At 66.5% G+C, this 55,033-nt stretch carries 56 protein-coding genes, 2 pseudogenes and 2 riboswitches (2 of these 60 only partly in view); of the genes and pseudogenes, 31 read left to right on the forward strand and 27 right to left on the reverse strand.

Annotated elements, in window-relative coordinates; translation table 11 throughout:
* The 4 genes in view from WKW79_RS19170 to cydX are tightly spaced (at most 34 nt apart) and all read left to right on the forward strand, a layout consistent with a single transcriptional unit that may run on beyond the window.
* Window positions 1-55: the 3' portion of an amino acid ABC transporter ATP-binding/permease protein gene (locus WKW79_RS19170; protein ID WP_340336781.1), read on the forward strand. The gene continues 1,634 nt to the left of window position 1, outside the view; only the last 55 of its 1,689 coding nucleotides appear in the window; the start codon falls outside the window, past its left edge; its stop codon occupies window positions 53-55.
* A gap of 27 nt (window positions 56-82) precedes the next feature.
* Entirely contained in the window at window positions 83-1,681 is a 1,599-nt protein-coding gene (locus WKW79_RS19175) for a cytochrome ubiquinol oxidase subunit I (RefSeq protein WP_340336782.1), read from the forward strand.
* Window positions 1,682-1,685: 4 nt separating this feature from the next.
* A complete protein-coding gene (cydB, locus tag WKW79_RS19180) occupies window positions 1,686-2,840 on the forward strand; it encodes a cytochrome d ubiquinol oxidase subunit II (RefSeq protein WP_340336783.1) in 1,155 nt (384 codons plus the stop codon).
* Between the two features lie 34 nt (window positions 2,841-2,874).
* A complete protein-coding gene (cydX, locus tag WKW79_RS19185; protein ID WP_340336784.1) occupies window positions 2,875-3,024 on the forward strand; it encodes a cytochrome bd-I oxidase subunit CydX in 150 nt (49 codons plus the stop codon).
* Between the two features lie 4 nt (window positions 3,025-3,028).
* Here the strand turns inward: cydX and WKW79_RS19190 are convergent, their stop codons facing one another.
* Complete coding sequence (locus WKW79_RS19190; RefSeq protein ID WP_340336785.1) at window positions 3,029-3,808, reverse strand: VOC family protein; 780 nt, start codon at window positions 3,806-3,808, stop codon at window positions 3,029-3,031.
* A gap of 86 nt (window positions 3,809-3,894) precedes the next feature.
* On the opposite strand from WKW79_RS19190, the gene WKW79_RS19195 reads away from it, so the two are divergent.
* Complete coding sequence (locus WKW79_RS19195; RefSeq protein WP_340336786.1) at window positions 3,895-4,713, forward strand: enoyl-CoA hydratase; 819 nt, start codon at window positions 3,895-3,897, stop codon at window positions 4,711-4,713.
* Between the two features lie 8 nt (window positions 4,714-4,721).
* On the opposite strand, the gene WKW79_RS19200 is transcribed toward WKW79_RS19195, so the two are convergent.
* The 3 genes from WKW79_RS19200 to WKW79_RS19210 form a co-directional block, all read right to left on the reverse strand.
* The gene (locus tag WKW79_RS19200; protein ID WP_340336787.1) at window positions 4,722-5,144 is read right to left on the reverse strand and encodes a cupin domain-containing protein; all 423 of its coding nucleotides are present in this window, start codon (window positions 5,142-5,144) and stop codon (window positions 4,722-4,724) included.
* A 71-nt stretch (window positions 5,145-5,215) separates the two neighbouring features.
* Window positions 5,216-5,527 carry a hypothetical protein gene (locus WKW79_RS19205; protein ID WP_340336788.1) on the reverse strand — a complete coding sequence of 104 codons (312 nt, stop codon included), beginning with the start codon at window positions 5,525-5,527 and terminating at the stop codon, window positions 5,216-5,218.
* A 116-nt stretch (window positions 5,528-5,643) separates the two neighbouring features.
* Window positions 5,644-5,880 (reverse strand): hypothetical protein, encoded by a 237-nt coding sequence (locus WKW79_RS19210; protein WP_340336789.1) that lies wholly within the window; start codon window positions 5,878-5,880, stop codon window positions 5,644-5,646.
* Window positions 5,881-6,218: 338 nt separating this feature from the next.
* Between WKW79_RS19210 and aroC the strand changes: the two genes are divergently transcribed.
* The 3 genes from aroC (at window position 6,219) to WKW79_RS19225 (ending at window position 9,446) form a co-directional block, all read left to right on the forward strand.
* Window positions 6,219-7,334, forward strand: a complete 1,116-nt coding sequence (gene aroC, locus WKW79_RS19215; protein ID WP_340336790.1) for a chorismate synthase — start codon at window positions 6,219-6,221, stop codon at window positions 7,332-7,334.
* Between the two features lie 3 nt (window positions 7,335-7,337).
* Entirely contained in the window at window positions 7,338-8,528 is a 1,191-nt protein-coding gene (locus WKW79_RS19220; protein ID WP_340336791.1) for an MFS transporter, read from the forward strand.
* Between the two features lie 87 nt (window positions 8,529-8,615).
* Complete coding sequence (locus tag WKW79_RS19225; protein ID WP_340336792.1) at window positions 8,616-9,446, forward strand: phytochelatin synthase family protein; 831 nt, start codon at window positions 8,616-8,618, stop codon at window positions 9,444-9,446.
* A gap of 7 nt (window positions 9,447-9,453) precedes the next feature.
* On the opposite strand, the gene WKW79_RS19230 is transcribed toward WKW79_RS19225, so the two are convergent.
* Window positions 9,454-10,239, reverse strand: a complete 786-nt coding sequence (locus tag WKW79_RS19230; RefSeq protein ID WP_340336793.1) for an IclR family transcriptional regulator domain-containing protein — start codon at window positions 10,237-10,239, stop codon at window positions 9,454-9,456.
* Window positions 10,240-10,404: 165 nt separating this feature from the next.
* Between WKW79_RS19230 and WKW79_RS19235 the strand changes: the two genes are divergently transcribed.
* From WKW79_RS19235 to WKW79_RS19250, 4 genes are read left to right on the forward strand one after another with little or no spacing between them, the layout of a single operon-like run.
* Complete coding sequence (locus tag WKW79_RS19235) at window positions 10,405-11,325, forward strand: shikimate dehydrogenase family protein (RefSeq protein WP_340336794.1); 921 nt, start codon at window positions 10,405-10,407, stop codon at window positions 11,323-11,325.
* 19 nt (window positions 11,326-11,344) lie between these two features.
* Entirely contained in the window at window positions 11,345-12,553 is a 1,209-nt protein-coding gene (pcaB, locus tag WKW79_RS19240; RefSeq protein ID WP_340336795.1) for a 3-carboxy-cis,cis-muconate cycloisomerase, read from the forward strand.
* On the forward strand, window positions 12,553-12,984 hold the full coding sequence (locus WKW79_RS19245) for a carboxymuconolactone decarboxylase family protein (protein WP_340336796.1): 432 nt from the start codon (window positions 12,553-12,555) through the stop codon (window positions 12,982-12,984). Before pcaB ends, WKW79_RS19245 begins: the two co-directional genes overlap by 1 nt.
* Before the next feature lie 9 nt (window positions 12,985-12,993).
* Window positions 12,994-13,767, forward strand: a complete 774-nt coding sequence (locus tag WKW79_RS19250; RefSeq protein WP_340336797.1) for an alpha/beta fold hydrolase — start codon at window positions 12,994-12,996, stop codon at window positions 13,765-13,767.
* A 320-nt stretch (window positions 13,768-14,087) separates the two neighbouring features.
* Here WKW79_RS19250 and WKW79_RS19255 read toward each other — a convergent pair whose 3' ends face one another.
* Window positions 14,088-14,480, reverse strand: coding sequence for a cupin domain-containing protein (locus WKW79_RS19255; protein WP_340336798.1), 393 nt, complete (start codon window positions 14,478-14,480; stop codon window positions 14,088-14,090).
* Window positions 14,481-14,611: 131 nt separating this feature from the next.
* Between WKW79_RS19255 and WKW79_RS19260 the strand changes: the two genes are divergently transcribed.
* Together WKW79_RS19260 and WKW79_RS19265 are read left to right on the forward strand one after the other, a co-directional pair.
* On the forward strand, window positions 14,612-15,553 hold the full coding sequence (locus WKW79_RS19260; RefSeq protein ID WP_340336799.1) for a LysR family transcriptional regulator: 942 nt from the start codon (window positions 14,612-14,614) through the stop codon (window positions 15,551-15,553).
* Window positions 15,554-15,601: 48 nt separating this feature from the next.
* Complete coding sequence (locus WKW79_RS19265; RefSeq protein ID WP_340336800.1) at window positions 15,602-16,276, forward strand: DsbA family oxidoreductase; 675 nt, start codon at window positions 15,602-15,604, stop codon at window positions 16,274-16,276.
* Between the two features lie 11 nt (window positions 16,277-16,287).
* Here WKW79_RS19265 and WKW79_RS19270 read toward each other — a convergent pair whose 3' ends face one another.
* Window positions 16,288-16,917 carry a flavin reductase family protein gene (locus WKW79_RS19270; protein ID WP_340336801.1) on the reverse strand — a complete coding sequence of 210 codons (630 nt, stop codon included), beginning with the start codon at window positions 16,915-16,917 and terminating at the stop codon, window positions 16,288-16,290.
* 103 nt (window positions 16,918-17,020) lie between these two features.
* Between WKW79_RS19270 and WKW79_RS19275 the strand changes: the two genes are divergently transcribed.
* Window positions 17,021-17,902 (forward strand): DUF3014 domain-containing protein, encoded by an 882-nt coding sequence (locus WKW79_RS19275; RefSeq protein ID WP_340336802.1) that lies wholly within the window; start codon window positions 17,021-17,023, stop codon window positions 17,900-17,902.
* A 36-nt stretch (window positions 17,903-17,938) separates the two neighbouring features.
* Here WKW79_RS19275 and WKW79_RS19280 read toward each other — a convergent pair whose 3' ends face one another.
* The 9 genes from WKW79_RS19280 to WKW79_RS19320 form a co-directional block, all read right to left on the reverse strand.
* Window positions 17,939-18,544 carry an ORF6N domain-containing protein gene (locus WKW79_RS19280; protein ID WP_340336803.1) on the reverse strand — a complete coding sequence of 202 codons (606 nt, stop codon included), beginning with the start codon at window positions 18,542-18,544 and terminating at the stop codon, window positions 17,939-17,941.
* A gap of 50 nt (window positions 18,545-18,594) precedes the next feature.
* Window positions 18,595-21,492 (reverse strand): aminomethyl-transferring glycine dehydrogenase, encoded by a 2,898-nt coding sequence (gcvP, locus tag WKW79_RS19285; RefSeq protein WP_340336804.1) that lies wholly within the window; start codon window positions 21,490-21,492, stop codon window positions 18,595-18,597.
* A 189-nt stretch (window positions 21,493-21,681) separates the two neighbouring features.
* Window positions 21,682-22,056 (reverse strand): glycine cleavage system protein GcvH, encoded by a 375-nt coding sequence (gene gcvH / locus WKW79_RS19290; protein ID WP_340336805.1) that lies wholly within the window; start codon window positions 22,054-22,056, stop codon window positions 21,682-21,684.
* A gap of 38 nt (window positions 22,057-22,094) precedes the next feature.
* Window positions 22,095-23,270: a glycine cleavage system aminomethyltransferase GcvT gene (gcvT, locus tag WKW79_RS19295; protein ID WP_340336806.1), complete on the reverse strand. Its 1,176-nt coding sequence runs from the start codon at window positions 23,268-23,270 to the stop codon at window positions 22,095-22,097.
* A gap of 45 nt (window positions 23,271-23,315) precedes the next feature.
* Window positions 23,316-23,416, reverse strand: a riboswitch (glycine riboswitch).
* A 20-nt stretch (window positions 23,417-23,436) separates the two neighbouring features.
* Window positions 23,437-23,522, reverse strand: a riboswitch (glycine riboswitch).
* 24 nt (window positions 23,523-23,546) lie between these two features.
* On the reverse strand, window positions 23,547-24,839 hold the full coding sequence (locus WKW79_RS19300) for a TRAP transporter large permease (RefSeq protein ID WP_340336807.1): 1,293 nt from the start codon (window positions 24,837-24,839) through the stop codon (window positions 23,547-23,549).
* 10 nt (window positions 24,840-24,849) lie between these two features.
* Entirely contained in the window at window positions 24,850-25,362 is a 513-nt protein-coding gene (locus WKW79_RS19305; RefSeq protein ID WP_340336808.1) for a TRAP transporter small permease, read from the reverse strand.
* Window positions 25,363-25,443: 81 nt separating this feature from the next.
* Window positions 25,444-26,415, reverse strand: coding sequence for a TRAP transporter substrate-binding protein (locus WKW79_RS19310; RefSeq protein WP_340336809.1), 972 nt, complete (start codon window positions 26,413-26,415; stop codon window positions 25,444-25,446).
* 50 nt (window positions 26,416-26,465) lie between these two features.
* Window positions 26,466-27,476 (reverse strand): D-erythronate dehydrogenase, encoded by a 1,011-nt coding sequence (gene denD / locus WKW79_RS19315; protein WP_340336810.1) that lies wholly within the window; start codon window positions 27,474-27,476, stop codon window positions 26,466-26,468.
* 140 nt (window positions 27,477-27,616) lie between these two features.
* A complete protein-coding gene (locus WKW79_RS19320) occupies window positions 27,617-29,317 on the reverse strand; it encodes an electron transfer flavoprotein-ubiquinone oxidoreductase (protein ID WP_340336811.1) in 1,701 nt (566 codons plus the stop codon).
* A gap of 134 nt (window positions 29,318-29,451) precedes the next feature.
* On the opposite strand from WKW79_RS19320, the gene WKW79_RS19325 reads away from it, so the two are divergent.
* From WKW79_RS19325 to WKW79_RS19335, 3 genes are read left to right on the forward strand one after another with little or no spacing between them, the layout of a single operon-like run.
* Entirely contained in the window at window positions 29,452-30,234 is a 783-nt protein-coding gene (locus WKW79_RS19325; protein WP_340336812.1) for an SDR family oxidoreductase, read from the forward strand.
* Window positions 30,235-30,254: 20 nt separating this feature from the next.
* Window positions 30,255-31,133 carry a DMT family transporter gene (locus WKW79_RS19330; protein WP_340337043.1) on the forward strand — a complete coding sequence of 293 codons (879 nt, stop codon included), beginning with the start codon at window positions 30,255-30,257 and terminating at the stop codon, window positions 31,131-31,133.
* Window positions 31,130-31,552, forward strand: coding sequence for an acyl-CoA thioesterase (locus tag WKW79_RS19335; RefSeq protein WP_340336813.1), 423 nt, complete (start codon window positions 31,130-31,132; stop codon window positions 31,550-31,552). Before WKW79_RS19330 ends, WKW79_RS19335 begins: the two co-directional genes overlap by 4 nt.
* Before the next feature lie 2 nt (window positions 31,553-31,554).
* On the opposite strand, the gene WKW79_RS19340 is transcribed toward WKW79_RS19335, so the two are convergent.
* Window positions 31,555-32,892: an ATP-binding protein gene (locus WKW79_RS19340; protein ID WP_340336814.1), complete on the reverse strand. Its 1,338-nt coding sequence runs from the start codon at window positions 32,890-32,892 to the stop codon at window positions 31,555-31,557.
* Window positions 32,889-33,560, reverse strand: a complete 672-nt coding sequence (locus WKW79_RS19345; protein WP_340336815.1) for a response regulator — start codon at window positions 33,558-33,560, stop codon at window positions 32,889-32,891. Before WKW79_RS19345 ends, WKW79_RS19340 begins: the two co-directional genes overlap by 4 nt.
* A 218-nt stretch (window positions 33,561-33,778) precedes the next feature.
* Here WKW79_RS19345 and WKW79_RS37060 point away from each other — a divergent pair.
* Window positions 33,779-34,315 (forward strand): annotated as a pseudogene (locus WKW79_RS37060) (phosphatase PAP2 family protein); the annotation flags it as partial.
* Window positions 34,316-34,459: 144 nt separating this feature from the next.
* Window positions 34,460-36,103 carry a phosphoethanolamine transferase gene (locus WKW79_RS19350; protein ID WP_422823930.1) on the forward strand — a complete coding sequence of 548 codons (1,644 nt, stop codon included), beginning with the start codon at window positions 34,460-34,462 and terminating at the stop codon, window positions 36,101-36,103.
* Here WKW79_RS19350 and WKW79_RS19355 read toward each other — a convergent pair whose 3' ends face one another.
* The 4 genes from WKW79_RS19355 to eat are packed head-to-tail and all read right to left on the reverse strand — an operon-like array spanning window position 36,104 to window position 40,329.
* Entirely contained in the window at window positions 36,104-36,682 is a 579-nt protein-coding gene (locus WKW79_RS19355) for a peroxidase-related enzyme (protein WP_340336817.1), read from the reverse strand.
* 56 nt (window positions 36,683-36,738) lie between these two features.
* A complete protein-coding gene (gene eutC, locus WKW79_RS19360) occupies window positions 36,739-37,524 on the reverse strand; it encodes an ethanolamine ammonia-lyase subunit EutC (protein ID WP_340336818.1) in 786 nt (261 codons plus the stop codon).
* A gap of 37 nt (window positions 37,525-37,561) precedes the next feature.
* A complete protein-coding gene (locus WKW79_RS19365; protein ID WP_340336819.1) occupies window positions 37,562-38,959 on the reverse strand; it encodes an ethanolamine ammonia-lyase subunit EutB in 1,398 nt (465 codons plus the stop codon).
* Between the two features lie 5 nt (window positions 38,960-38,964).
* Window positions 38,965-40,329: an ethanolamine permease gene (gene eat, locus WKW79_RS19370; protein ID WP_340336820.1), complete on the reverse strand. Its 1,365-nt coding sequence runs from the start codon at window positions 40,327-40,329 to the stop codon at window positions 38,965-38,967.
* A 125-nt stretch (window positions 40,330-40,454) separates the two neighbouring features.
* Here eat and WKW79_RS19375 point away from each other — a divergent pair, with 125 nt between their 5' ends.
* The 3 genes from WKW79_RS19375 to WKW79_RS19385 all read left to right on the forward strand — a co-directional run bounded on the left by WKW79_RS19375 (window position 40,455) and on the right by WKW79_RS19385 (window position 43,273).
* Window positions 40,455-40,844 (forward strand): FKBP-type peptidyl-prolyl cis-trans isomerase, encoded by a 390-nt coding sequence (locus tag WKW79_RS19375; RefSeq protein ID WP_422823931.1) that lies wholly within the window; start codon window positions 40,455-40,457, stop codon window positions 40,842-40,844.
* A gap of 206 nt (window positions 40,845-41,050) precedes the next feature.
* Complete coding sequence (locus WKW79_RS19380; protein ID WP_340336821.1) at window positions 41,051-42,355, forward strand: UDP-N-acetylglucosamine 1-carboxyvinyltransferase; 1,305 nt, start codon at window positions 41,051-41,053, stop codon at window positions 42,353-42,355.
* A gap of 75 nt (window positions 42,356-42,430) precedes the next feature.
* Window positions 42,431-43,273, forward strand: coding sequence for a glucose 1-dehydrogenase (locus tag WKW79_RS19385; RefSeq protein WP_340336822.1), 843 nt, complete (start codon window positions 42,431-42,433; stop codon window positions 43,271-43,273).
* A 19-nt stretch (window positions 43,274-43,292) separates the two neighbouring features.
* On the opposite strand, the gene WKW79_RS19390 is transcribed toward WKW79_RS19385, so the two are convergent.
* Together WKW79_RS19390 and WKW79_RS19395 are read right to left on the reverse strand one after the other, a co-directional pair.
* Entirely contained in the window at window positions 43,293-44,618 is a 1,326-nt protein-coding gene (locus tag WKW79_RS19390; RefSeq protein WP_340336823.1) for an MFS transporter, read from the reverse strand.
* Window positions 44,619-44,666: 48 nt separating this feature from the next.
* Entirely contained in the window at window positions 44,667-46,307 is a 1,641-nt protein-coding gene (locus tag WKW79_RS19395; protein WP_340336824.1) for a GMC family oxidoreductase, read from the reverse strand.
* A gap of 105 nt (window positions 46,308-46,412) precedes the next feature.
* Between WKW79_RS19395 and WKW79_RS19400 the strand changes: the two genes are divergently transcribed.
* Entirely contained in the window at window positions 46,413-47,228 is an 816-nt protein-coding gene (locus tag WKW79_RS19400) for an IclR family transcriptional regulator (protein ID WP_340336825.1), read from the forward strand.
* Between the two features lie 15 nt (window positions 47,229-47,243).
* Complete coding sequence (locus tag WKW79_RS19405; protein WP_340336826.1) at window positions 47,244-48,017, forward strand: enoyl-CoA hydratase; 774 nt, start codon at window positions 47,244-47,246, stop codon at window positions 48,015-48,017.
* A 17-nt stretch (window positions 48,018-48,034) separates the two neighbouring features.
* On the opposite strand, the gene WKW79_RS19410 is transcribed toward WKW79_RS19405, so the two are convergent.
* The 3 genes from WKW79_RS19410 to WKW79_RS19420 are packed head-to-tail and all read right to left on the reverse strand — an operon-like array spanning window position 48,035 to window position 51,070.
* The gene (locus tag WKW79_RS19410; RefSeq protein ID WP_340336827.1) at window positions 48,035-48,946 is read right to left on the reverse strand and encodes a bestrophin family protein; all 912 of its coding nucleotides are present in this window, start codon (window positions 48,944-48,946) and stop codon (window positions 48,035-48,037) included.
* On the reverse strand, window positions 48,943-50,127 hold the full coding sequence (locus WKW79_RS19415; RefSeq protein WP_340336828.1) for an acetate/propionate family kinase: 1,185 nt from the start codon (window positions 50,125-50,127) through the stop codon (window positions 48,943-48,945). The genes WKW79_RS19410 and WKW79_RS19415 overlap by 4 nt, the downstream gene beginning before the upstream one ends.
* A gap of 4 nt (window positions 50,128-50,131) precedes the next feature.
* Window positions 50,132-51,070 carry a phosphate acetyltransferase gene (locus WKW79_RS19420; protein WP_340336829.1) on the reverse strand — a complete coding sequence of 313 codons (939 nt, stop codon included), beginning with the start codon at window positions 51,068-51,070 and terminating at the stop codon, window positions 50,132-50,134.
* Window positions 51,071-51,285: 215 nt separating this feature from the next.
* On the opposite strand from WKW79_RS19420, the gene WKW79_RS19425 reads away from it, so the two are divergent.
* The 6 genes and pseudogenes from WKW79_RS19425 to WKW79_RS19450 all read left to right on the forward strand — a co-directional run.
* Window positions 51,286-51,657, forward strand: coding sequence for a YidH family protein (locus tag WKW79_RS19425; protein ID WP_340336830.1), 372 nt, complete (start codon window positions 51,286-51,288; stop codon window positions 51,655-51,657).
* Window positions 51,654-51,956, forward strand: a complete 303-nt coding sequence (locus tag WKW79_RS19430) for a DUF202 domain-containing protein (protein WP_340336831.1) — start codon at window positions 51,654-51,656, stop codon at window positions 51,954-51,956. Before WKW79_RS19425 ends, WKW79_RS19430 begins: the two co-directional genes overlap by 4 nt.
* A gap of 57 nt (window positions 51,957-52,013) precedes the next feature.
* On the forward strand, window positions 52,014-52,394 hold the full coding sequence (locus WKW79_RS19435; protein ID WP_340336832.1) for a hypothetical protein: 381 nt from the start codon (window positions 52,014-52,016) through the stop codon (window positions 52,392-52,394).
* Between the two features lie 145 nt (window positions 52,395-52,539).
* Window positions 52,540-52,755: pseudogene (locus WKW79_RS19440) on the forward strand (DUF4337 family protein); the annotation flags it as partial.
* Window positions 52,756-52,995: 240 nt separating this feature from the next.
* Window positions 52,996-54,087 (forward strand): phosphate/phosphite/phosphonate ABC transporter substrate-binding protein, encoded by a 1,092-nt coding sequence (gene phnD / locus WKW79_RS19445; protein WP_340336833.1) that lies wholly within the window; start codon window positions 52,996-52,998, stop codon window positions 54,085-54,087.
* A gap of 536 nt (window positions 54,088-54,623) precedes the next feature.
* Window positions 54,624-55,033 carry the 5' portion of a penicillin acylase family protein gene (locus WKW79_RS19450; protein WP_340336834.1) on the forward strand. 2,068 nt of this gene lie beyond the right edge of the window, so the window shows 410 of its 2,478 coding nt (coding positions 1-410); the start codon lies at window positions 54,624-54,626; its stop codon lies off the right edge, out of view.

Raw genomic sequence — 55,033 nt, forward strand, 5'->3', positions numbered from 1 at the left:
GCGGCGAGGGATGGAGGCATTCGATGCAGCGCTTCAGACGCTGCGACCAGACTGACGAAGACTCGAACCAAGGAGTTGGACCATGGAACTGGACATCGTTGCACTCTCGCGATTGCAATTCGGCGTGACAGCGCTGTACCACTTTCTCTTCGTGCCGCTCACCATCGGCCTGTCGATCCTGCTGGCCATCATGGAGACCGTCTACGTGATGACGGGTCGTGTCATCTGGCGCGACATGACGAAGTTCTGGGGCGTTCTTTTCGGCATCAACTTCGCGATGGGGGTGGCGACTGGCGTGGTGATGGAGTTCCAGTTCGGCATGAACTGGTCGTATTACAGCCACTACGTCGGCGACGTGTTCGGTGCGCCGCTGGCGATCGAGGCCCTGATGGCGTTCTTCCTCGAGGCGACCTTCGTCGGGCTGTTCTTCTTCGGCTGGGACAAGCTGTCGAAGGTGGGCCACCTGGTCGCGACATGGTGCGTGGGCCTGGGCACCAATTTTTCGGCGCTGTGGATCCTGATTGCCAACGGGTGGATGCAGAACCCGGTCGGCGCGGTCTTCAATCCGCAGACCATGCGCATGGAGGTGAGCGACTTCGCCGCGGTGCTGACGAACACGGTGGCCCAGGCCAAGTTCGTGCACACGGTGTCGGCCGGCTATACCTGCGCATCGGTGTTCGTGCTGGGCGTGTCGGCCTGGTACCTGCTGCGAGGGCGCCATGTGGAACTGGCCAAGCGCTCGATGACGGTGGCGGCCTCCTTCGGGCTGGCCGCGTCGCTGTCGGTGGTGGTGCTCGGCGACGAGAGCGGCTACCAGTCGAGCGAGCACCAGAAGATGAAGCTCGCGGCCATCGAGGCGATGTGGGAGACGCACCCGGCACCCGCCGCGTTCACCGTCTTCGGCTTTCCGGACCAAGAGGCGCGGGAGACGCACTATGCGGTGCACATTCCGGCGGTGATGGGCCTGATCGGCACGCGCTCGCTGAACACCGTGATCCCTGGCATCGACGAGATGAGCAAGCGCGCCGAGGTGCGTATCCGCGAAGGGCTGAAGGCCTACGACGCCTTGCAGCAGATCCGCGAGGCCGGCAGCACCACCAAGGTGTCGCAAGGCGTGCGCGATGCCTTCGAGTTCAACGGGCCGGACATGGGCTACGCCCTGCTGCTGAAGCGCTACGTGGACGACCCGCGCAAGGCCACCGACGAGCAGATCAAGAAGGCCGCCTGGGACACCGTGCCGCCGGTGGCGCCGCTGTTCTGGCTGTTCCGCATCATGGTCGGCATCGGCATGTTCCTGATCCTGCTGACGGGCACCTTCTTCGTGCTGTCGGCGAGCCGCCAACTGGATCGGCATCGCTGGCTGCTGAAGGTGGCGGTGTGGTCGATCGCGCTGCCGTGGATCGCGATCGAGGCGGGTTGGATGGTGGCCGAGATCGGTCGCCAGCCTTGGATCATCGAGGGAGTGTTGCCGACGGCGGTGGCGGTGTCGAACCTGGGCGCGATGACGGTGCTGCTCACGCTGTGCGGCTACATCGTGATCTACACGATCCTGCTGATCATCGAGATGAAGCTGATGCTCAAGGCGATCCGCAAGGGGCCGGAACAGGAGCATCCGCCGCATGTGGTCGGCGAGGCGTTCCAGCGCGCCGTGCCTTCGTCTGTCCGTACTGCCATGGAGTGACGCCATGATCCTGCATGAACTCCTCGGCTACGACACGCTGCGCATCATCTGGTGGCTGCTGATGGGCATCGTGCTCATCGGCTTCGCGCTGACCGACGGCTTCGACCTCGGCGCCGGCATGCTGCTGCCCTTTGCCGGACGCACCGACCTGGAGCGCCGCGTGGTGATCAACAGTGTCGGCCCGGTGTGGGAGGGCAACCAGGTCTGGCTGATTCTGGGCGGCGGCGCGATCTTCGCGGCCTGGCCGCAGCTCTATGCGGTGTCTTTCTCCGGCTTCTACCTCGCGATGTTCGTGATCCTCACGGCCATCATCCTGCGGCCGGTGGCCTTCAAGTTCCGCAGCAAGCGTGAGGACCCGCGCTGGCGAACGCGCTGGGACTGGGTGCTGTTCTATTGCGGGCTGGTGCCCTCGCTGATCTGCGGCGTGGCGATCGGCAATGCGATCCAGGGCGTGCCCTTCCGGCTGGAGCCCGACATGCAGATCCACTACGAAGGCAGCTTCTTCGGCCTGCTCAATCCCTTCGCGCTGCTGTGCGGACTGGTGTCGGTGGCGATGCTGGTGATGCATGGCGCGGCCTGGCTGGTGTTCAAGACCGAAGGCGCGGTGCAGGCGCGGGCCGGCAAGTACGGGACCATCGCCGCGCTTGCGACCGTTGCGCTCTACGCGCTGGCCGGCGTGTTGCTGCTGTTGTACGTGACGGGCTATCGCGTGACCAGCACGGTCGACCCGCTGGGTCCGTCGAACCCGTTGATCAAGACGGCAACTGCGCATGCCGGTGCATGGTTCGGCAACTATTCGGCCCACCCGTGGACGCTGATCGCGCCGGTGCTCGGTTTTGCGGGCGCGCTGCTCGCGACGGTGGCACTGCTGGGACGGCGCGGCGGGCTGGCGTTGCTGGGCTCCGCGCTGGGCATCGCCGGCATCATCCTGAGCGTGGGTGCTTCGATGTTCCCCTTCATCCTGCCGTCCTCCCTCGACCCGCACGCCAGCCTCATCGTGTGGGATTCCTCGTCGAGCCACCTGACGCTGTTCATCATGCTGGTGACGACCTGCATCTTCCTGCCCATCGTGCTGGCCTACACCGGCTGGGTCTACAAGGTGTTGTGGGGCAAGGTGGATTCGGATGCCATTCGCGACGAATCGGGCCATGCGTATTGATGATCCGCCTCCAGGCGCCTGAAAGGATCGACTGATGTGGTACTTCTCCTGGATTCTCGGCCTGCCACTGGCGGCGGCCTTTGCGGTGCTCAATGCCATGTGGTACGAGCTGATGGATGACGAGGCGATCCGTCGCGAGCAACTGGGGATGCCGGAGCCGGCGGAGGGGCAGGAACGGCTTTAGCTTCTCAGGGGGTGGGCACCAGTTCGAAGCGGGTGCCGCAGATCGTCACGTTGCCGGCGTCGCATGGCAGCCCGCGCGCCTCGGCGGCCTGGCGGATGGCCGCGGCATCACGCACCTTCAGCGCGACGGCGGCGAGCCCTTCGCCGCGACTGTCGATGGCTTCATCGAAATGCAGCGTTGCATTGTCGACCTGCATTTGCCAGCCGGCATCGGACGACTCGACCGGGCGTTGCAGGATCTGGCCCCACTTGCTGGCCAGTGCGGCCGGGTCCGTGCCTTGGAGTACAGCGCCAGCGATGCCCTCGACGCGGTCGGTGACCACGGCATCGCGCCAATGCGGGCCAGCCGGCCAATAGGGCCCTTGCAAGTCGGCACCGTTGCGCGTGGTGTTGATCTCCAGCAGCGCACCGCCGGTGTCACGCGGATGCAGCTGCATCCCTTCGTAGTCGCCCAGCGCCAGCGGCGCGGCGATGCGCACGCCAATGCTTGCGACGTGCTCGCGCCAGCGTGGCAGCGCTTCGGTGTCCAGGATGACCATGTAGCCGCCGTCGCCGCCACGGCGGTCCAGGTAGCGGCCAGCGGCGGTGCCCTCGCGTAGCGGCGCAACCACTTCGAGGAAGCTGTTGCCGAAGGGCATCAGCGCGTTGTGCAGGCCGAAGTGGGCGACTGCCGGGTCGCGATGGCAGACCTTGATGCCGAACACGGCGCAGAGGTCTTCGACGACCGGCTCAAGCTCGCGCGCCACGAGGCAGATCTGGCGCAGGCGAAGGTAGGTGGGGCTCACGTGTCTCCTTGGTTTCAAAAGCCTTTCGGGTCTGCGAAATACGATAGGGCAAAAGTCGAAACCAACGAGACACACACAGGACTGCCATGAACTACCAGGACATCACCGTCGCCGTCGAAGCCTTCGTCTGCACCATCGCGCTGAACCGCCCCGAGCGGCTCAATGCATGGACGCAGCGCATGGAGAACGAATTCCGCAGCGCCATCGAGGCCGCATCGACAGACGATGCCGTGCGCGCCATCGTCGTGACCGGCGCCGGTCGCGGCTTCTGCGCGGGCGCCGACATGGACATCCTCGAAGCCGGCGCCGCGTCGGGCGGCGAGGGCGCCGCCGCTGCGAGTTCGCCGAAGCCCCGCATCGAAGGCATCGAGCGGAACTACGAGTGGCGCTTCAGCTACCTGCTGCGCGTGCCGAAGCCGATCATCGCGGCCATCAACGGACCCATCGCCGGCATCGGCCTGTGCATGGTGCTGTTCTGCGACTTCCGCTACATGGCCGAGGGCCAGAAGCTGACCACGGCCTTCGCCCGGCGCGGCCTCATCGCAGAGCACGGCACCTCGTGGATGCTGCCGCGGCTTGTCGGCGTGACCAACGCGCTGGACCTGCTGATGTCGGCCCGCACCGTGGTGACGAGCGAAGCCGCTGCGCTGGGACTGGTGAAGGCGCTGCCGGCCGAAGGCTTCCTGGCCAGCGTCCAGCAGTCAGCGCGCGACCTGGTTCACTTCGCGTCGCCGCGCTCCATCGGCGTGATCAAGCGGCAGGTGTACGACAGCCTGTTCCAGGATCTGGATCGCGCATGGGAGCGCGCCGACGAGGAGATGCAGGCCTCGTTCAGGAGCGAGGACTTCAAGGAGGGCGTGGCGCACTTCCTCGAGAAGCGCGCCCCGGCTTTCACGGGGCGCTGAGCGGCGTATCACTCCCAGGGCGTGGCCGGCGGCACCGCCGCGGCCGGCTCCACATCCACGCTCTTGAAATCCGCGGGCGAAACGATCTCCAGGTACTCCATGTCGGGCGAGTAGTCGAACAGGAAATGACGGATGCCGGGGCGTTGGTGGACCACGTCGCCGGCCTCGACCAGTGTCTCCTGGTCCTCGTACATGAAGCGGGCCCAGCCCTTGACCATGATGACGATCTGGAAGTTCGCCTCATGCCGGTGCCAGCCGGTGCCGCCTTCCGGGGGCATGTTGGCCTTCACCAGGTGCGCGATGACCTGGCCATTGGTCGCCTCGGCCACGCCGAGGTCGCGGTACAGGAAGAAGTCGCGCAATCCGCCGGAGGCGAATTGCGTGTCACCGGGCTTGACGTGCGAGAACTTGGTGGCGGTTCGGTCCAGCATGGGGCACTCCTTCGGAGATGGTTGATGCTGCGCCGCAGCACGCAAAAACCATTCCCGAGGAACGCACCCGATCAGGCGTTGACGACCACCGAAAGAGGGCGCGCCTGCCGCTCACGCGCCATGACAAAACGCTCGCGCAGCTGCCGCGCCAGTGCGGGTGCATTGCGCTGGACCAGGGCCACGCCGTAGCTGCCCAGCGGTTGGCCTTCGAGGCTGATCTGCACGCTGGAGAAGTAGTGGCCCAGTGCATCACAGGCATCCCAGAGGCACCGTTCGAGCGACTCGAGCGTGGTCTCGGTGTGCAAGAACGAATCGGCGCTGGCGCTCAGGCTGTATGCGTAGACCTGGGGGCGGATGCAGCGGATCTGAAGATGGGGTTGCATGAACGAATACCTTCGATAACGGTCGTCATTCGACCGGGATCAAAGGTATTCACGGGGCGATTTGGTGTCCATACGTCGTATGGCCACGCGACTAGATCAAGCGTACTGGCGCCGTGCTATGCGGGCAGCAAGGCCCACGGCGATTCGCGGAACGCGAGCTCGTGCTGCTTCATGGCCTGGGCCAGTCGCGCAACTTCCGCTGCTGCGCCAGGCATGCGGCGCGCCATCGCGTCGATCTGCTTGGCATAGGCGTCCGTCAATTCCTGCCATTGACTGAAGGCAAGGCCCATGTCGCTGGTAGAGCTCATCATTTCGTAGCTGTCCGTTTCCGCCTTCGCGGCGTTCGTGGCCATCCCATGTGCTGGTTCTGTCGGCCTTCGAGTCTCCCTGCCATCCGTACTTTAAACAACGGGCCCGCATATTTTCCGCTGGCGCGGTCAGGGAGGATCGCTGCCATCAGACGGAGTCCTTGCCCTTTGTAATCAACGTCCTACGACGAGAGCCACAGCACAACACTGCACCGAATGGCTATGACGCAGTTCACAATTGCCCTAAAAGTAGTACTCAATGTTACTCTTTGTTAACTATTTCGTTTGCGATTGTGTTGCGTAAAAGTCGCATCGGCAACGCATTTCGGTGCGTGCAGCGGCCGGAACGGGGCGCGTGGCGTTTGTTGGGATAATCCCGCGCCATGAGCGGCAACACTTTCGGCACCCTTTTCGCAGTCACCAATTTCGGTGAATCCCATGGCCCTGCGATCGGATGCGTCATCGATGGCTGCCCGCCCGGCATGGCACTCAGCGAGGCCGACATCCAGGGCGACCTGGACCGTCGCCGTCCCGGCACCAGCCGCCACGTCACGCAGCGCAACGAGCCCGATGCGGTGCAGATCCTTTCCGGCGTGTACCAGGGCAAGACCACCGGCACGCCGATCGCGCTGCTGATCCAGAACACCGACCAGCGCAGCAAGGACTACGGCAACATCGCCCAGCAGTTCCGCCCCGGCCATGCCGACTTCACCTACTGGAAGAAGTACGGCATCCGCGACCCGCGTGGCGGCGGGCGCTCGTCGGCACGGCTCACCGCGCCGATGGTCGCGGCCGGCGCGGTCGCCAAGAAGTGGCTGGCCGAGAAGTACGGCACCGTGTTCCGCGGCTGCATGCAGCAGATCGGCGACATCGTGATTCCCTTCGAGAGCTGGGAGCATGTGCCGAACAACCCCTTCTTCGCGCCGATGGCCGACGTGTCGCAGCTCGAGGCCTACATGGACGCGCTGCGCAAGGCCGGCGACTCCTGCGGCGCGCGCATCCGCGTGACGGCGTCCAACGTGCCGGTCGGTCTTGGCGAGCCGCTGTTCGACAAGATGGATGCCGACATCGCCTACGCCATGATGGGCATCAATGCGGTGAAGGGCGTGGAGATCGGCGCGGGGTTCGGCAGCGTGACGCAGCGCGGCACGGTGCATGGCGACTCGATCACGCCGGAAGGCTTCGAGAGCAACAATTCGGGCGGCACGCTCGGCGGCATCAGCACGGGGCAGGACCTGGAAGTGAGCATCGCTATCAAGCCGACGAGTTCGATCATCAGCCCGCGGAAGTCCGTCGACGTGAACAACCAGCCGGTCGAGGTCGTCACCAAGGGCCGGCATGACCCCTGCGTCGGCATTCGTGCGACGCCGATCGCGGAGGCGATGCTGGCGCTGGTTGTGATGGAGCATGCGCTGCGCAATCGCGCGCAGAACGGCGACGTGGGTGCGAACAGCGAGCCCGCGAACGACGCGGCCGTTGCGCAATCCTCCCTGCTGTAGGCGGTGACGGCGCCGGGCGGCGCGAGCCGCGGCCAGTTGCTGGCGTTCGCTGCCTTGTCGGCCAGCTATTTCGCGCACATCGGTTTCTTCAACCCGTACCTGCCGCTCTGGTTGAAGGACCAGGGCCTGCCGATCTTCACGATCAGCTTGTTGGCAGCGGTGCAGTCGTTCACGCGGGTGTTCGCTCCCTATGCGTGGGGCGCGCTGTCGGACCACACGGGCGAGCGGGTGCGGCTGCTGCGCATCAGTGCGGCGATTGCGCTGGCGGTCTCCTTCGGGCTGTGGTTCCAGGGCGGGGCCTGGTGGATCGCGCTGGTGCTGTTGCTGCTGTTCACGCACACCAGCTCGATGATGGGGCTCACCGAGGCGGCGATGGCGCATCTGGTGGCGGGCGACTGGGGGCGCTACGGGCGCATCCGCCTGTGGGGCTCGGCGGGCTTCCTGGTGACGGTGTTCATCGCGGGGGAATGGTTCGAGCGCTTTGGCATGCGTCACTTTCCGGCATGGGCCGCCGTCACCCTGGGGCTGGTGCTGCTGTCGACCTGGCAGCTTCCGGACATGCGCGAGCCACCGGCCGCATCGCACGAGGCGCGCGCGCCGATCGGTCCGGTGCTGCGGCAGCCGGCTGTGCGCTGGTTCCTTGCGTCCCTGTGCCTGCATGTGACGGCGCATTTCGGGGTCTACGGCTTCCTGTCGCTGTACCTGGATTCGCTGGGCTACAGCAAGGCCATGATCGGCGTGCTCTGGGCCGTGTCGGTGGTGGGGGAGATCGCCTGGTTCTTCGGCCAGGGGCGCTTCATTTCGCGCATGCCGATGGCGCGCTGGCTGGTGGTCTGCGGGGTTGCCGGTGCGCTGCGGATGGCCATCACCGGGGCGGCGGGGCAGTGGCTGGTGGCCATCGTGCTGGCGCAGGCGCTGCATGCGATGAGCTTCGCGGCACACCACACCAGTTGCATCGCCATGGTCACGCGTTTCTTCCCCGGCCGCTTGCGAGGCCGCGGGCAGGCGCTGTTCACGGTGGTGGGCTATGGGGTCGGTGGCGTGGCGGGGGTGCTGCTGGGCGGCGCGATTGCGAGCCGCTTCGGCTTTGGCGTGATGTTCGGCGCCTCCACCTTGCTGTGCGTGCTGGCCACCGGCTGCGCTTGGCAACTGGAGCGCATCGAGCGACGGGCCGTGCAGGTCGCAGCGGCTTGACCTGTGCCGGGCCGGATGACCCGCGGTCGCACGCGGCGTTGCGCGGTCCATGACAATGGGTCGCCAGACCCAACCCTTGGAGCCTTCATGTCGCCGATCCGAAGCCTCGCCAGCGCTGCCTTGCTCTCCGTCGCAGCGTTGCTGTCGGCCTGTGCCGCGGTCGGCACGCCGACAAGCCCGGCCGCGACAAGCGCCGCGGCGAATGCCTCGCCCGCGCTGGTCTTCTTCGCTTCCGAGGAAGGCGTGGCTCGGTTGGCCCGATCGCGCGCCAAGGCGGACTTCGCGGCACTCGCCAACCAGTTCGAGGCCCAGTACAACGGCGCATTCTGCGGACCCACCTCGGCCGCCATCGTGCTCAACACGGTGAACATCGGCCGCGGCGCGGAAGTCCCACGCGACCACACGCGCCTGCGCAAGGACGATGTGCAGTTCATGCCGCCCGGGGCCGATCCGATCGTGCCGCGCTTCACGCAGGACCTCGTGATCGACAAGGGTCCGAAGACACGTGCGCAGGTACTCGGCGAACCGGTCACCATCGGCGGCAAGCAAGTGCGGGACTTCGGCTACCAGTTGCGCCAGTTCGACGCGATGCTGCGCGGGAACGGGCTCGTCACCCGGGCCGTCGTCGTCGATGATGCGCTTTCCGAGCAGTCCATCCGCGCCGACATGGCGGACAACCTGGCACGCAGCGGCGACTATGTGATCGTGAACTACCGCCGCGAAGCCGTGGGCCAGAAGGGCGGTGGGCACATCTCGCCGGTGGGCGCCTACGACGCAGCCTCCGACTCCTTCCTCGTGCTCGACGTCAATCCGTCCGCGGCGGGTTGGGCCTGGATACCGACGGCGACGCTGGTCAAGGCCATGCGCACCTTCGACACGGTGGAAAACCGCGGGTACGTGGTGGTCAACGGGCCCTGAAGCCGGTTCAGATCAGGTTGCGCATCGCCTGTGCCGTCTCCCGCAGCACCGGCAGCACGCGCTTCACCGCATCCTCGCTGCCCTCATGCCCCATCGGCATCGTGATGTTGAGCGCACCGACCAGGTCGCCGCGACGGTCGCGCAGTGGCACCGCGATGCCACGCGAATTCAGGTCGAGTTGCTGCTCCGACAGCGACCAGCCCTGCGCCCGGATGCGCATCAGCTCCAGCCGCATGCGCTCCTTGCTCGCGATGGTGTGAGAGGTGAACACCGCGAGTTCATGCGTGGCCAGCCAGTGGTCCATCTCGGCGTCGGTGCGCAGGGCCAGCATGAGCATGCCCGCGGCCGTCACCTGCGCCGGCACGCGGGCGCCCAGCACGTAGCCGGTGCTCATGTTGCGGTTAGGGCCGTTGCGGGCGATGTAGACCACTTCGTCGCCGTCCATCACGCTGAGGTAGACCACCTCGTGCGTGCCGGCCGACACGCGCTGCAGGAAAGGCTGCACGATGCGCGGCAGCCGCGCCGATTCCAGGTACGACTGGCCGAGGCGCAGCACGCGCGGCGTCAACCAGAACAGCTTGCCGTCGCTGGCCACGTAACCCATGTATTGCAGCGTCAGCAGGTAGCGCCGCGCGGCGGTGCGCGTCATGCCGGTGCGCTGGCCGGCCTGGCTGGCGGTGAGGCGCGGATTGGCGTCGTCGAAGGCTTCGATCACGCTGATGCCGCGCTCGAGGCCGGCAATCCAGTCGCGCTTTTCGAGTCCGGGCGGGGCTTCGTTTTCTTCTCTCGCCATCGAGCGTCTCCTCGGTGAAACCCCGGCAAGCGGACGATGATCGCCTAGGGCGGATCGATGATCGCACGAATGCATCGAAAAGTGGATCACCGTGGCCTGCCAGCCGTTAAAGTCCGGTCGAAACGGCATCGCCGCGCGAGCGATGCCGGAACAATGGAACGAGCCATGCAAGCCATCAACGGCACCACCGACCTCTACCTGATCCCGGGCGACCCGATCGCCAACGTTCGCGTGCCGCGGATGTTCAACGCGGTGTTCGCGCGCTTCGGCATCGATGCGGTGATGGTGCCGACGCGCGTGGCTGCGCGTGACCTGGCCGTGTTCCTGAAAGCGAGCTTCCTCGCGAAGAACCTCAAGGGCATGGTGATCGCGCCGCCGCACAAGCCGCTCATCGTGAGCCTGCTGGACGGCTGCGGCCTGTTCGGGCGCGTGGCGGGTTCGGTCAACATCGTGCGGCGCCTGGACAACGGCGAACTCGAGGGCGACCTGTTCGACGGCGAAGGCCTGGTCCATGCGCTCGACTACTACAACATTCCTTTTCGCGGCAAACGCGTGCTCGTGCTGGGCGCGGGCGTGAGCGCCGCGGCCATCGGCGTGGCGCTGGCGGAGGGCGGCACGGTGGACGGCGCCGAGCACATCGCCTTCTACGACCCGGTGGCGGGCAAGGCAATCGGCCTGGCGACGCAACTCGACTCCTTCTTCGACGCGACCGTGGTGTCGGTCGATTCCAGCGATCCGGCCAGCTACGACCTGATCGTGAACGCCTCGCAGGCCGGACTGCAACCCGGCGACCCGCTGGCCTGCGACGTGTCGCGGATGGAACCGCACGCGGCGCTCTTCGACATCCTGCTGCGCGGCCAGCCGACGCCGCTGGTGCAGGCCGTGCGCGCACGCGGGCTCAATGCGCAGGCGGGCTTCGAGATGCTGATCCAGCAGATGCCCAATTACCTCGACTACTTCGGCTATGGCGAGGCCGCCAACGGCGTGCGGCACGACATGCGCTTCCTGCGCGAGCAGATCTACCCCGAGGCGATGCGCGCCGAGATCGCCGCGCCGCTGCGCTATCACTCGGCCAGCGTGGCCTGAATCCAGAGGGATCCCACTCATGAGCATCTTCGAAGGCTTTCTTTCCACCCCGGAGACGCTGGCCGCGTTCGACGACCGCAGCTTCGTCGACGCCATGCTGCGCTTCGAGGCTGCGCTGGCGCGGGCCCAGGCCGCGGTCGGGCTGATCCCTGAGTCGGCCGCGAATTCGATCGTCAACAGTTGCAAGGTCGAACTGTTCGACGTGGCCCGCATCGTGCGCGAAAGCGGTCGCGCCGGCAGCGTGGCGATTCCGCTGGTCAAGGCGCTGAAGGAGGCGGTGGGCCTGTTCAATGCCGACGCGGTCGCGTTCACGCATTTCGGCAGCACCAGCCAGGACGTGATCGACACGGCCGTGGCGCAGGTCACGCGCAATGCGATGGCGCTGGTCGAAGCCGACCTGTCGCGCGCCATCGACGCGTTGCTGGACCACGCGGTGCAGCATGCGTCCACGCCGATGCTGGCACGCACGCTGATGCAGCCGGCCTCGGTCACCAGCTTCGGCTTCAAGTGCGCGGGCTGGGTGGCGCCGCTGGTGCGCAGTCGCAACCGTCTGCGCGTGGCCAAGGCCAACGCGCTGAATGTCCAGCTTGGCGGCGCGGTCGGCACGCTGGCGCAGATGGGCGACAAGGGCGGCGAGGTCAGGCGGCGCGTGGCCGAGGAACTCGAACTGGGCGACGCAGGCGCCACCTGGCATACGCAGCGCGACGAATGGGTCGCGCTGGGCTGCGAGCTGGGCCTCATGGTGGGCGCGCTCGGCAAGATCGCGCTCGACATCTCGCTGCTCGGCCAGTACGAAGTGGCCGAAGTCATGGAGCCGACCGAGCCTGGTCGCGGCGGCTCGTCGGCGATGCCGCACAAGCGCAATCCGGTCGCCTCGATGGTCGCGCTCGCCGCCGCGCAACGCGCGCCGCAGCGCGTGGCCGCGTTGCTGGGCGCGATGCCCCAGGAACACGAGCGCGCCCTCGGCGCCTGGCAGGCCGAGCTGGCCGAATGGCCACAGCTCCTGATGTCGGCGCATGGCAGCGTGCGTGCGCTGGCCGCCGCCTTGCCGGGCCTGCAGGTCGATGCGACGCGCATGCGCGCCAACATCGACCGCCTGCGCGCCGAACTGCCCAAGCATGCGGCCGACGAATGGTTCAACACCGCCCTCGCAGAGAACGCCGGGCGCCTGACGTTGGCGCAGGTCGAGCATCTGCGCAGCCTCGATACACAGAAGGAAAGAACTTGATGAGCAAGGACATCGACACCCCCCACGCCGACTACACACAAGGCCTGGTGCATCGCCGCCGCGTGCTCGGCGACGCCTGGGTCGACCGCGCGCTGGCCAATCGCAACGACTTCAACACCGAGTTCCAGGAGATGATCACGCGCCATGCGTGGAACGACATCTGGGGCCGGCCCGCGCTGGGCGACAAGACCCGCAGGCTGATGGTGCTGTCGATGATGCTGGGCGTGCATGCCTACGAGGAGTTCGCGATGCACGTGCGCGCCGCGTTGGACGGCCCGGCGGAATCGCGCCTCACGCCCGACGAGATCAAGGAAGTGATCATGATGTCGGCCATCTATTGCGGCGTGCCGGTCGCCAACCATGCCTTCGGCATCGCGACGGGCATCCTGCGCGAGAAGGGCCTGCTGCCCGCCGCGACACCATCCGCCTGAGGAGAGACCATGAGCAACAAGATCGAGTTGAACGTCCTTCGCGAAGGCCAGGGCCCCATCGTCGTGCTGAGCCATGCGCTCGGCTGCGACCTGCACATGTGGGACGGCGTGGCCGCGCTGCTGGCACGCGCGCACACGGTGATCCGGTACGACCACCGCAACCATGGCGGCTCGGCAAAGTCGACCGAAGCCTTCGGCATCGAGACGCTGGCCGACGATGTGATCGGGCTGATCGAGCGCGAAGCCCCCGGCGAGACGGTGCATTTCGTGGGCTTGTCGATGGGCGGCATGACGGCCCAGGCCCTGGCCGCGCGCCGGCCCGACCTGCTACGCAGCGTGACCATCGCCAATTCCTCCGCCTTCTACCCGGACCAGTCGCCGTGGCGCGCGCGCGTGGAGATGGTGGCGCAGCAAGGCGTGGCGGCGATCGCGCCGGGCGCGGTGTCGCGCTGGCTCACGCCGGAATGGGTCTCGACCTTCGAAGGAGAGGCGGCCGCGAAGGCGCTGCAGGACACGCTCGAGAAGACCGATGCCAACGGCTACATCGCGAGCTGCAACGCGGTCGCGGCGATCGATTTCCGCCAGAGCAACCATCGCATTGCGGTGCCGACGCTGGTCATCGGCGGCCTGCAGGACGAGGCCACGCCGATGCCGATGTCGAAGGAGATGGCGGACGCGATCCCCGGCGCGCGACTCCTGACCATCAACGCGGCGCACCTGAGCGCGGTGGAGCGGCCGGCGGACTTCACCAACTTGCTCATCGACTTCTGGCGCAGCCTTTGACCGAAGGCATGAATCTTTCTACTGAGGCCACCGATCTCGGGTCTCCGGTGCTCACCGTACTGGAGTACGGTTCCGCTCCTCTACCCGACCTCGGCGCCCTCGCTACGAAATCTTCACGCCTTCTAGGCTGAAAATCGATCGAACGTCGTTCCCATGTGCGGCGGTGGGGGAACTGGACTGCACGAATCCGCCAAGGTGCCGCAGCGCGCCGGCCACGTCCAGGCTTTCAATGGCCTCGAGAGGGCCGAGGTGCATCAGCGCAGCTCCGATGCAACTGCCCAATGCCCGCCGCAGGATCTCGCTTGCCGCGCAACGCCTGCTCACCACGGCAACTCCATCAGCCCGTCGTCCGGGCCGAAGACTTCGACCGTCGATGTCGCGAAGATCGCGGTGGCGAACATCGGCTCCGGGCCGACGCTGAAGATCTGGTGCGGCACGTTCCGCGGGATCAGCAGGCTGCAGTTGGGGCCGAAGCGGTGCACGCGGCCTTCCATGTGCAACTCGCCCTGGCCGCTGTGGCACACGACCACTTCCTCGGCGTCATGCCGATGGGGGGGCGTCGCCGCGCCCGGCGCCATGGTCTGCTGCCAGACGGTGAGGTCGTGCAGGCCTTGCCGGTCGTTGGCCAGCGTGCGGTGCTCGATGCCAGGAATGTGCGCGACCGGCAGGTCGGCATGGGAAACGATGGGCGTCGAGAAAGCTTGTGGGGTCATCGAAGGCTCCATGAAGTGAAGGGGGCTGGGCCGGGATTGGCGGATGCAAGTTTCGAAAAACGCCGGTGTGTTGTGAAGAGGCTTCAATGCCATAACATTGAGGACGTTTCTTCCTCAATGGGCGTCGCCAGATGCAAGGCCTCCAGCAGTTCCTGTCGTTCGCTGAAACGGCGCGTCATGGCAGCTTCGCCGCGGCGGCGCGCGAACTCGGCAGTGCGCCGTCGACCCTGGCCAAGGCGGTGACGCGACTGGAAGCCTCGCTCGGCGTCAAGCTGTTCCACCGCACCACCCGTCAGGTCAGCCTCACGCCGGACGGCGAGCGTCTTTACCGGCGTTGCGAGCGTGTGCTGACCGAGATCGAAGACCTGCATGCCGACGCGGCGGGCACCCGGGCCACCGTGGTCGGCACGCTGCGCGTCGACATGCCGATCGTCTATGGCCGCCGTGTGCTGCTCCCGGTGCTGGCCCGCCTCAAGGCCGAGCATCCGGGGCTGGAGCTCGACGTGCGCCTGCAGGACAGCTTCGTCGATCTGGTCCGGGACGGCATCGACCTGGCCGTGCGCGTCGGCGCGCTGCATGATTCGTCACTGGTGGCGCGGCGCTTCGACAGCCAGCACCTGTTGCTGTGCGCGAGCCCGGACTACATCGCGCGCCACGGCATGCCTGCCACGCTCGCCGCGCTGGAACAGCACCAGGCCGTGCTGTTCCGCATGCCGAGCAGTGGCCGCGACCGGCCCTGGCAATTCGTGCAGCGCGGCAAGCCCGTGAACCTGCAGCCGCGCAGCGAACTGCGCCTGAACGACGGCGAGGCGCTGGTGCAGGCGGCCGTGCTCGGCCTGGGCATGGTGCAGTTGCCCAGTGTCATGGTGGACGACGAATTGCGCGACGGTCGCCTGGTCGAATTGCTGCCATCGCTGCGGCCGCTGCCGATGCCGATCAGCGCGGTGTACCCCTCGCAACGCTTGCTGCCGCCGCGCGTGCGGGTGCTGCTGGACGCCTTGATGGCGCTCGAACGCACTGAGCCGCCTGAAAGGCCCAAGACCTTGAAACGCCGAGGGTCGCCACCACAGTGAAGAATGTCGCTTCCTTCTTTCACTGACCGCCGACCCGGCCCCCTTTTCATGACTGCCCATCTCCAGATTGATTTCGTGTCCGACGTGTCCTGCCCCTGGTGCGCCATCGGGCTCGGCGCGCTCGAGACCGCGCTGGCCCGCGTGGCCCCGGAGGTGCAGGCCGAGCTGCGCTTCCAGCCCTTCGAGCTGAATCCCAGGATGGTGCCCGAGGGCCAGGACATCGAGGAACACATCCGCGAGAAGTACGGCTCCTCGCCGGAGCAGCAGGCGCAGATGCGCGAGATGATCCGCCAGCGTGGCGCGGCGGTCGGCTTCGAGTTTGGCATCGGGCTGCGCAAGCGCATCTACAACACCTTCGACGCGCACCGCCTGCTGCACTGGGCGGAACTGCAAGGCGCGGCGCAACAACGCGCGTTGAAGAAGGCGCTGCTGGCGGCCTACTTCACGAAGGGCGAGAACCCCTCGGACCATGAGCTGCTGCTGCGGGTGGTCGGCGAGGTCGGCCTCGACGTGGCGCGCGCCCGCGAGATCCTGGCGAGCGACGAGTACGCCGCCGAGACACGCTCGCGGGAAAAGCTCTACACCGACGCCGGCATCCATTCGGTGCCGGCGATCATCATCAACAACCAGCACCTGATCTCGGGCGGGCAGCCGGCCGAGGTGTTCGAGCGGGCGCTGCGGCAGATTGCCGGGGCGCAGCCCTCGGCGACGGCCGTCGCCTGAACGGGCCAGGGCTACATCTCGTCGATCGAGGTGCTGCGCGTCGCGCCCTGTGCGGCGAGTGAATAGCGCTCGCGCGTCTTCACGTAAAAGCTCGCGCCGAAGCGGCCGATGGGGTAGTAGTTCTGCAGCCGCACGCGCCAGGTCTCGGTGTCGATCAACTCGTCGCGGGCGTGCATCCAGCGCACTTGGCCGATGAAGATCTGGCGGCTGGTGGTTTCCAGCTTTTCCCACAGCGTGCATTCAAAGGCGACCGGCGCTTCGGCGATGCGCGGCGGCTTCACGGCGCTGCTGGGAAGCGGGGTGAAGCCGACAACGTCGAGCTCGCTGATGTGCGGCGGATGACGGTCGCCACAGCGGTGCATCTGCTCGGCCGTGTCCTCGTCGGGCAGGTGCACCACGAATTCGCCGGTGCGAACGATGTTGGCAGCCGTGTCCTTCAGCACGCCGTTCTCCAGGCGGTTGACGCTGATCATGACAATGGGCGGCTCCTCGCCGAGCATGTTGAACATGCTGAAGGGCGCGGCGTTGACCACGCCATCGGGTCCGAGCGTAGTGACCAGCGCGATCGGGCGTGGCACGATCAGGCTTGCCATGAGTTTGTAGCGTTGATGCTCGGTGAGCGCGGCGAAGTCGATGTCCATGGGGGATGAAAGTCCGGGGTTTGCTCACAGTACGTTACCCCGAAAGCTGCGCGAGGGGTTTCCAATGAGCGATGTATTCAAGGTCCAGCAAGGAGCGAAGTCCATGCCCGAATGGGACAGAGCAGATTTCAGGCCAGTCCAGCGTGAATCGTCGGCCTCCCGCATCATCGTCGGCGTGCTGATCGCGGGCGCGATCGGCGCCGGTGGCTGGTGGTGGTACAGCACGCAACGGCAGCAACCCGCGCCGGTGGCGGTGACGCCCGCGGTGACGCCGCCGGTGGAGGATGAGCCGGCGCCACCCCCCGCGCCGGTGGCGACCGGCCCGCTGTTCCCCATCGAGCCGCAGCCCCCCGAGGCCGTCCCGACCGACCCTGACGCGCAGATGGCCCAGTTGCTGACGACCTTGCTCGGCCAGCAGGCGGTGTCCTCCTTCCTGCAGGTCGACGGCTTCACGCGGCGGGTGGTCGCCACGGTCGACAACCTCACGCGCGAGCAGGCCACGACGCGCATGTGGCCGGTGCAACCGACGCCGCAGCGCTTCAGCGTGGCGGGCGAAGGCGCGTCGCAGCGCATCTCGGCGGACAACGCGAAGCGCTATACGCCCTTCGTGGCCTTTGCCGAGAAGGTCGACACGTCGAAGGCCGTGGCGATGTACGTGAAGCTCTATCCGCGTTTCCAGCAGGCGTATGAGGAACTGGGCTATCCCAAGGGCTATTTCAACGACCGGCTGGTTGCGGTGCTCGACCACCTGCTCCAGGCGCCGGAGCCCGACGTGCCACCGCAGGTGAAGCTGACGGAGGTGAAGGGCGAATACCCGTCCGCGCAGCCCTGGACGCGCTACGAGTTTGCGGACCCGCAATACGAGTCGCTGTCGGCGGGGCAGAAGATGATGGTCCGCATGGGCGCGGCCAACGAGAAGCGGCTGAAGGCGAAGCTGGCGGAGTTCCGCAAGGGGGTTGCGGCAGGCGCGGTGCCCAAGAGTTGACGGGGACTGTGCGCTGCGGCTTGGGGCACGCGGGCTTTACGTCGGCGGCTTGCGGGGCGACCTGGCCTTCGGTGGCTTCTTCTCCTCGGGTGCGATGAAGCCGATAGGGCGCTTCGGCGGGTCGGGCGGCATCGTCAGTTCGCGCAGAACTTCAAAGATCTGTCGAAGTTGAGTGCGTGTGTTCTGGCTGAAGTTGTCGTGCCGCATCTCGAGCAGTTCCACTTTCTCTTCAAGGCCGGACAGCCGTTTGGCGAGGTCGGCGTGCAAGGCACTGGCCTGGCGCAACTGGACGAAGGCGCGCACGACATGGATGCCCATCTCCACGGCCTGCGGCGAGGCCAGCACGTTGGCGGCCTGGATGGCGCCGTGTTCGGTGAAGGCGTAGGGCAGCGTCCTGGAGAATTTGAGCTTGGCGAGGTGGTCACAGTTTGAGACCACCTCCGCTTTCTCCGCCGCCGTGAGTTGGAACATGAAGTCGGAAGGAAAGCGAGTGGGATTTCGCTTCACCGCCTGGTTCAACGCTTTCGTCGGCACGCCGTAGAGATCCGCCAGATCCGCATCGATCATCACCTTGATGCCGCGCAGGAGCTGGATTCGCCCCTCGATGCGGGGCAATAGCACATTGCTGCTTGTAGTTGTCATGTCTCCCCCTCTTGAAGCCGTGCCTGCCGCGCGCGGCTCCAGCGAGGCCTCTACGCCTCCTCGTACTCGCCCACCGGCACGCAACTGCAGAACAGGTTGCGGTCGCCGTACACGTTGTCGACGCGCCCGACCGGCGACCAGTACTTGTTCTGCTTGAGCGCAGCCAGCGGGAAGGCGCCGAGTTCCCGCGAGTAGGGGTGCGACCAGTCCGACGCCACCAGGCTCGCGGCCGTGTGCGGCGCGTGCTTGAGCGGGTTGTCCTCCTTGGGCCAGACACCTTCCTCGATGCGGCGGATCTCGCCGCGGATGGCGATCATCGCGTCGACGAAGCGGTCGAGTTCGGCCAGCGGCTCGCTCTCGGTCGGCTCGACCATCAGCGTGCCAGGCACCGGGAAGCTCAGCGTGGGCGCATGGAAGCCGTAGTCGATGAGGCGCTTGGCCACGTCCTCGGCGGTGACGCCGCTGGTGTCCTTGATCGGGCGCAGGTCCAGGATGCACTCGTGCGCGACGTGGCCGTTGGGGCTGGCGTACAGCGTGGGGTAGTGGTCCTTCAGGCGCGAGCTGATGTAGTTGGCGCTGAGGATGGCGACCTCGGTGGCGGCCTGGAGGCCGTCGGCGCCCATCATGCGGCAGTACATCCAGCTGATCGGCAGCACGGCCGCGTTGCCCAGGGGCGCAGCGGACACCGCGCCAGGGCCTTGCGTCGCGATGCCCGCCGTGGCATGGCCCGGCAGGAAGGGCACGAGGTCTTCCACCACGCACACCGGGCCGACGCCCGGGCCGCCGCCGCCGTGCGGGATGCAGAAGGTCTTGTGCAGGTTCAGGTGGCTCACGTCGCCGCCGAACTCGCCCGGTGCGGCCACGCCGACCAGCGCGTTCATGTTGGCGCCATCAACGTACACGCGCCCGCCGTGCGAATGCACGAGTTCGCACAGCGCCTTCACGCCGGTCTCGAACACGCCGTGCGTGCTGGGGTAGGTGATCATCACGCAGGCCAGGTGGCTGCTGTGCTTCTCGCAGGCGCGCTTGAGGTCGTCGAGGTCGACGTTGCCCTGTGAGTCGCAAGCCGTCACGACGACCTGCATGCCGACCATCTGCGCGCTGGCCGGATTGGTGCCGTGTGCGGACGACGGGATCAGGCAGATGTTGCGATGCGCCTCGCCGCGGGAGGCGTGGAAGGCCTTGATGGCCAGCAGCCCGGCGTACTCGCCCTGCGAGCCGGCGTTGGGTTGCAGGCTGATGCCGGCATAGCCCGTGGCTTCGCAAAGCCAGTCGCGCAACTGTTGATCGAGTTCGGCATAGCCCTCGCGCTGGTCGGCGGGCGCGAAGGGATGGATGTTCGCGAACTCGGGCCAGGTGATCGGGATCATCTCGCTGGTCGCGTTGAGCTTCATCGTGCAACTGCCCAGCGGGATCATGCTGCGGTCGAGCGCGAGGTCCTTGTCGCTGAGGCTGCGGATGTAGCGCAGCATGCCGGTTTCGCTCTTGTGCGTGTTGAACACCGGGTGCGTGAGGAAGTCGCTGCTGCGGCGCAGTTCGTCGGGGATGCGCGGCGTCACGCCTTCGGCCAGCAGTTCGAAGTGAGGCAAGTGGGCGTCCTTGGGCGCGAACAGGGCCCACAGGTCTTCCACGTCGGCATAGGTGCTGGTCTCGTCGAGCGAAAGGCCGAGGTGGCCTTGCATACGGCAGCGCAGGTTGATGTTGGCAGCCTGGGCGCGGTCGAGGATGGCCTGGGTGTCGTCGCCGGTCTGGATGGTCAGCGAATCGAAGGCGGTGGTGTTGGCCAGTTCGCGACCCATTTCCTCCAGGCCCTCGGCGAGGATGGCCGTCAGCGCGGCCACCCGCTGCGCGATGCGCAGCAGGCCTTGTGGACCGTGGTAGACGGCGTACATGCTGGCGATCACCGCCGGCAACACCTGCGCGGTGCAGATGTTGGACGTGGCCTTCTCGCGGCGGATGTGCTGCTCGCGCGTCTGCAGCGCAAGGCGATAGGCGGGGGCGCCATGGACGTCGACGCTGACGCCGACAAGACGGCCCGGCAGCGAGCGCTTGAACTCGTCGCGGCAGGCCAGGTAGGCCGCGTGCGGGCCGCCATTACACAGCGGCATGCCGAAGCGCTGGGTGGTGCCGCAGACGATGTCGGCATCCCATTCGCCAGGGGGCGCGAGCAGGGTCAGCGCCAGCAGGTCGGCAGCGACGCACAGCGCGGCGCCGTTGGCATGCGCATGGCCGGCCAGCGGGCGCAGGTCATGCACCTGGCCGGTGGTGCCGGGGTACTGCGCCAGCACGCCGAAGAAGTCTCCGCTCGCCATGAGATGCGGCAGGGTTTCGGTCGCGGTGCTGACTTTGATCTCGATGCCCAGCGGCGTGGCGCGGGTCTTGATGACCTCGATGGTCTGCGGATGGCAGTCGCCGGCCACGAGGAACACGTTGCTCTTGCTCTTGACGCTGCGCCGGGCCAGCGTCATGGCCTCGGCGGCGGCGGTGGCTTCGTCGAGCATCGAGGCATTGGCAATGGCCATGCCGGTCAGGTCGCAGACCATGGTCTGGAAGTTCAGCAGCGCCTCCATGCGACCCTGCGAGATCTCCGCCTGGTAGGGCGTGTAGGCGGTGTACCAGGCCGGATTCTCGAGGATGTTGCGCAGGATCACGCCCGGCGTGTGGGTGCCGTAGTAGCCCTGCCCGATGAAGTTGCGCGCCACCTTGTTCTTGCTGGCGATGGCCTTGAGTTCGGCCAGCGCGGCGGCCTCGGTGATGGCGGGCGGCAGGTCCATTGGCGCCGAACGGCGGATGGCCGGCGGCACGATGCCGTCGATCAGTTCCGCACGCGTGGCATGGCCGATGACGGGCAGCATGTGCGCCTCGTCGGCGGGCTCGATGCCGATGTGACGCGCGACGAACTCTTCGGCGTTCTCGAGTTGGCGCAGGGAGGGCAGGGCGTTGGGCATGGGGGTGTTCTTGTCAGGGGGCGGGGGAATGCGGGTGCGGAAACGGGATCGGCGAACCGAACGCAGAAGTCGCAAGGGTTTCGCAGAAGTCGCAAATGGACTTCGAAGGAAATTCTTTGTCTTCTTCTGCGACCTTTGCGGGAGCTCAGCGACTTCTGCGTTCGGCGGTCCGCATTCAGCGGCTTTGGATCAAGCCTCGGCCGAAAACTTGTCGTAGGCGGTCGAATCCATCAGCGCATCCAGTTGCGCCGGATCGCTGAGCTTGACCTTGAAGAACCAGCCGGCGGCCAGCGGGTCGGTGTTGGCGAGGGAGGGGTCAGCGCGCAGTGCCTCGTTGACTTCGACGACCTCGCCCGAGACGGGCATGTACACGTCGGCCGCGGCCTTGACGGACTCCACCACGCCGGCCACTTCCCCTTGCGCATAGTCGTTGCCGACCTGGGGCAGGTCGACGAACACCACGTCGCCCAGCGCGTCCTGCGCATGGACGGTGATGCCGACGGTGACGGTGTCGGCGCCTGTGGATTGGACCCACTCGTGGTCCTTGGTGTACTTGACGGTCATGGAAGCTCCTGGAAAAAAATCTGTTGGATCGAGGCGGGTCAGCCGCGGTAGTAGCGTGTCGGCACGAAAGGCATGGTGGTCACTTCCATCGGCACGGGCTTGCCGCGCACGATGGCCTGGATGCGGGTGCCCGGCTCGGAAAAGGCCGTGGCGATGTAGGCCATCGCGATCGGGCGGTCGGCCGTGGGGCCGAGCAGGCCGCTGGTCACCTTGCCGATGGGATGGCCCTCGAAGGATTGCAGTTCGCTGCCGTCGCGAACGGGCACGCGCTCCAGCGCGACCAGGCCGACGCGCTTGCGCGTGAGCGTCTTCTGGTCGACATGGCCGGCCAGGTCGGTGGCCACGGCGAGCTGCGCCAGGATCTTGTCGGCGCCAGGGAAGCCGCCGGCGCGCGCGCCACCGGTGCGGCGCACCTTCTGCATCGCCCAGTTGAGCGCGGCCTCGACCGGCGTGGTCGTCGTGTCGATGTCGTTGCCGTAGAGGCAGAGGCCGGCTTCCAGGCGCAGTGAATTGCGCGCGCCCAGGCCGATGGGCTTGACCTCGGGTTGCGCCAGCAGGAGGCGGGCGAGGGCGTCGGCGTCGCTCGCGGCGACAGAGATCTCGAAGCCGTCTTCGCCGGTGTAGCCGCTGCGGGTGACGAAAGCCGGGATCGTGCCGATCTGCACCGCTCCGCCGGTCATGAAGACGTAGCGTTCGACACCGGGCGACAGGCGCGCCAGCGTGGCGGCGGCCTGCGGGCCCTGCAGCGCGAGCAGCGCGTGGTCGGGCAGCGGCTGGACCGCGCAGCGCCCGCCGATCCTCGCCGTGATGTGCCCGATGTCGGCCGCCTTGCAGGCCCCGTTCACGATCACGAAGATCGAGTCGTTGCCCTCGTTGAAGAACATCAGGTCGTCGAGGATGCCGCCGTTGTCGTCCAGCAGCAGGCCGTAGCGCTGCTTGCCGGGCGCCAGGCCGATCACGTCGACCGGCATCAGCGTCTCGAAGGCGGCGGCCGCATCCGGGCCGACCAGGCGCAGCTGACCCATGTGCGAGATGTCGAACAGCCCGGCAGCTTCGCGCGTGTGCTTGTGCTCGGCCATCAGGCCGCTCGGGTATTGCACCGGCATCGAGTAGCCGGCGAAGGGGACCATGCGGCCGCCCAGTTCGACGTGCAGGTCGTGCAGCGGGGTCTTGAGCAGCGGGGCGTCGGAAGCGGTGTCGGAAGAGGAGGCCATGGGGCTTTCCAGTGGGGCAGTCGAATTCCATGACGCAAGCCATGGGCCACCCCTGCTGTCCGCTTTACCTGAGAGATTCGCCCCACGATCGGGGTTTGCTCCTTCGGTGGGCCGCGTTTCCGCGACCTCTCTCCAGCAAGGAAACGCCCGCGTGACCGGGCGCCTTGTCAGTCCTTTTGCCTGAGCGTTCGGACCCCATCTTTGGGGGCCCTGCGCCTTCGGCGGCCCCGGCTGGCGGGGCGCTCTCCTGACCCCGCGAGTGTAACGGTTCGCGGCCTATTTGAAGCCGAGCGCGTGCGGCATCCAGGTGCTCAGCGCGGGCACGAAAGTCAGCAGCACCAGCACCGCGCCATGCGCCCACAGGAAGGGCACCAGTTCGCGCACCAGTTGCGACATCGGCACCTTGGAGACATTGCAGGTCACGAACAGCAACCCGCCCACTGGCGGCGTGATCATCCCGAGCGTCAGGTTGTAGATCACGATCATCGCGAAGTGCACCGGGTCCACGCCCAGCTTCATCGCCACCGGCGCCAGGATCGGCGCCAGCACCATCACCCCCGGCAGCGGCTCGATGAAGATGCCGAACAGCAGCAGGAACACGTTGACGATGATCAGGAACATCCACGGCGAGAGGTTCATGCTCACCAGCCACTCGGCCATCTGCTGCGGAATGCCCTCGATCGTCAAGATCCACGCGAACGAGGCCGACAGGCCGATGATGATCAGCACCGAGGCCGACAGCAGCGCCGAGCGTTCGAGGATGTTCGGCAGTGCCTTCCATTCCAGCGTGCGATAGACGAACTTGCCGCACACCAGCGCGTAGAACACGGCCACCACGGACGCCTCGGTCGGCGTGAACCAGCCGGCGCGCATGCCGCCGAGGATCACCACCGGCAGCAGGATCGCCGGCAGCGCCTTCCAGGTGGTCAGCAGGATCTCGCGCAGCGGGGGCGTCTCGCCGTCGCCCTTGTAGTTGCGCTTCTTCGAGACGTAGAAGTTGACGATGCACATCGCCACCGCGATCAGGATGCCCGGCAGGATGCCAGCCACGAACAGCGTGCCGACCGAGACCGACTCGTCCTGCAGCGCATAGATGATCATGATGATCGACGGCGGGATGATCGGCCCCACGATGGCGGTCGACGCGGTCAGCGCCGCCGCGTACGAGCGGTCGTAGCCGGCCTTGTCCATCATCTTGATCAGCATCGACCCGGGCCCCGCTGCATCGGCCAGCGCAGAGCCGGAGATGCCGGAGAAGAAGGTCAGCGACACCACGTTGGTGTAGCCCAGCCCGCCGCGCCGATGGCCGACGAACTGCCCGGCGAAGCGCAGCAGCACCTCGGTCAGCGAGCCGCCGCTCATGAGCTCGGCGGCCAGGATGAAGAAGGGCACCGCCATCAGCGGAAAGCTGTCGATGCCGGTGAAGGTTTCCTTCAAGAGCACGAGCAGCGGATAGCTCTCGGCGAGGATCAGCGTGGCCGCGGTGGCCAGGCCGAGCGCGAAGGCCACGGGCACGCCGATCGCGAGAAAAATGCAGGCGGAAACGATGAGAACGATGCTGGCATCCATGTCGTTCTCCTTACAGCGACGCGCTGGCGTTGGCGTCGAAGTGCTCGTCGGAAGCGAACTCCCGGCGCAGCACATACGGCTTCACCACGAACAGGAAGTGCACGATCAACAGTACGCCGCCGATCAGCATCGCGCTGTAGATGTAGGCGAACGGAATCTGCGTGACGGCGGTGAGCTGGAACATGGTGCGCTGCATGTAGAGCCAGCCGTACCAGACCATGAAGCCGAAGAAGGCGAACAGCAGCGCCGCGACGACCATGCGCACCGCGATCGCGCCGGCGCGCGGCAGCGCGTCCTGCAGGTTCTCCACTGCGATGTGGCCGCCGTAGCGCAGCACCGGCCCGGCCCCCAGGAAGGTGAGCCAGATCATCATGTGGCGCGAGACCTCCTCGGCCCATTCCAGCGACTGGTTGGTGAGGTAGCGCAGCGCCACGTTGGTGAAGATGATGACCGACATCGCGGCCAGGAGAAGGATCAGGGCCCAGCGGTTGGCCGCGAGGAAATGGCGCTCGAAAGCTTGCACGTGTGGAATCTCGTTGGTCTTTGAAAAGCGAACCGCCCGGCACCTCGCGGGCCGGGCGGTGTCAGGGCGCGCCGCGGAGGCTTACTTGACGTCCGAGATCTTCTTGATGTTGTCGGCGCCGAACTCCTTGGCGTAGCCGACATAGGCGGGCTTCAGCGCCTCGCGGAAGGCGGCGCCGTCGACGGTCTTGGTGACCTTCATACCGTCCTTCTCGAGCTGGGCGATGCCGTTGTTCTCGTCGTCGTTGACCTTCTTGCGCTGGGCCACGGAAGCCTTCTGCGCGGCGTCGACGAACACCTTCTTGTCGGCATCGGACAGCTTGTTCCAGACCTTCGGCGACAGCAGCAGCAGCGCCGGCGAGTAGACGTGGCCGGTCAGCGAGAGATGCTTCTGCACCTGCGAGAACTTGGCCGACAAGATGACGGGGATCGGGTTCTCCTGGCCGTCGACCGTGCCTTGCTGCAGCGCGCCGAACAGTTCGGGGAAGGCCATCGGCGTCGGCAGGATGCCGAAGGTGCGGTAGCCGTCCATGTGCACCTTGTTCTCCATCGTGCGCATCTTCAAGCCGGCAGCGTCGGTGGGCTTGACGATGTCGCGCTTGCTGTTCGTCATGTGGCGGAAGCCGTTCTCGGTCCAGGCCAGCGCGATGATGCCCTTGCTCGGGAACTTGGTCAGGATGTCCTGGCCGATCGGGCCGTCCATCACCTTGCGCGCATGGTCGTAGTCGCGGAACAGGAAGGGGATGTCGACGATCTTGACCTCGGGCACGAAGTTGCCGACCGGGCCGGTGGACGTGTTCAGCAGGTCCTGCGTGCCGAGCTGTATCGCCTCGATCTGCTCGCGTTCACCGCCCAGTGCCGAGTTGGCGAAGTGCTGGCACTTGTAGCGGCCTTGCGTGCCCTTCTCGATCTCGTCGCAGAACACCGTCGAGCCCACGCCGTAATGCGATTCCTTGGACGTGGCGTAACCGATCTTGAGCGTGGTCGTTTGTGCGAACGCACCCGCGCTGAGGGCGAGCGAAAGGCATGCGGCGGCGATGTGGCCGAGTTTCATGAAGTCTCCGTTGGGAAAGGCTTTGCACACAGTGTGCAAAAAACCGTCAACTATGCCGCAAGTGGTAGCGTTACCGCGTCGGGATTTTCACGGACGTAGTCGCGCAGGATGGTATCGATGCTCTCGTCGGCGAACAGGCCCAGGTCGCGCGCGCGCACCCATTCGAAGCGGCCGGGCCAGCCGGTGATGATCTCGGTGATGGTGCGGTCCGGCTGCATGTCGAGCAGGTCGGTGGCGGCGGAGCCGCCGATGCGGTACAGCGCCTGCACCATCTCGTCCACGCTGACGCACAGGGAAGGGAGGTTGACGGCGGTGCGCGGCCCCCATTTGGCATGCGGCGCGGTCGCGGCACAGATCAGCCCCTCGATGGTGCGTGCGGGCGACGACAGCGCCACCATCGTCTCCGGCGGCACCGGGCAACGCGAGGGCAGGCCGGCCAGCGGCTCGCGGAACATGCCGCTGAGGAAGCCCGACGCGGCGCCATTGGGCTCGCCCGGGCGCACGGCCACGGTCATGAGGCGCACGCTGCGCGCGTGGATGTAGCCCTTGCGCCCGTAGTCGGCCATCAGTTGTTCGCCGACGTACTTCTGCGTCCCGTAGCTGGTCTGCGGCGTGGGCAGCGTGTCGTCCTCGATCACGTAGGGCAGCGGCGCGCCGTACACGGCCAGGGAGCTCGCGTAGACGACCAGCGGCCGGGTGTGCTGCGCGCGGCAAGCTTCCAGCAGGGCATAGGTCGCGAGGAAGTTGCTGCGCATGCCGAGTTCGAAGTCGGCCTCCGACTCACCGCTCACGGCGGCGGCCAGGTGGAAGACCACGGCCGTCTCCGGCGGCAGGGCGCGCTGGGGACTGTCGGGGGCGAGCAGTTCGCACAGGTCGCCGACGATCACGTTCACCTTGGGATGGTCCGCCAGGTCGTCGGGCGGCTGCACCCGGTCGACCAGGGTGATCATGCCGATCCGGTGCTCCTTGCCGCCGCCGACGCCAAGGCCGCCCCGCGCCAGCAGCTTGCGCGCCAGTCGCGCCCCGAGGAACCCGGCACCGCCGGTGATCACGATTTGCATCCGATGTTCTCCAATCTGCCTGCCAGCTTAGAACGATGTCATGACATATCGCCTCCTTCATTCGAAGCAGGAAACATACCGCTACAAAATGTAAACAAAAAACGCGCCCTTGGGCGCGTTCTGGCAGGGGACAGGGGGAATTACATCCCTACGTAGTTCGGTCCGCCACCGCCTTCCGGCGTAACCCAGACGATGTTCTGGGTCGGGTCCTTGATGTCGCAGGTCTTGCAGTGCACGCAGTTCTGGGCATTGATCTGCAGGCGCTGCTTGCCGGCGTCGCCGTCGGGGACGAACTCGTACACGCCGGCCGGGCAGTAGCGCGACTCGGGGCCCGCAAACTTCGCCAGGTTGATGTTGACGGGCACCGACGCGTCTTTCAGCGTCAGGTGGGCCGGCTGGTGCTCTTCATGGTTGGTGTTGCTGATGAACACGCTGGAGAGGCGGTCGAAGGTGAGCTTGCCATCCGGCTTGGGGTAGACGATGGGCTCGCACTCTGACGCCGGCTTGAGCGCCAGGTGGTCCGGCTTGTCGCGGTGCAGGGTCCATGGCACGTGGCCCTTGAGCAGGAACTGCTCGATGCCGTTCATGAACGTCGCGACGGCCAGCCCCTTCTTGAACCAGCTCTTGAAGTTGCGTGCCTTGTACAGCTCCTTGTAGAGCCAGCTCTTTTCGAAGGCGGCCGGATAGGCCGTGAGCTCGTCGTGCTGGCGGCCCGCTTGCAGGGCGGCGTAGGCGGCTTCGGCGGCCAGCATGCCGGTCTTGATGGCTGCGTGGCTGCCCTTGATGCGGCTCACGTTGAGGTAGCCAGCGTCGCAGCCGACCAGCGCGCCACCCGGGAACACCGTCTTGGGCAGCGACATCAGGCCGCCGGCCGTGATCGCGCGGGCGCCATAGCCGATGCGCTTGGCCGGCTTGATGCCATGTTCTTCATCGCCCTCGAGGTACCAGCGGATGTTCGGGTGCGTCTTCCAGCGCTGCATTTCCTCGAAGGGGCTGAGGTACGGGTTGCTGTAGTCGAGGCCGGTGATGAAGCCCAGCGTGACCTTGTTGTCTTCCATGTGATAGAGGAAGGCGCCGCCATAGGTGTCGCTCTTCATGGGCCAGCCGGCCGTGTGCAGCACGAAGCCGGGCTGGTGCCGCTTGGGGTCGATTTCCCAGACTTCCTTGACGCCGAGACCGTAGGCCTGCGGGTCCTTGCCGGCATCGAGCTTGTACTTGGCGATGAGCTGGCGGCCCAGGTGGCCGCGTGCGCCTTCCGCGAAGATCGTGTACTTGCCGTGCAACTCCATGCCGAGCTGGAAGTTGTCGGTGGGCTCGCCGTCCTTGCCGACGCCCATGTTGCCGGTGGCGACACCGCGCACCGAGCCGTCATCGTTGTAGAGCACTTCGGCCGCGGGAAAGCCGGGGAAGATCTCGACGCCGAGGTTCTCGGCCTGCTGGCCCAGCCACTTGGTGAAGTTGCCCAGGCTGATGATGTAGTTGCCGTGGTTGTTGAAGCATTCCGGCAGGAAGAAGTTGGGCGTGCGGTAGCCGGTCTTCTCGCTGAGGAACACCATCGCGTCGTCGGTGACGGGCTGGTTCAGCGGGGCGCCGAGTTCGGCCCAGTCGGGCAGCAGTTCATTGAGGGCGCGCGGGTCCATGATGGCGCCCGACAGGATGTGAGCGCCGGGCTCGGAGCCCTTCTCGAGGACCACGACGGAGATTTCCGTGTTGTTCTTGGCGGCCAGCTGCTTCAGGCGGATCGCGGTGGACAGGCCCGCGGGGCCGCCACCGACTACGACGACGTCGTACTCCATGGCTTCGCGGGGGCCGAACTGGGCGAGGATTTCGTCGTGGGTCATGGGCTGGCCGATAATGATTTTTGGTTGCAGGGGAGCGGGGGATGCGCGGCATTTTATGCGGCACATGGTCTCGTCCCCTGTCATTCGGTGATACCCCAGTGGTGTCGCCCGCGAGACGCATGAGGGACCCCGCCATGACATACAGCATCGATCTCGCAGGCCGCGTGGCCTTCGTCACGGGCGCGTCGAGCGGACTCGGCGCGCAGTTTGCCAGGACGCTCTCGCGCGCCGGTGCCGCGGTGGTACTGGCCAGCCGCCGCGTCGACAAGCTCAAGGAACTGCGCGCCCGCATCGAAGGCGAGGGTGGCGACGCGCATGTAGTCGAACTCGACGTGACCGACCGGCAGAGCATCAAGGCGGCCGTGGCGCGTGCGGAGACGGAGGTGGGCTCCATCGACATCCTCGTCAACAACTCGGGCGTGAGCAACACGCAGCGCCTCGTCGACGTGGACGAGGAGGACTACGACTTCATCTTCGACACCAATGCCAAGGGCTCCTTCTTCGTGGCGCAGGAGGTGGCGCGCCGCATGATCCAGCGGGCCCGCGGTGCGGCGCCGGGGACGTACACGGGTGGCCGCATCATCAACATCGCATCGATGGCCGGGCTGAAGGTGTTGCCGCAGATCGGTGTGTACTGCATGAGCAAGGCGGCGGTGGTGCAGATGACGCGGGCCATGGCGCTGGAATGGGGGCGCTTCGGCATCAACGTGAATGCGCTGTGCCCCGGCTATATCGAGACAGAGATCAACCAGCACCATTGGGGCACCGACGGCGGCCAGAAGCTGGTCGGCATGCTGCCGCGCAAGCGCGTGGGCAAGCCGGAGGACCTGGATGGGCTGGTGGTGTTGCTGTCGAGTGCGCAGAGCCACTTCGTGAATGGCGCTGTCATTGCCGCCGACGACGGGTTCGCGCTCTGAAATCGCCTGCGTTCGTCGGCATCCTCGCCGGATTGGCCGCTGGCGCGCTGTGGGGCCTGGTGTTCGTGGCGCCGCGCATGGTCGGCAATTTCAGCATGGTGGACATCGCCGCGGCGCGCTTTGTCGTGTTTGGCGTTGTCTCGGCGCTGATGGTGTTTTCGCGTCCGGCAGCGCGGCGATGGCCCACGATGCGGCAGGGTTGGGCGGCGTTGGCCTTGAGCGTGCTGGGCTTCACGGGCTACTACGTGCTGCTGGCCTTCGGTATCCAGTTGGCCGGCACGGCGGTGCCGAGCCTCGTGATCGGCACCATTCCGGTCTGGATGATGCTGCTGGGCCGACCACCCGGCCTGCGACTGTCGACTTTGTTGCCCGGCTTGGCGTTGACCGCAGCCGGCATCGGGCTGATGGTCGCCGCGTCATGGCCGGAGTCGGGCGCGGGCGGGCCGTCATTCGGCATGGGGCTGTTGCTCGCGCTGCTGGCCATGGCGAGCTGGACGGCCTTCGGGTTGCTCAACGCCGGGTGGCTGGGACGGCACCCGGACGTGGCCGCGGCCGATTGGGCCAACTGGCTCGGCATCGCCACCGGGTTGGGTTCGCTGCTCCTCTGGTGGGTGGCCGGCTCCGGCGTGACGGCGTTCAGCGCGCAGCCGAACCTGCCGATGTTCTGGATCATCGCGATCGCCGGCGGTGCGGGCTCCTCGTGGCTGGCCACGGTGCTGTGGAACGTCGCCAGCCAGCGCCTGTCGGCCAGTCTGTGCGGCCAGTTGATCGTGAGCGAGACGCTGTTCGCGTTGCTCTATTCCTTTGCCTGGGATGGCCGCTGGCCGCATGTGGCCGAATGGGCTGCGGCGGCATTGTTCGTCCTCGGCATCCTCGCATCCATCAAGGCACACCGATGAAGTACCTCATTCCAGAGAAAAAGAAGTTCGTCTACGAAATGACGATCCCCATCCGCTGGGGCGACATGGATGCGATGAAGCATCTCAACAACGCCAGCTATTTCCGCTACCTCGAGACGGTGCGCATCGACTGGGTCCATACGCTACATGCGCCGGCCGAGGCGAACGGCGAAGGCATGGTCATCGCCAATGCCTTCTGCAACTTCTACCGGCAGCTCGAATACCCCGGCAACGTGCTGATGCGCCTGTACGTGAGCGACCCGGGCCGCACGACCTTCGAGACCTGGGCGACGATGGCGCGCACCGAGGCGCCGGATGTCATCTTCGCAGCCGGCGGCGCGACCACGATCTGGGTGGACTACGCGAGGCAGAAGGCGGTAGATATGCCGGACTGGTTGCGCGACATCGTGAGCAGCTGACGCTACGCCGGCGGCAGCACGATGCGGGCCTCGAAGCCGGTGACGAGGCCTGCGGGCGGCGAGCGCAATTCGAGCCGGGCGCCGTGCTTCGCGATGATGGTTGCGACGATCGACATGCCGAGTCCGTAGCCGGTGCGCTCGGCGGTGTAGCGCTGGTGGCGCTGCTTGAGGTTGCCCAGTTCGGCTTCGCTCACGCCGGGGCCGGCGTCGCGCACGATGAGATGGCAGTCGGCGGTCACCTCGACCAGCACGCGGCTCTCGCCCGCGTAGTTCAGGCCGTTCTCGATGAGGTTGCGCAGGGCGATCGCCAGTGCGTCGAAATCGCCCATGACGATGGGCGCAGCGTCCGTCTCCGGCACTTCCAGGTCGAGTCGATCGCGTGCCCTGTCTTCCTGCCAGAACTCCTGGGCCACGGTGGCGGCGAGCCGCACCAGGTCGACCCGGCCGCGCGCGAGCGAAGCGCCCGACTCGGCGCGCGAAAGCTGCAGCAGCTTCTCGGCGCGATGGGCCAGCGTGTGCAGCGCATTCAGCGCGGCCTGCACGTCGCTGCGGCGCAGGTCGTGGTCGAGTGCGGTCTGCAGTCGCAGGCGGGCTGCCGCCAGCGGCGTGCGAAGCTCGTGCGCCGCATTGGCCGCGAGCGCGCGCTCCACGTCGAGTGCTTGCGAGAGCCGCTCCAACAGGCGGTTGACATCGTCGCCCACCACTTTCAGTTCGCGCGGGAGGCCGGGCAGGGTGATCGGGCGGAGGTCGGCGCCGCTGCGCCGGGCGATCTCGTCGGCCAGTTCGCGCAGCACCTGCAACTCGCCGCGTGCGATGCGGCGCAGCAGCAGAGCCAGCAGCGGCATCACCGCGACCAGCGGGATCAGCAGTCCGAGCATCGTGTGGTTCAGGGCCTTGCGGCGGTCGCTCACCGGATCGGCGACCTGGAGGAACAACTCGCGTGTCGGATGCCGCACGGTGTAGATGCGCCAGGCCTCGAGGTTCGCGAAGCCGGGCTTGTTGGGCACGGCAAAGGTATCGGGCGGCGTCTCGGCCGAGCGCAACAGCACACGGTCATCGCGGTCGACAAGCTGGTAGATCACCGCGGCATCCGGGAACAAGGGCGTGGGCGCGATCAGGGGCGCACCGGGTCGCACTTCGGGCTGGCGCCGGTCCAGTTCCTCCACGGCGATATCGAACATGCGGTGGGATACCTCGACCAATTCATTGTCGAAGTTCTTGTTGATCTCGCGGTCCACATACCAGACCACCGCCAGGACACACAGGATCCACACGGCGCCCACCCATAGCGTGAGCGTGCGGGTGAGCCTGCCGGCCAGCGTGTCCGGGGCGGTGATCATTCCTCTGCGTTTGAGAAGGCGAGTCGGTAGCCCAGGCCGCGCAAAGTCTGGATGTGCGCGCGGCCGAGCTTGCGGCGCAGGCGGCTGATGAAGACCTCGAGCGTGTTGCTGTCGGTGCCGTCGTCATAACCGTAGAGCGCGTCCTGCAGCACCTCGCGCGTGTGGATGCGGTCGGGCCGGGTCGCCATCACGCGGAGCAGGGCCCATTCCTTCTGGGTCAGCATCACCGGCACGCCCTTCCTGCTCACGAGATCGCGCGACAGGTCGATCTCGATGTTGCCGAGTTGCAGCACCGGCGCGTTGCCGACGCTGCGGCGGCGCTCCGCAGCACGCAGCCTGGCGAGCAGCTCGCCGGGGTCGTAGGGCTTGATGAGGTAGTCGTCGGCGCCGGCGTCCAGGCCGCGGATGCGGTCGGTGACCTGGTCCCGCGCGGTCAGCACGATCACGATGGGGCGGTCCTTCAGGATGCGGATCGCCGGCAGCAGCGACAGGCCGTCGCCATCACCGAGGTGCAGGTCCAGAAGCACGGCCGCATACTGAGCGGAAAGCAATGCGGCACGGGCGTCGGCCAAGCTCTGCACCGCGTCCACCACGAAGGCCTTGGCATGCAGATAGCCGCACACTGCTTCGGACAGGGCCACGTCGTCTTCGACCAGCAATACACGCACGCGACACTCCTCTGGGGATGGAAAGGCGTGAAGTCTAGGCCCAGATCGTGCCGTTTCCGGCGATGCCGCAGGGGATGTGAATCGGCTTCAGAAATTGTTCAGGTGGGCGGCCTATGCTGCCGGGTTCTCGCATGAATCGCGCATCGCTCCGCGGCCCGCTCGCCGCCACCCTCCTCACGCTCGTCCTCATCCTCCTCTGGGACGCCTCCGGCCTGGACATGGCCGCGGCACGCCTGTTCGGCACGCCCACCGGTTTTCCATGGCGGGACAACCATCGGCTGATTCTCTGGCTGCACGAGGTGCCGCGCTTTGCAAGCTGGGCCGTGGTGGTGGGCTTGTTCCTCGCGATCCGCTGGCCTTTCTGGATACTGCGCCGGATCGACAGGCGGGGTCGCGTCCAGTTGGCGATTTCCGTGCTGGCCGGGGTGGTGGCGGTGGTGTTGATCAAGACCGGCAGCCGCACCAGTTGCCCGTGGGACATGCAGGTCTTCGGCGGCATGGCGACCCATGTGTCGCACTGGGCCTGGGGCGTGCGCGACGGCGGGCCGGGCAAGTGCTTTCCGGCCGGGCACGCATCGGCCGCGTTTGCCTACCTGGGGGGGTGGTTCGTGTTCCGTCGCCATGCACCGGTCATCGCATGGCGCTGGCTGGCGGCCGTGGTGGTGATCGGCATCGTACTCGGCATGGCGCAGCAGATGCGCGGGGCCCATTACACGAGCCACACGCTGTGGACGGCCTGGATCTGCTGGACCATCGCCTTCGCGATCGACTTTCTCATGGGGCGCCGGCGCGGTGCGCCTTCTGCGCCGGTGTCCGGCGACACGGAGCGTGACACGGCATCGGTCGCGCGGCCTTCGCCGGGCCACTCCGGCAGCCTGTTCGCACGCATCGACGCCTGGATGGCGCGACCGCGCTCGCCGCGCTACGTCATCCTGTGGCTCAGCCTGTACCTCGCGCTGGCGGCCAATTGGCCGCTGTGGCGGGAACTGGTCCGCCTGGGCGGCGAGCCCGGCGTGTACCTGCGCACGATCGCCGTGATGGCCTTGCTGCTGATGACGGGCACGGTCGCGCTCCTGTCGCTGACAGCCTGGTCGCGCTGGTTCAAGCCCGTCTGGATCTTGCTGGTGGTGCTGGCCGCGGTGGTGCAGCACTACATGCTGGCCTACCGCATGGTCATGGATCCGTCGATGGCAGCCAATGCCATGCAGACCGATGTGAATGAAGTGCGCGACCTGCTGGGCTGGCGCATGCTGGTGAACGTGCTGCTGGTGTCGGTGCTGCCGGTGTGGTGGCTCTGGCGCGTGCGCATCGTGCGCCTGGGCCTGTGGACCAACGCGTGGCGCAACGGAGTGCTGCTGCTGGCCTGTGCAGGCGTCACGGGCACCAGCATCATGACCATGAATCGGCAACTGGCGCCGTTGATGCGCAACAACGTCCACCTGCGCTATATGCTGAACCCGCTGGCGACGGTCTACTCCGCTGCCTTCGTGGTGGCGCGGCCGATGTTCGTCCACACGCGAAAGCTGGTGCCGATGACGGCAGGCGCGGTGCTCGGGCCCAGCTATGCGAACCAGGGCAAGCCACCGCTGTACGTCATCGTGGTCGGCGAGACGGCGCGTGCCGACCACTTCTCGCTGAACGGCTATGCGCGCGACACCAACCCCGAACTCGCGCGGCGTGATGTGCTGAGCTATCGCAAGGTGCATTCCTGCGGCACCAACACACTGGCATCGGTGCCCTGCATGTTCTCGCCGCTTGGCAAGGAGGCCTTCGAAAGCAGCAAGGACGATCACGAGAACCTGATGGACGTGCTGCAGGCCGCCGGGCTGGCCGTGTTGTGGGTCGACAACCAGGCCGGTTGCAAGGATGTGTGCAATCGCGTGCCGAATGCATCGGCGATCGATGGGCTGGCGCCCGCGGTGAAGGCCGCCCTGTGCGAAGCCGGCGAGTGCCTGGACGACGCGCTGCTGTTCGACCTGGACGCGCGGCTCGCCGGGCTGTCGAAGGAACGCCGTGCCAAGGGTGTGGTGTTGGTGATGCACATGATGGGCAGCCACGGCCCGGCCTACTACAAGCGTTCGCCGCCCGATGCCAAGGCCTTCGTGCCCGAATGCAAGACCAACGCGCTGGCCGAGTGCGGCCATGACCAGTTGATCAACGGCTACGACAACTCGATCCGCTACACCGACCGGGTGCTCGGCCGCACCATCGACTGGCTGAAGACGCAGTCGAAGACCTATGACACGGGCATGTTCTACGTCAGCGACCATGGCGAATCGCTGGGCGAGTACGGCCTTTTCCTGCACGGGCTGCCCTACAGCATCGCACCGGAAGAGCAGAAGCATGTGCCGCTGGTGGCGTGGTTCAGCGAGGGCTTGCGCCAGCGTGCGCGGCTGTCGGCGAGTTGCATGAAGGGCGACCTCGACTCGGCCTACACGCACGACAACCTGTACCACACCACGCTGGCCATGATGGATGTGCAGACGCCGACTTTCAAGCCGGCGCTGGACATGTTCGGGAAGTGCCGCGGGCCAGCGGCCTGACTATTTCTTTTCCCGGGGCAGGCGGCCCATCAGGAAGAACTCGGGGTTGGGTTGCATGCCGCTGAAGCTGGCCAGGCGATTGCTGAGGCCGAAGAAGGCCGTGATGGCGGCGATGTCCCAGATGTCCTCGTCGTCGAAGCCGTGCGCGTGCAGGGGAGGGAAGTCGGCTTCTTCGATCTCGTGCGAGCGGTCGCAGACCTTCATGGCGAAGTCGAGCATGGCGCGCTGGCGCGGCGTGATGTCGGCCTTGCGGTAGTTGACCGCCACCTGGTCGGCGACCAGCGGCTTCTTCTCGTAGATGCGCAGCAATGCGCCATGCGCCACCACGCAATAGAGGCACTGGTTGCGGGCGCTGGTGGTGGTGACGATCATCTCGCGGTCGCCCTTGGTGAGCGAGCCTTCTTCCTTAAGCATGAGCGCGTCGTGGTACGCGAAGAAGGCGCGCCATTCGGCCGGGCGGCGCGCGAGGCCGAGAAACACGTTGGGCACGAAGCCCGCCTTTTCCTGCACGGCGAGGATGGCGGTGCGGATGTCTTCGGGCAGGTCGGCCAGTTCGGCCAGGGGGTAGCGGGCGGGCATGCTTGTCTCGTCTTGTGGTCGGGTGGGCATGATAGGGCGCGCGCCCTCGCTGCGCTTCAGGGGAGTGCCGGTTTCGAGTCGCCTCGCAGGGTCGCGTGATCGCTCTCGTCCTTGAGTCCAACGCCGCTCAGCCCGCGGCTCAGCGCCTCGCGCATGAGCCATGACAGCTTGAAGGCGGCGCTGGCATAGGCCAGGCCTTCGGGGCGCACGTTGGAGATGCAATTGCGCTCGGCATCGTGGCGGCCGTGGCGCGGCGCGTGCGTGAGGTAGATGCCGAGGCTGTCGGGCGAACTGAGGCCGGGGCGCTCGCCGATCAGCATGACGGAGAGGCGGGCGCCGAACAGTTCGCCGAGGTCGTCGGCGAGCGCGACGCGGGCTTGCGTGGCGATGACCACGGGCGAGAGGCGAAGCGTCGATGGCAGGTGCGGGCGCAAGGCTGCGAGCAGTGGTGCGGCATGGCGCGCGACTGCGAGCGAAGACAGCCCGTCGCCGACGACGAGGCAGACGTCGCAGCCATTGCTCGGCCGCTCGCCCAGGGTTGCACGCAAGTGGCTCGCTTCATCCGCATCGAGCCGGCGACCGAGATCCGGTCGGCGCAGGTAGGTTGTACGATCGCCGGCTTGGCTGCGGGCGCGTGTGGTTGTCCAGGCGTCGGCGGCGAGATCGCGCTCCAAAGCCTCGACATCGAGCGGTGCGTGAATGGCATCTCGCGCCATCGCATGCGCCCAGCCGAAGCGCAGGGTTTCATCGGTCGGCATGCCATTGCCGGCGCGGCCCAGCGCGAGGCGCGCGGGCGTGGCGGCGCGCCATGCGGCCCAGGGGCTGAGTGTGACGGCCGTCATCGGAAAAGCTCCGTGGATGCGTTGGAAGGGGCCCGCGTCATGACGCCCCCAGAGCGGTCAACTCGCCCATGCCTTGCAGCACGCGATTGGCCGATGGCGCTTCCAGGCGGCCATCGGGCGCGGTGATGCGCATGCGCTGCAGCCAGTCCTCGAACTCCGGCGCGCGCTTGAGGCCCAGCGTCTCGCGCAGGAACAGTGCGTCATGGAAGGAGGTGCTCTGGTAGTTGAGCATCACGTCGTCGGCGCCCGGCACGCCCATGATGAAGTTGATGCCGGCTGCGCCGAGCAGCACCAGCAGCGCGTCCATGTCGTCCTGGTCGGCTTCGGCATGGTTGGTGTAGCAGACGTCGCAGCCCATCGGCAGGCCCATCAACTTGCCGCAGAAGTGATCCTCCAGGCCGGCGCGGATGATCTGCTTGCCGTCGTACAGGTACTCCGGCCCGATGAAGCCGACCACGGTGTTGATGAGCAGCGGCTTGTAGCGGCGCGCGAGCGCGTAGGCGCGGGCTTCGCAGGTCTGCTGGTCGACGCCGAAGTTGGCATTGGCCGACAGCGCGCTGCCCTGGCCGGTCTCGAAGTACATGACGTTGTGGCCCACGGTGCCGCGCCCGAGCGACAGCGCCGCCGCGTAGGCCTCGTCGAGCAATGCGGGCGTCACGCCGAAGGAGAGGTTGGTCTTCTCGGTGCCGCCGATCGACTGGAACACCAGGTCCACCGGCGCGCTCGCCTCGGCCAGCCGGATCGCGTTGGTCACGTGCGTGAGGATGCAGCTCTGCGTCGGGATCTCGAAGCGCTGGATCACTTCGTCCAGCATGTGCAGCAAGGAAGCGAGCACCGGCGTGCTGTCGGAGACCGGGTTGATGCCGATCACCGCGTCGCCCGCGCCCATCAGCAGCCCGTCCAGCGTGGAGGCGGCCACGCCGCGCAGGTCGTCGGTGGGATGGTTGGGCTGCAAGCGCACCGCCAGGTGGCCGGGCAGCCCGAGCGTGTTGCGGAAGCGCGTGATCACGCTGCACTTGCGCGAGACGGCGATCAGGTCCTGGTTGCGCATGAGCTTGGACACCGCTGCGACCATTTCGGGCGTGAGGCCGGGTGCGAGTTCGCTCAATGATTCGGTGGTCGCCCCTTCGGACAGCAGCCAGTTGCGGAAGTCGCCGACCGTGAGGTGCCCCACCGGCGCGAAGGCCTCGGCGTCATGGCTGTCGATGATGAGGCGTGTGATGTTGTCCTCTTCGTATGGCACCAGCGCCTCGGTGAGGAACTGCTTCAACGGCGTGTCGGCCAGCACATGGCGTGCGGCCATGCGCTGTTGCGACGTGGCGGCACCGATGCCGGCCAGGTAGTCACCCGAGCGGGCCGGGCTGGCGAAGGCCATCACCTGCCGGAGGTCGTCGAACACAAAAACCTGCGAGTCGATGGTCGTGCTGTAGCGCATGGTGGTCAGGTCGAGAGCATGGCGTCCGGGGCGGCTGCATGGCGCTGCGCGGCGGTGGCTCGGAAGTACGCATAGGCGAGCGCCATGAGCACGCAGAACAGCAACGTCAGCAAACCATTGAACCAGATCATCGCGCCCAGGCATACCAGGCCGAGCAGCAATGCGATGGCCGGGAACACCGGGTAGAAGGGCGCCCGGTACGTGCGCTCCAGGCCGGGTTCGCTGGCGCGCAGCTTGAACAAGGCGGCCATCGAGACCAGGTACATGACGATCGCGCCCAGCACCGACATCGTGACGATGTTGGCGGTGAGCGTCTGTCCGCCGAAACTCACCCATTCGTCGCTGAAGATGGCGGCGATGCCGACCGCGCCGCCGGCCAACAGCGCGCGGTGCGGGGTGTTGAAGCGCGGGCTCAGGGCAGCAAGGAAGCCCGGCAGGTAGCCGGCACGCGCCAGCGCAAAGATCTGCCGCGAGTAGCCCATGATGATCCCGTGGAAGGAGGCGATCAGCCCGAACAGCCCGATCCACACCAGCATGTGCAGCCAGCCGCTGTTCTCGCCAACCACCACCTTCATCGCCTGCGGCAGCGGATCGTTGATGTTGGCCAGCTTGCGCCAGTCGCCCACGCCGCCCGCGAAGATCATCACGCCGAAGGCCAGCAGCACCAGCGTCAGGATGCCGGTGGTGTACGCAATGGGAATGGTGCGGTGCGGGTCGCGCGCTTCCTCGGCCGCCATGGCCGCGCCTTCGATGGCCAGGAAGAACCAGATCGCGAACGGAATCGACGCGAAGATGCCTGCGATGGCCGCGCCGTTCAGCACATCGCCGCCGGCCCAGCCGTTGGCGGTGAAATTGGCCAGCGTCCAGCCCGGCGTGACGACGCCCATGAAGACGAGCAGTTCGACGATGGCCAGCACCGTCAAGAACAGTTCGAAAGCGGCCGCGATGCCGACGCCAACCCAGTTCAACCCGATGAAGAGCACATACGCACCCAGTGCGAACCACTTCGGATTGATCCCCGGAAACTGCACGTTGAGATACGCCCCGATCGCCAGCGAAATGGCCGGCGGCGCGAACACGAACTCCACCAGCGTGGCAAAGCCGGCGATGAAGCCGCCCGTCGGCCCGAAGGCGCGGCGCGCATAGGCGAAGGGCCCACCCGCATGCGGGATGGCGGTCGACAGCTCGGTGAAGCTGAAGATGAAGGTGGTGTACATCGTTGCCACCAGCAGGGTCGCGACCAGGAAGCCCAGCGTGCCGGCCGTGTTCCAGCCATAGCTCCAGCCGAAATACTCGCCCGAGATCACCAGCCCCACGGCGATGCCCCACAACTGGAAGGGGCCGAGCACTTTCTTGAGACCGGAGGACATGGAGTTTCCTGTTACACAAGTGGCGACGTCGAAGCCGAGCAAGAGCGGTGCCATCCGCCTGGCGTGGCAATAATGACCGTTTTCAGCCTTTCAAGGAATTCCCCGTGCGTCTCAAACTCAGTGCCATCCTTCTCTCGCTCTGCATCGTCCCGGCCGCCGGCTGGGCCCAAGGCAAGCCCGAGACGCTGCCCAGCGGCCTGGTCTACGAGTCGGTCAAGGAGGGAACCGGCGCCTCGCCGGCCGCCACCGACACCGTCAAGGTGCACTACCGCGGCACCTTCCCCGACACCGGCAAGGAGTTCGACAGCTCCTATTCGCGCGGCGAGCCGACCGAATTCCCGCTGAACGGCGTCATCAAGTGCTGGACCGAAGGCGTGCAGAAGATGAAGGTGGGCGGCAAGGCCAAGTTGACCTGTCCGCCGGCCATTGCCTACGGCAGCCGCGGCGTGGGCCCGATTCCACCCAACTCGACGCTCAACTTCGAAGTCGAGCTGATTTCGATCAAGGGGCGCTGAGAGTCGGCTTGATCGCTCGGGTGGCGCGTGCCTGGACGGCGCGTGCCACGGCCTGAAGAGGCCTGCCCCTGTGGGAAGTTTCCCTCTGACGCCGTGCTGTTTCTGATTTGTCACGTTTGCACGCAGTGGGTGGCCCCGCGGCGGCTACAGTTCATGCCATCGCAGCGCGCCGACGCGCCTGCTCCGCAACAACAAATCCCCGTTTCATGACCAGTCTCGTCGTTCACGGCGGCACGCCCTTGCGTGGCCGCATCATTCCTTCTGCCAACAAGAACGCGGTGCTGCCGGTGCTCTGCGCCACCTTGCTCACCTGCGAACCCCTGCGCCTGCTCGGCGTGCCGGACATCACCGACGTGCGCAAGATCCTGGAGATCTTCCGCACCCTCGGCAGCGACGTGAAGATGGACCATGCCACCGGCACGCTGGAGCTTCACCACCACGAGACCGTGTTCGATTGCGCCCGCCATCGGCTGCCGGAGGAGATGCGTTCCTCGATCATGCTGGTGCCGCCCCTGCTCGCGCGCTTCGGCGTGGCGCGGCTGGAGGACAACGTCAAGGGCTGCACGCTCGGCGTTCGCGAGATCGATCCGCACGTCGAGGTGTTCCGCCGCTTCGGCAGCCAGATCGAGCGTGCCGAAGGCTCGCTGGTGGTGCGTGCCGCCAACGGCTCGCTCACGCCCAACAACCACTGGCTCGACTACGCGTCGGTCACGACCACCGAGAACTTCGTGCTCTGCGCCGCTGCCGCGAAGGGCAGTTCCACGTTGACGAATGCCGCGTCGGAGCCGCACGTGCAGGAGTTCTGCCGCTTCATGGCGATGATGGGTGTGCGCATCGACGGCCTGGGCACCTCGCGCCTCACGGTGCATGGCGGCGGCAAGCTCAACGGCGGCGAGTTCCGCTTCGACGAGGACTTCCACGAGATCACCACCTTCCTGGCGCTGGGCGCCATCACCAGGGGCGACGTGATCGTGCGCAATAGTGCGCCCGAGACGTTCCCGCTGATCGACCGCACCTTCGAGAAATTCGGCGTGAAGATCACGCACGAGGACGGCTGGTCGCGTGTGATCCCCAACGGGCCGTTGAAGGTGCAGACGCCTTTCACGAGCAACGTGCTGACCAAGGTCGAGGCGGCGCCGTGGCCTTACTTCCCGGTCGACCTGCTGCCCATCTTCATCGCGCTGGGCGTGCGCGCCCAGGGCAATGCGATGTTCTGGAACAAGGTCTACGACGGCGCGCTCGGCTGGACCGGCGAGCTGTCGAAATTCGGCGCGCATGTGTTCTCGTCGGACCCGCACCGGCTCGTGACCTTCGGCGGCAACCCCTTGTCGCCGGCCGTGGTCGAGAGCCCCTACATCATCCGCGTGGCGATCGCGCTGTTCATGGTGGCGGCCAGCATCGAGGGCCGCTCCGAGATCCGCAATGCAACACCCATCCGCCGCGCCCATCCGAACTTCGTCGAGAACCTGCGCAGCCTGGGCGTGCGGGTGGAGTGGACCAGCGAGGAGTAAACCCGCGTTCGCACGCGCCGGGTGGCGTGGCAAAGTCCGGCGTTCCATTCAAGCAACGCAGGAAGGTTCGAGAACATGGGACGTCTGGACAACAAGGTCGCCGTCATCACCGGCGGTGCGAGCGGCATCGGCGAGGCGAGCGTGCGACTGTTTGCGCGCGAGGGCGCCAAGCTGGTTCTTGCCGACCTGCAGGACGAGCGTGGCCGGCGCCTGGCCGAGGAACTGGGGTCGCAGGTGATCTTCCAGCACACCGACGTGAGCAAGGAAGCGGATGTGCAGGAGGCCATCGACCTGGCGTTGTCCATGTTCGGGCGGCTGGATTGCATGTTCAACAACGCCGGCATCCCCGGCCCTGGCGGCCCGATCGAGAACCTGGCGGTGGAAGGCTGGGACAACGCGATGGCCGTGCTGGTGCGCAGTGCTTACCTGGGCATGAAGCACGCGGCGCCGATCATGAAGCGGCAGGGCTCGGGCAGCATCGTCAGCACCGCCAGCGTCGCCGGCATGCAGTCGGGCTTTGCCGGCCATGCCTATTCGGCCGCCAAGGCCGCGGTCATCAACCTGACGCGCAGCGTGGCGACGGAGCTGGGCGAGAGCGGCGTGCGGGTCAACTGCATCTGCCCCGGCGGCGTCGCGACGCCGATCTTCGGCCGCGCCGTGGGCCTCGATGAAGAAGAGGCCCAACGCTCGGCAGGCACCATGCTGATGGCGCTGGCGAACATCCAGCCGCTGCAACGCGCCGGCGTACCCGACGACATCGCCAACGCCGCGCTGTGGCTGGCCAGCGATGAATCCAGCTTCGTCAATGGCCATGCGCTGGTGGTGGACGGCGGCATCACCTGCGGCCCCATGTGGACCGCAACGAACGCGCGGCGCGAGATGCTGCGCGCGGTGCTGTCGCCACCGGCGCAGGGCTGAGCGCCGCGTAAGGGCGTCGTCAAGCCCGCGCCCGCAACTCCGCCTGCTGCACCGAGTCCGTGTTGTCCCCCGCCCGCCCGATCATCCATGCGCAGACCGCCGACACCACGCCCGCGAACAGCACGTACATGCAGATCTGCCACGGCTCCCCACCACCGGACTTGAGCAGCGCCGTGGCGATGATCGGCGTGATGCCCGAGGCGAAGATGCCCGAGAACTGGTAGACGAAGGAGATGCCGGTGTAGCGTACTTTGGCATCGAACAGGTCGCAGAAGAGGGCGGCTTCGGGGCCGTAGACCGAGGCGTAGAAGATGCCGAAGGGCACGATGATCGCCATCCAGATCAGGAACATGTTGCCGCCGCTGTGCGTCATGAGCCAGAAGCCCGGGAAGGCGGCAATGGCCGTGATCAGCGAGCCCCACATGTAGACCTTGGTGCGGCCGACCTTGTCCGACAGGCGGCCGAAGATCGGGATGGTGAAGCACATCACCACCGCGGCGGCCATCACACCGAGGAGCGCGTCGGTGCGGCTGATCTTGAGGGTGCTGGTCAGGTAGTTGATCGAGAACACGCCGAAGATGTTGAAGAACACGCCGTCGATGTAGCGCGCGCCCATGCCTTTCAGCACGTTGCCGGGGTAGCGGCGGATCATGTCCATGAAGGGGATGCGCGCCTCGGCGTTGCGCTGCTTGATGGCGGTGAACTCCGGCGTCTCCTTGACGTGCAGGCGGATGTACATGCCCACGATCACCATCGCGCCGGACAGCAGGAAGGCGATGCGCCAGCCCCAGGACATGAACTGTTCTTCATTGAGCACCGAGGACAGCAGCGCCACCACGCCGGACGCCATGCACAGGCCGATGGCCAGGCCGATCTGCGGCAGCGAGGCGTAGAAGCCGCGCTTCTCCTTCGGCGCGTACTCGTAGGCCATCAGCACGGCGCCGCCCCATTCGCCACCCAGGCCGATGCCCTGGGCGATGCGCAGGATAAGCAGCAGCAGCGGCGCCGCGATGCCGATCTGCGCGTAGGTCGGCACCAGTCCGATCAGGAAGGTGGCCACGCCCATGATCATCAGCGTGATGATCAGCATGGCCTTGCGCCCGATGCGGTCGCCGAAGTGCCCGAAGATCACCCCGCCCAGCGGCCGCGTGACGAAGCCCACCGCGAAGGTCGCATACGCCAGCAGCGTCGACACCACCGGATCGCTGCCGGGGAAGTAGAGCTTGTTGAACACGATGCCGGCGACCACCCCGTAGAGGAAGAAGTCGTACCACTCGATCGTGGCGCCCACCAGGGCCGAAATGACCACCTTGCGTATCGCTCTTTCGTCTGCTGTCGCACTCATGTGTTTGTCTCCAATGAAGTGTCGTTGTGAGGCCCTCGCGGGCGGCGGCTACGGAAAGCGAATAGGGTCCTTGGCGTCCTGGCGGATCATGTCGACGGCCTTCTCCGCCATCATCACGACGGGGCCGTTGGTGTTGCCGGAGACGAGCGTGGGCATGACGGAGCAGTCGACCACGCGCAGGCCGCCGATGCCATGCACACGCAGGCGCGCATCGACCACGGCCAGCGTGTCGTTGCCCATCTTGCAGGTGCCGCTCGGATGGAAGATGGTGGCGCCGTTGTTGCGGCAGAACTCGAGCAGTTCTTCGTCGGTCGCGGCGTCGGGCCCGGGCTTGACCTCGCGCTTCACGTAGGGGCGCATGGCGGGCGAGTGCGCGATGGCGCGGGCGGCGCGCACGCCTGCGACGGCGGTGCGGCGGTCCAACTCCTTTGAGAGGTAGTTGGGCTGCATCTCGGGCGCCTCAAAGGGGTCGCGCGAGCGGGCGCGCACGTGGCCGCGCGACTCGGGCCGCAACTGGCACACCGACATCGTGAAGCCCGAGTACGGATGCACCTTGCCGCCCGCCATGTCGGCGGAGAGCGTGGCGACGTGGAACTGGATGTCGGGCGTGGCGGCCTCGGGCTTGCCGTTCGCATCCTTCAGTGCCCGCATGAAGCAGCCGCCCTGGTTGATGCCGATGGCCAGCGCGCCGGTGCGGTGCGACAGCCATTCGATGCCGAGCCGGGCCTGGCCGATCCAGGAGTTGAGCTGGTCGTTGGTGGTGATCGGCTTCGTGCATTCGTAGCCGAGGCGGATCTGCAGGTGGTCCTGCAGGTTCTCGCCAACGCCGCGCGCGTCATGCACCACGGGCACGCCCAACTGGTCGAGCAGCGCGCGCGGCCCGATGCCCGAAAGCTGCAGCAGTTGGGGCGACTGGATCGCGCCGGCGGACAGCAGCACTTCGGCCGTGCAACGCGCGGTCTTCATCTCGCCGCCTTGCCGATAGCGCACGCCGACGGCGCGGCGGCCTTCGATCACCACGCCGGCCGCGAAGGCCTCGGTCTCGATGCGCAGGTTGGGCCGGCGCTTCGCGGGCGCGAGGTAGGCCTTGGCCGTGCTGCAGCGCAGGCCGTTGAATGTGTTGAGCTGGTAGTAGCCCGCGCCTTCCTGGCGGGCGCCGTTGAAGTCGTCGGTGCGCGGCACGCCGATCTGCTCGGCGCCGCTGATGAAGGCCTCGATGAGTTCGTGCTTCGCGCCGATGTCCGACACCTTGAGCGGGCCGTCTTGTCCGTGCAGCGGCATGTCACCGACGCGCTGGTTGCCCTCTGATTTGATGAACCAGGGCAGCACGTCGTCGTAGCCCCAGCCTGTGTTGCCAAGCTCGGCCCAGTGGTCGTAGTCCTCGCGCTGGCCGCGGATGTAGATGAGGCCGTTGATCGAACTGCTGCCGCCCAGCGTCTTGCCGCGCGGCCAGTAGATGCGGCGGCCGTTCATGCCCGGGTCGGGGTCGGTCTCGAAGCGCCAGTTGTAGACCGGGCTCCACATGGTCTTGCCATAGCCGATGGGGAGGTGGATCCACGGCGAGTTGTCGGGCGGGCCGGCTTCGAGCAGGAGCACGCGTGTAGCCGGGTCTTCGCTGAGCCGCGCGGCCAGCACGCAGCCCGCCGAGCCGGCGCCGACGACGATGTAGTCGAACTCTTTGTCGGTCATGAATGTGAGCGCGTCCGGCGAGTGGAACAATGGGCGTGTCGCGACCCGGAGCGTGTCGCGAATTTTCGGAACGAATGGTTCCATTTTGATTAGAGGTATACCCGAATGACGCGAGCCCGGCCTGCAGAAGCCGCAGCGATTTCAAACCCTGACCCTGTCACGGCAGGCGACGCCGCAGGGAGCGGTTCATCGGCCGAGCGCAGCTTGCGCCTGCTGTCGCTGCTGGCCAGCGAAGGCCGCGCCTTGTCGCTCGCCGACCTGGCCGCCCGGCTGGCCTTGCCCAAGGGCACGGCGCACCGCATCTGCACGCAGTTGCTGGGCGCCGGATTCCTGGCGCGGGATGTGGAAGAGCGCTTCTACAGCGTCGGGCCGGCATTGCGCCAACTGGCCTTCGACACGCTCAACCATGGCGTGGTGCGCGGCCTGCGGCACGACGTGTTGTCGGAACTGGTGCGCGAGGTGGACGAGACCTGCAACTTCACCACGCTGGACGGCGCGCAGGTGCTTTACCTCGACCGGGTTGAGGCCCAGTGGCCGCTGCGGCTGACGCTCGATGTGGGCTCCCATGTGCCGCTGCATTGCACGGCCAGCGGCAAGCTATTCCTCTCGCAGATGGCGCGCAAGGAACGCGACTTGCTCATCGACGGGCTCACGCTCACGCGCATGACGCGCAACACGATCGTCTCTGCGTCGAAGTTGCGCGCGGAGTGCGATGCGATTGCCGAGCGCGGCCATTCCTGCGATGCGGAGGAGTTCATTGCCGGGCTGATCGCCGTGGCGGTGCCGGTGCGCAATGTGGCCGGCGAGGTGCGCGCGGCCATCGCGGTGCATGCGCCAACGGCGCGCATGACGATGAAGGACGCGCTGAAGCGCATCGATGCGTTGAAGGCCGCGGCCGCGCGGATGACGCCCCTGCTTTGACACGATCCGACGACGATGAAGAACCTGCCTGAATACGACCACGCGATCGTCGGCATGCAAGCCGACGGCATTGCCACTGTCACGATCCGCTCGGCCAACGCGCTGAACATCCTCGACTCCGCCGTCATCGACGATGTGCACGCGGCGGTCACGCAACTTGCCGCCGACAGCGAGGTGCGTGTGCTCGTTCTGCGCGGCGCCGGCGACAGGGCCTTCGTGGGCGGCGCCGACATCAAGGAGATGGGCGCGCTCGACATGGACAGCGCGCGCACCTTCATTGACAACCTGCGCAGCCTGTGCGAGGCGGTGCGCCTGTTCCCGAGTCCGGTGATCGCCCGCCTCTCCGGCTGGGCGCTGGGCGGCGGACTGGAACTCGCCGCGGCCTGCGACCTGCGCATCGCCTCCAACCGCGCGCAGTTCGGCATGCCGGAGGTGAAGGTGGGCATTCCCTCGATCATTCATGCGGCGCTGTTGCCGCGCCTGATCGGTCAGGCCCGCGCAAACTGGCTGCTGATGACCGGCGACAACATCGATGCCGCGCAGGCCCTCGCCTGGGGGCTGGTGGACAACGTCGTGCCGCTGGACCGGCTTGACGAGGAAGTCGATCGCATGGCCCGGAAGTTCGCGGGCAACGGGCCTGCGGTGATGCGCCAGCAGAAGCGGCTGCTGCGCGAATGGCAGCAGGAGCCGCTGGAAACTTCCATCCGCAATGGCGTGGAAGAGTTCGCGAGCGCCTATGCGACGGGCGAGCCGCAGCGCTTCATGGCGGCGTTCTTGAACCGGAAGTAGCGCCGCTTCAGGCGCCCTCAGGTGTGGATGTACACGCTGGGGTCCACCGCGATCGGCTGCTGCACCTCCCCCAGCATCTCCCGCAACGTCGACTCGATCATGCGCGACATCGCATCCAGCGCCAGGTCGTTCTGCTGCATCCCGAAAGGCTCCTCGATCTCCGCGCCCAACGCTTCCAGCGCGAAGAAGGTGTAGGCGATGAAGGCCACGATCACCGGGGTCATCGGGCCGATGGAATCGACCAGCCCAAAGGGCAGCAGCACGCAGTACAGGAAGATGGTGCGGTGGATGATGACCGCGTAGGTGAAGGGAATCGGCGTGCCGGCAATGCGTTCGCAGCCGCCCAGCGCATCGGTCAACTGGCCCAGCGGATGCTCGATCGCGGGGACCAGGGCCGGTGCGATCTGGCCGGCCTGCCGGCGGTCGCGCACCCACTCGCCGGCCATCAGCAGCAGCATCGCGGGCTTGAACTGCGCAGGCAGCAGGCGCGCGCGGTCTTCCGCGGACAGCAGGCGCTCGAAATCGGCCGACGGATCGGTCTTGCGAAGCTGATGGCGCAGCGCATGCACGAAGGCGATCAAGCGGGCCGCGAGCAATGGCGCATCACCCGGCGGGTCGACCAGCGTCAGCGCCTGGCGCAACAGGATGCGCGTCTCGTTCAGCACGCTGCCCCACAGCATGCGCGCCTCCCAGTAGCGCGCATAGCTGGTGTTGTTGCGAAAGCCCAGGAAGATCGCCAGCGTCAAGCCGATCAGCGAGAAGGGCACGAAGTTGAGCGGCACTTTCCACGCGAACAGTTGCCCGTGGATCACCGTGACAAGGATCGCGAAGCCGGTCACCAGCAGCAGCTGCGGTGCGATGTCGCGCAGCACCGAGCCGCGCCACACGAACACCATGCGCAGCCAGTGGAGGCCCGGCCGAACGATCACCCTGCGGCCTGGCTGATCTTCATCGCGTGGCGCGCGATCATCAGTTCCTCGTTGGTGGGGATCACCCACACCGACACCTTGCTGGCGGCGGTGCTGATGCGTGGCCCACCGGACTGGTTGGCCACCGGGTCCAGCTCGATGCCGAGCCAGGCCGCGTCGCGGCAGGCGCGCTCGCGGATCGCGGCGGAATGCTCGCCGATGCCCGCGGTGAAGACCAGCGCATCCACGCCGCCCGCAGCGGCCGCAAGCGAACCCATCTCGCGTACCAGGCGATAGACGTACAGGTCCACCGCCTGCGCCGCGCGCGGATCGTCGCTGGCCAGCAGCACCCGCATGTCGCTGGACACGCCCGACACGCCCAGCAGCCCCGACTGCTTGTAGAGCAGGTCCTCGATGGCGCGCGCATCCATGCCCATCTCGTCCATCAGGTAGAGCAGCACGCCGGGGTCGATGCTGCCGCAGCGCGTGCCCATCGGCAGGCCGTCGAGCGCGGTGAAACCCATGGTGCTGGCGACGCTCTGGCCGCCGACCATCGCGCACATGCTGCTGCCGTTGCCCAGGTGCGAGACGAGGGTGCGCCCCGATGCCGCCCTGGCATCGAACTGGTCCAGCACGCTCGCGATGTATTCATAGGAAAGCCCGTGGAAGCCATAGCGGCGCACGCCGCGGTCCGTGATGGACGCCGGCAGCGCGAAGGCCTGCGCAAGCTCCGGTTGGCGGCGATGGAAGGCCGTGTCGAAGCAGGCGACTTGCAGCAGCGTGGGCTGGAGCTTGGCAACGATCTCGATCGGGCCGAGGTTGTGCGGTTGGTGCAGCGGCGCCAGCGGGCTCAGCTTGCGCAGCGCCGCAACCACATCGGCATCGACGCGCACGGGTTGCGCGAATGCAAGACCGCCGTGTACCACGCGATGTCCCACCGCGATGATCTTGTGCCCGGCCAACTGCTGCCGGAAGAACTCGATCAGATGGGCAATCGCGCCCTCATGGCCGAGCGCGGTGCCATCGCCCCATTCGCGGTCGCCGATGCGGGTGCCGATGGCCGACTTGGCGGTGAACTTTGGCGCTGTGTACAGGCCTTCCACCTGGCCGCTGAACAGCGGCAGGTTTTCGCCTTCCGCTTCGAAGACGCTGAACTTGATGCTCGAGGAGCCGGCATTGAGAACGAGGACGACATCAGACATTCAATCAACCTATCACTTTGGTGCCTTCACGGCGGGATTGAGCGACCAGCGCCGCCACCGCGCACGATGCGAGTCGCGCGATGAGCGAGTCGGCACGGCTGGTGAGGATGATAGGCACCCTGGCGCCGAGCACGATGCCCGCTGTATCCGCGCCGGCCAGGAAGGACAGGCTCTTGGCCAGCATGTTGCCCGCTTCCAGGTCCGGCACCAGCAACACGTTGGCGCGGCCGGCCACCGGGGACTTGATGCCCTTGACCCGCGCGGCCTCCATGTCGATGGCGTTGTCCAGTGCCAGCGGGCCGTCGATGAGCGCGCCCGTGACCTGGCCGCGGTCCATCATCTTGCAGAGCGCCGCGGCCTCCAGCGTGGAGGGCACCTTGGGGTTGATGGTCTCCATCGCGGAAAGAACGGCCACGCGCACTTCGTCGAAGTGCAGCGCGTGGGCCAGGTCGATCGCGTTCTGAAGGATGTCGGCCTTGACCTCGAGCGTCGGCGCGATGTTCACGGCCGCGTCGGTGATGATGAGTGCGTCTTCATGGCCCGGTACGTCCATCACGAAGCAGTGGCTGACGCGCCGCGCGGTGCGCAGGCCGGTCGCGCTCTTGACCACGGCGCCCATCAGTTCGTCGGTGTGCAGGCTGCCCTTCATCAGCGCCTCGGCCTTGCCCTCGCGCACGAGTTGCACGGCCATCTCCGCTGAGGCGACGCTGAAGGGGGCATCCACGATTGGCATGCCGGTGAGGTCCAGGCCGCAGTCCTTGGCCACGGCCAGGATGCGGGCGCTCGGCCCCACGAGGATCGGCGCGATCAGGCCCAGCTTGGCCGCCTGCAAGGCGCCCTCCAGCGAACTCTGGTCGCAAGGATGCGCGACCGCGGTGGGTGTCGGCGCGAGCGTCTGGCATCGCTCGATGAGGCGGTCGTATTTCTCGTGGGGTCTGTCCATGGTGCCCTGCCTTGGTTGATGAATGGCGCAGCACCCTTGCGCGGGGTGCAATCGACTGGTCGAGTCTGGGCACGGTGCCTGGTTGGCGTCCGGCGACGGAGCGTAAGTGTGCCTTTGTATTCATGACGCATCAAGGCATGCGGCGTGCGCGTCTGTATCCTTCAGGTTTCGCCCTTTTCCTCGGAGCCGATGATGATCGGTTTCCTGTATTTGCCATGAATCCACCACCTGATCGCCGGCCCGCCTGGCAGCGGGAAGGCCGCGAGCCGGACTACCGCTTTTCTCTCGCCAACGAGCGCACCTTCCTTGCCTGGGTCCGCACGGCCCTCGCGCTGCTGGCGGGCTCCGTGCTGTTCGACCAGCTGGCCACGCGCGCCCCGGGGCACCACTATGTGGCCGTGCTCGCGGTCGCGGGCAGCGGCATTGCCGCGCTGCTGGCCGCCGTGGCCTACTGGCGCTGGAAGGGGAACGAGATCGCGATGCGCCACGACTGGCCGCTGCCCGGATCGAAGTGGCTCGCGGTGCTGGCCGTGCTGCTGTTCGTTGCCGCGATGCTGGTGACCTTGATGCTGGCGGGCGTGGTGTGAGAGACCCCGGGCTTCAGCCGGAGCGCACGGCGATGGCATGGACCCGCACGGCCATTTCGGCCATGGTCAGTGCCGTGGTCTACCTGAAGATGGCGCTCACCGCGAACAGCCTGCTGCTGGGAGTGGGCGGCGCCGTGCTGCTGTTCGGCGCCCTGGGGTTGGTGTTGATCTCGATGCGGCGACGGGTCGACCTGGTGGACGTGAACAAGCGCGCCGCGCCGGCGGGGCATCTGCTGAAGTGGACGGCCATCGTGGTGTGTGTCGGGGCGGTGGCAGCGGTGGCATCGGCAATGCTTTGATGCTCGTGGAGCGGAGGCTGGGCTTCGACTGTCGGCCAGGAGCCGACATTCGGAACCATGGGAAAAATCGAGCCAGAGGCGGTCCTGGGGAGCAAAAATGGAGCAGTCGCAGTGAGCCAAGCAAAGTTCTACGAGGTGATGCGCAGGTTTGAAGAAAGCCTGATCGGCGTCACAGTTCGCGCAATGCCTCCGCAAGATTACGAAATGATCACTCCTGAGGAAGATCGAGCGCGTTGTGCCAAGGCGCTGGACGCCTTGAGCGCGGCATGGGTTCTGGAACCGCAAGACCTGAAGAAGCTTCAGCAGTTGAACCAGCAGTGCTTGGAGCTATTGGCGCAGGGTGATGTCGACGCTGCCCTCTTTGCCGCCAAGGACGTTCAACTTCATCTGATCGAAGTGCGGGAGCGGGCGCGAACAATCAAGCGAAAAATGGCCTGATTAAAGGCCGCCTTGCAGCACCTGTGTACAGCCGGGATGGGCCCCAAGTTGCCTGTGGGTATCCTCCACACGGGACCGACCGCTTGCAGACTCGCCATCAAGAGCGCAGGCTCAGGCGGCCTGAGAAGGCAGAAATCCAGAGCGCGCCCAGAAGCCGGAGGCGGAGGCCGAAGACTGGGACCGCAAGTCGAAAGCGCAGATGCACGAGGACCATTGCAGGGCCCAGGCCACCACGGTGCTGCAGGTGTCGATTGCGCTGGCGGCGATCGCCTTGCTGACGCGCAAGAAGTGCCTCGATCGCAGCATGTTCAGGGTTGCCGCCGCCGGTCTGGTGGTTGGCGCGCTGGCGGCGCTGCACATCCAGGCTTCGGACGTTTCGTTCAGGGCGGAAGAGTGCCGGCGCCGTAAGAGCTCGAACGCGGACCGGGCCGATGCCCGCCATGCAAAGCTGTCTGACCGCAGATCGTCCAAGCCGCTCTCCGTCGTCGCACCGGTGGTGATTGCGAGCTCGATGCCGACGACCGCGGGCCTCGGTCCATCGTACGTTTTCCTTGGTCGCTGAGGCTACGGTCGCACTAGGATCGAGTGCCTTGCGATCGGCATGGCAATACAGAAACAAAGGGCGTGTGTGCGGATGTGGTCTTGTCTTGCAGAAGTGATCCGATGGGTGCTTGGCCATGGCGTGGCGGCGCGTTTGCTGGTCTTCGCATGCGCCGGCGTTGTGGCAGTCCATGCTGGCGCACAGGTCAACGCGCCGTTGAGGTTTGGCGTGCTGCCCCTTGGCGACGTGCTGGAGTCCCGCAGGAATTGGGAGCCGTTGTGGGCAGAGATGGCGCGCGAGATCGGGCAACCGATCGCTGCGCTCTCACTGCCGTCGTATGGCGCGCTTGCCCGTTCCATCCAGCAAGACGGTGTCGACATCGCATTGCTGCCCGGCAAACTGGCGCTCGACGCCGTCGTCGGCGGCCACATGCAGGTCATCGCCGAAGTCGCCAGGCGCAACGGCATTCCAGAGCACCAGTCGGTGCTGTTGACGCGCAAGGTGCCTCCTTTCAACTCGCTGGATGCGCTCCTGCGCGCGCCCGAGCGTTGGGTCATTGCCCGAGGTCCCGCGAGCTCGCTGACGGGATTCCTCGTTCCGCAGATGCAGTTGTTCATCCCGAACAATATCGAGATCGAAACGCGCTTTCGCGATGTCGTCATCGGCACGCACCAGGAAACGGCGCTTGCAGTGGCCAACGGGGACGCAGACGTCGCGACCAACAACACCACCGACCTCGAGCGTTTTCGGCGACAGTTTCCCGTGGAAGCGGAACGCATCCAGGTGATCTGGAGTTCGGCATCGGTACCCGCGGCACAGATCCTCGTTCGCAAGGGCCTGGCGCCGGAGGTGAAACGCAAGCTCCGCAGTGCATTGGTCGACTACGGGCGCGCCGACGACGTCCGCGGCGCGCAGCAGCGGGCCGTGCTTCGCGGCTTGATGTCGTCGTACGGCTATGTGGCTGCCGACAACACGGCCTTGCTGCCTGTTGCCGATCTCGAGTACGAGTCGGCACGCAGTCGCGCCCTTCACGGGCAGTGGACCAGTCAGGAGGCGTTGCGGGCGCGTCTGGCGGCCCTCGAACGGGAGCACCGCCGCTGGGTCGCTTTGCTGCAGCCAGACAACGCGCTCGAGGAAAAGCCGAAGCGCTAGACGAGTGCGCAGGATTGCACATTCCACGGGCACCTTGTCGGATGCGAGGCACGGCGCGGCTTCGGCGAGTTGCCATGCCAGTTATCCACAGAGTCATGCACCGACAGCGGGGACAACTGAGGTCGGCTTCGCCGAATTGGGAGGTGCCAGGCGACCGGATCTTGTGAGTGAAGGGCCACCTCCATTGCAAACGCGACATGTCGCAATGGCGAGTCAATCAGGCGCACGGCCTTCCGGGTTGTCCACAGCGGGTGGTTGGGCATACGACACGGTCGTGCCGCGCGGCAACCGCAATGGGCCGGACGTTGGCAGCGGGCGCGGCCATTGCGCCGCTGGCCACGCCGTCTCGATCTACTCCGTCTTCCAGATTTCGGGTTTACCCGGATGCTTCGGGCATCAATCAATTTACAATTGACCGAACGGTCGGTCGAATGTGTTTTGACCGATCCAGCATCACCGGCCCACCACGCGAACCATCGCCCATGGCGGCCCTTTCGAAGTCCAGGGCGCGACAGCGCCTCCTCGCAGGATGTTCAATGCAAAGCTCTCAGAATCCAGTTTTCCGGCGCCTGGGCGCCCTGTGCGTGGCCGCGGTGTTGGCCGGGTGCGCGGCCGGCACCGCGCCACCGGCGGACTCGGGCGGGTCGCCTGCTGGCGCGCTCACCATCAAGCGCGACAGCTACGGTGTTCCGCACGTCTATGCAAACGACACAAGAGGGCTGTTTCACGGCTTTGGCTATGCAGTCGCGGAGGATCGCCTGTTCCAGATGGAGATGGCGCGTCGCGCGGTGCTTGGCACGGTCTCTGAGGTGATGGGACCGGACTACGTGGCGCTGGACAAGGGAAGCCGCAGCGGCTTCACGCCGGCCTCCATCCGCGCGCAGTTGGCCAAGCTGCCTGCCGACGACGCGGCCATCTTCGCGGGCTATGCGGCAGGCTTCAACGC

It is taken from the genome of Variovorax robiniae (genome assembly GCF_037889955.1).
GTDB classification, from domain to species: Bacteria; Pseudomonadota; Gammaproteobacteria; order Burkholderiales; family Burkholderiaceae_C; genus Variovorax; species Variovorax robiniae.

Bases quoted from the DNA above. Each gene is read 5' to 3' on its own strand.
- WKW79_RS19425 (WP_340336830.1), top strand. From the start codon at position 51,286: ATGAATCCACCACCTGATCGCCGGCCCGCCTGGCAGCGGGAAGGCCGC.
- WKW79_RS19380 (WP_340336821.1), top strand. From the start codon at position 41,051: ATGACCAGTCTCGTCGTTCACGGCGGCACGCCCTTGCGTGGCCGCATC.
- phnD (WP_340336833.1), top strand. From the start codon at position 52,996: ATGGCAATACAGAAACAAAGGGCGTGTGTGCGGATGTGGTCTTGTCTT.
- WKW79_RS19270 (WP_340336801.1), bottom strand. From the start codon at position 16,917: ATGGACATCGACTTCGCCGCGCTCACCGAGCATCAACGCTACAAACTC.
- WKW79_RS19205 (WP_340336788.1), bottom strand. From the start codon at position 5,527: ATGCAACCCCATCTTCAGATCCGCTGCATCCGCCCCCAGGTCTACGCA.
- WKW79_RS19195 (WP_340336786.1), top strand. From the start codon at position 3,895: ATGAACTACCAGGACATCACCGTCGCCGTCGAAGCCTTCGTCTGCACC.
- WKW79_RS19235 (WP_340336794.1), top strand. From the start codon at position 10,405: ATGCAAGCCATCAACGGCACCACCGACCTCTACCTGATCCCGGGCGAC.
- WKW79_RS19175 (WP_340336782.1), top strand. From the start codon at position 83: ATGGAACTGGACATCGTTGCACTCTCGCGATTGCAATTCGGCGTGACA.
- WKW79_RS19250 (WP_340336797.1), top strand. From the start codon at position 12,994: ATGAGCAACAAGATCGAGTTGAACGTCCTTCGCGAAGGCCAGGGCCCC.
- WKW79_RS19400 (WP_340336825.1), top strand. From the start codon at position 46,413: ATGACGCGAGCCCGGCCTGCAGAAGCCGCAGCGATTTCAAACCCTGAC.
- WKW79_RS19320 (WP_340336811.1), bottom strand. From the start codon at position 29,317: ATGACCCACGACGAAATCCTCGCCCAGTTCGGCCCCCGCGAAGCCATG.
- WKW79_RS19335 (WP_340336813.1), top strand. From the start codon at position 31,130: ATGAAGTACCTCATTCCAGAGAAAAAGAAGTTCGTCTACGAAATGACG.
- WKW79_RS19200 (WP_340336787.1), bottom strand. From the start codon at position 5,144: ATGCTGGACCGAACCGCCACCAAGTTCTCGCACGTCAAGCCCGGTGAC.
- WKW79_RS19265 (WP_340336800.1), top strand. From the start codon at position 15,602: ATGACTGCCCATCTCCAGATTGATTTCGTGTCCGACGTGTCCTGCCCC.
- denD (WP_340336810.1), bottom strand. From the start codon at position 27,476: ATGCAAATCGTGATCACCGGCGGTGCCGGGTTCCTCGGGGCGCGACTG.
- WKW79_RS19350 (WP_422823930.1), top strand. From the start codon at position 34,460: ATGGCGCGACCGCGCTCGCCGCGCTACGTCATCCTGTGGCTCAGCCTG.
- WKW79_RS19310 (WP_340336809.1), bottom strand. From the start codon at position 26,415: ATGAAACTCGGCCACATCGCCGCCGCATGCCTTTCGCTCGCCCTCAGC.
- cydX (WP_340336784.1), top strand. From the start codon at position 2,875: ATGTGGTACTTCTCCTGGATTCTCGGCCTGCCACTGGCGGCGGCCTTT.
- WKW79_RS19275 (WP_340336802.1), top strand. From the start codon at position 17,021: ATGCCCGAATGGGACAGAGCAGATTTCAGGCCAGTCCAGCGTGAATCG.
- aroC (WP_340336790.1), top strand. From the start codon at position 6,219: ATGAGCGGCAACACTTTCGGCACCCTTTTCGCAGTCACCAATTTCGGT.
- WKW79_RS19210 (WP_340336789.1), bottom strand. From the start codon at position 5,880: ATGGCCACGAACGCCGCGAAGGCGGAAACGGACAGCTACGAAATGATG.
- eutC (WP_340336818.1), bottom strand. From the start codon at position 37,524: ATGACGGCCGTCACACTCAGCCCCTGGGCCGCATGGCGCGCCGCCACG.
- cydB (WP_340336783.1), top strand. From the start codon at position 1,686: ATGATCCTGCATGAACTCCTCGGCTACGACACGCTGCGCATCATCTGG.
- pcaB (WP_340336795.1), top strand. From the start codon at position 11,345: ATGAGCATCTTCGAAGGCTTTCTTTCCACCCCGGAGACGCTGGCCGCG.
- WKW79_RS19300 (WP_340336807.1), bottom strand. From the start codon at position 24,839: ATGGATGCCAGCATCGTTCTCATCGTTTCCGCCTGCATTTTTCTCGCG.
- WKW79_RS19385 (WP_340336822.1), top strand. From the start codon at position 42,431: ATGGGACGTCTGGACAACAAGGTCGCCGTCATCACCGGCGGTGCGAGC.
- WKW79_RS19405 (WP_340336826.1), top strand. From the start codon at position 47,244: ATGAAGAACCTGCCTGAATACGACCACGCGATCGTCGGCATGCAAGCC.
- WKW79_RS19415 (WP_340336828.1), bottom strand. From the start codon at position 50,127: ATGTCTGATGTCGTCCTCGTTCTCAATGCCGGCTCCTCGAGCATCAAG.
- WKW79_RS19255 (WP_340336798.1), bottom strand. From the start codon at position 14,480: ATGACCCCACAAGCTTTCTCGACGCCCATCGTTTCCCATGCCGACCTG.
- eat (WP_340336820.1), bottom strand. From the start codon at position 40,329: ATGTCCTCCGGTCTCAAGAAAGTGCTCGGCCCCTTCCAGTTGTGGGGC.
- WKW79_RS19245 (WP_340336796.1), top strand. From the start codon at position 12,553: ATGAGCAAGGACATCGACACCCCCCACGCCGACTACACACAAGGCCTG.
- WKW79_RS19325 (WP_340336812.1), top strand. From the start codon at position 29,452: ATGACATACAGCATCGATCTCGCAGGCCGCGTGGCCTTCGTCACGGGC.
- WKW79_RS19365 (WP_340336819.1), bottom strand. From the start codon at position 38,959: ATGCGCTACAGCACGACCATCGACTCGCAGGTTTTTGTGTTCGACGAC.
- WKW79_RS19280 (WP_340336803.1), bottom strand. From the start codon at position 18,544: ATGACAACTACAAGCAGCAATGTGCTATTGCCCCGCATCGAGGGGCGA.
- WKW79_RS19395 (WP_340336824.1), bottom strand. From the start codon at position 46,307: ATGACCGACAAAGAGTTCGACTACATCGTCGTCGGCGCCGGCTCGGCG.
- WKW79_RS19390 (WP_340336823.1), bottom strand. From the start codon at position 44,618: ATGAGTGCGACAGCAGACGAAAGAGCGATACGCAAGGTGGTCATTTCG.
- gcvH (WP_340336805.1), bottom strand. From the start codon at position 22,056: ATGACCGTCAAGTACACCAAGGACCACGAGTGGGTCCAATCCACAGGC.
- gcvP (WP_340336804.1), bottom strand. From the start codon at position 21,492: ATGCCCAACGCCCTGCCCTCCCTGCGCCAACTCGAGAACGCCGAAGAG.
- WKW79_RS19230 (WP_340336793.1), bottom strand. From the start codon at position 10,239: ATGGCGAGAGAAGAAAACGAAGCCCCGCCCGGACTCGAAAAGCGCGAC.
- WKW79_RS19355 (WP_340336817.1), bottom strand. From the start codon at position 36,682: ATGCCCGCCCGCTACCCCCTGGCCGAACTGGCCGACCTGCCCGAAGAC.
- WKW79_RS19260 (WP_340336799.1), top strand. From the start codon at position 14,612: ATGCAAGGCCTCCAGCAGTTCCTGTCGTTCGCTGAAACGGCGCGTCAT.
- WKW79_RS19420 (WP_340336829.1), bottom strand. From the start codon at position 51,070: ATGGACAGACCCCACGAGAAATACGACCGCCTCATCGAGCGATGCCAG.
- WKW79_RS19435 (WP_340336832.1), top strand. From the start codon at position 52,014: ATGGGAAAAATCGAGCCAGAGGCGGTCCTGGGGAGCAAAAATGGAGCA.
- WKW79_RS19225 (WP_340336792.1), top strand. From the start codon at position 8,616: ATGTCGCCGATCCGAAGCCTCGCCAGCGCTGCCTTGCTCTCCGTCGCA.
- WKW79_RS19340 (WP_340336814.1), bottom strand. From the start codon at position 32,892: ATGATCACCGCCCCGGACACGCTGGCCGGCAGGCTCACCCGCACGCTC.
- gcvT (WP_340336806.1), bottom strand. From the start codon at position 23,270: ATGGCCTCCTCTTCCGACACCGCTTCCGACGCCCCGCTGCTCAAGACC.